At 75.6% G+C, this 56,063-nt stretch carries 57 protein-coding genes (1 of these 57 running past the window's edge); 20 read left to right on the top strand and 37 right to left on the bottom strand.

Going from position 1 to position 56,063, the window contains the following annotated elements:
* The 8 genes from ACJTNH_RS03940 to ACJTNH_RS03905 form a co-directional block, all read right to left on the bottom strand.
* Positions 1–968, bottom strand: partial view of an ATP-dependent helicase gene (locus ACJTNH_RS03940; protein WP_458172970.1) — the start only. 2,260 nt of this gene lie to the left of the window's left edge; the window shows 968 of its 3,228 coding nt (coding positions 1–968); the start codon lies at positions 966–968; its stop codon lies off the left edge, out of view.
* A 53-nt stretch (positions 969–1,021) separates the two neighbouring features.
* The gene (locus ACJTNH_RS03935; protein ID WP_458172969.1) at positions 1,022–1,327 is read right to left on the bottom strand and encodes an MGMT family protein; all 306 of its coding nucleotides are present in this window, start codon (positions 1,325–1,327) and stop codon (positions 1,022–1,024) included.
* Positions 1,328–1,350: 23 nt separating this feature from the next.
* A complete protein-coding gene (locus ACJTNH_RS03930) occupies positions 1,351–2,415 on the bottom strand; it encodes a hypothetical protein (protein WP_458172968.1) in 1,065 nt (354 codons plus the stop codon).
* 96 nt (positions 2,416–2,511) lie between these two features.
* Positions 2,512–3,099: a TIGR03086 family metal-binding protein gene (locus ACJTNH_RS03925; RefSeq protein WP_458172967.1), complete on the bottom strand. Its 588-nt coding sequence runs from the start codon at positions 3,097–3,099 to the stop codon at positions 2,512–2,514.
* Positions 3,100–3,364: 265 nt separating this feature from the next.
* The gene (gene moeZ, locus ACJTNH_RS03920; protein ID WP_458172966.1) at positions 3,365–4,525 is read right to left on the bottom strand and encodes an adenylyltransferase/sulfurtransferase MoeZ; all 1,161 of its coding nucleotides are present in this window, start codon (positions 4,523–4,525) and stop codon (positions 3,365–3,367) included.
* A 153-nt stretch (positions 4,526–4,678) separates the two neighbouring features.
* A complete protein-coding gene (locus ACJTNH_RS03915; protein ID WP_458172965.1) occupies positions 4,679–5,041 on the bottom strand; it encodes a hypothetical protein in 363 nt (120 codons plus the stop codon).
* Between the two features lie 58 nt (positions 5,042–5,099).
* Complete coding sequence (locus tag ACJTNH_RS03910) at positions 5,100–6,074, bottom strand: DUF3152 domain-containing protein (protein ID WP_458172964.1); 975 nt, start codon at positions 6,072–6,074, stop codon at positions 5,100–5,102.
* A 62-nt stretch (positions 6,075–6,136) separates the two neighbouring features.
* A complete protein-coding gene (locus ACJTNH_RS03905; protein ID WP_458172963.1) occupies positions 6,137–7,177 on the bottom strand; it encodes an alpha/beta fold hydrolase in 1,041 nt (346 codons plus the stop codon).
* Between the two features lie 90 nt (positions 7,178–7,267).
* Between ACJTNH_RS03905 and ACJTNH_RS03900 the strand changes: the two genes are divergently transcribed.
* On the top strand, positions 7,268–7,918 hold the full coding sequence (locus tag ACJTNH_RS03900; RefSeq protein WP_458172962.1) for a TetR/AcrR family transcriptional regulator: 651 nt from the start codon (positions 7,268–7,270) through the stop codon (positions 7,916–7,918).
* 116 nt (positions 7,919–8,034) lie between these two features.
* A complete protein-coding gene (locus ACJTNH_RS03895) occupies positions 8,035–8,265 on the top strand; it encodes a DUF3107 domain-containing protein (RefSeq protein ID WP_222194064.1) in 231 nt (76 codons plus the stop codon).
* A gap of 115 nt (positions 8,266–8,380) precedes the next feature.
* Here ACJTNH_RS03895 and ACJTNH_RS03890 read toward each other — a convergent pair whose 3' ends face one another.
* On the bottom strand, positions 8,381–9,079 hold the full coding sequence (locus ACJTNH_RS03890) for a ferritin-like fold-containing protein (RefSeq protein WP_458172961.1): 699 nt from the start codon (positions 9,077–9,079) through the stop codon (positions 8,381–8,383).
* Between the two features lie 539 nt (positions 9,080–9,618).
* Here ACJTNH_RS03890 and ACJTNH_RS03885 point away from each other — a divergent pair.
* The 4 genes from ACJTNH_RS03885 (at position 9,619) to ACJTNH_RS03870 (ending at position 14,307) form a co-directional block, all read left to right on the top strand.
* Complete coding sequence (locus ACJTNH_RS03885) at positions 9,619–11,163, top strand: DEAD/DEAH box helicase (protein WP_458172960.1); 1,545 nt, start codon at positions 9,619–9,621, stop codon at positions 11,161–11,163.
* Positions 11,164–11,294: 131 nt separating this feature from the next.
* A complete protein-coding gene (locus tag ACJTNH_RS03880) occupies positions 11,295–12,398 on the top strand; it encodes an outer membrane protein assembly factor BamB family protein (protein WP_458172959.1) in 1,104 nt (367 codons plus the stop codon).
* Between the two features lie 110 nt (positions 12,399–12,508).
* On the top strand, positions 12,509–13,444 hold the full coding sequence (locus ACJTNH_RS03875) for an alpha/beta fold hydrolase (protein ID WP_458172958.1): 936 nt from the start codon (positions 12,509–12,511) through the stop codon (positions 13,442–13,444).
* A complete protein-coding gene (locus tag ACJTNH_RS03870) occupies positions 13,441–14,307 on the top strand; it encodes an oxygenase MpaB family protein (protein ID WP_458172957.1) in 867 nt (288 codons plus the stop codon). The genes ACJTNH_RS03875 and ACJTNH_RS03870 overlap by 4 nt, the downstream gene beginning before the upstream one ends.
* Positions 14,308–14,317: 10 nt before the next feature.
* On the opposite strand, the gene ACJTNH_RS03865 is transcribed toward ACJTNH_RS03870, so the two are convergent.
* Together ACJTNH_RS03865 and ACJTNH_RS03860 are read right to left on the bottom strand one after the other, a co-directional pair.
* The gene (locus ACJTNH_RS03865) at positions 14,318–14,722 is read right to left on the bottom strand and encodes a hypothetical protein (protein WP_458172956.1); all 405 of its coding nucleotides are present in this window, start codon (positions 14,720–14,722) and stop codon (positions 14,318–14,320) included.
* An 18-nt stretch (positions 14,723–14,740) separates the two neighbouring features.
* Positions 14,741–15,637 (bottom strand): LysR family transcriptional regulator ArgP, encoded by an 897-nt coding sequence (locus ACJTNH_RS03860; protein ID WP_458172955.1) that lies wholly within the window; start codon positions 15,635–15,637, stop codon positions 14,741–14,743.
* Between the two features lie 63 nt (positions 15,638–15,700).
* Here ACJTNH_RS03860 and ACJTNH_RS03855 point away from each other — a divergent pair, with 63 nt between their 5' ends.
* Positions 15,701–16,327: a LysE/ArgO family amino acid transporter gene (locus ACJTNH_RS03855; protein ID WP_458172954.1), complete on the top strand. Its 627-nt coding sequence runs from the start codon at positions 15,701–15,703 to the stop codon at positions 16,325–16,327.
* A 42-nt stretch (positions 16,328–16,369) separates the two neighbouring features.
* On the opposite strand, the gene ACJTNH_RS03850 is transcribed toward ACJTNH_RS03855, so the two are convergent.
* The 5 genes from ACJTNH_RS03850 to ACJTNH_RS03830 all read right to left on the bottom strand — a co-directional run bounded on the left by ACJTNH_RS03850 (position 16,370) and on the right by ACJTNH_RS03830 (position 19,838).
* On the bottom strand, positions 16,370–17,224 hold the full coding sequence (locus ACJTNH_RS03850; RefSeq protein ID WP_458172953.1) for a RecB family exonuclease: 855 nt from the start codon (positions 17,222–17,224) through the stop codon (positions 16,370–16,372).
* A 67-nt stretch (positions 17,225–17,291) separates the two neighbouring features.
* Positions 17,292–18,149, bottom strand: coding sequence for a PHP domain-containing protein (locus ACJTNH_RS03845; protein WP_458172952.1), 858 nt, complete (start codon positions 18,147–18,149; stop codon positions 17,292–17,294).
* Between the two features lie 52 nt (positions 18,150–18,201).
* Positions 18,202–18,873, bottom strand: a complete 672-nt coding sequence (locus ACJTNH_RS03840; RefSeq protein WP_458172951.1) for a PH domain-containing protein — start codon at positions 18,871–18,873, stop codon at positions 18,202–18,204.
* Positions 18,874–18,881: 8 nt separating this feature from the next.
* Positions 18,882–19,037, bottom strand: a complete 156-nt coding sequence (locus ACJTNH_RS03835) for a hypothetical protein (protein WP_458172950.1) — start codon at positions 19,035–19,037, stop codon at positions 18,882–18,884.
* A gap of 177 nt (positions 19,038–19,214) precedes the next feature.
* Positions 19,215–19,838, bottom strand: coding sequence for a DUF6758 family protein (locus ACJTNH_RS03830; RefSeq protein ID WP_458172949.1), 624 nt, complete (start codon positions 19,836–19,838; stop codon positions 19,215–19,217).
* Between the two features lie 104 nt (positions 19,839–19,942).
* Between ACJTNH_RS03830 and ACJTNH_RS03825 the strand changes: the two genes are divergently transcribed.
* Positions 19,943–20,356 (top strand): NUDIX domain-containing protein, encoded by a 414-nt coding sequence (locus ACJTNH_RS03825; RefSeq protein ID WP_458172948.1) that lies wholly within the window; start codon positions 19,943–19,945, stop codon positions 20,354–20,356.
* A 12-nt stretch (positions 20,357–20,368) separates the two neighbouring features.
* On the opposite strand, the gene ACJTNH_RS03820 is transcribed toward ACJTNH_RS03825, so the two are convergent.
* Positions 20,369–20,941, bottom strand: a complete 573-nt coding sequence (locus ACJTNH_RS03820; protein ID WP_458172947.1) for a MaoC family dehydratase — start codon at positions 20,939–20,941, stop codon at positions 20,369–20,371.
* A 119-nt stretch (positions 20,942–21,060) separates the two neighbouring features.
* On the opposite strand from ACJTNH_RS03820, the gene ACJTNH_RS03815 reads away from it, so the two are divergent.
* The gene (locus ACJTNH_RS03815; protein WP_458172946.1) at positions 21,061–21,549 is read left to right on the top strand and encodes a hypothetical protein; all 489 of its coding nucleotides are present in this window, start codon (positions 21,061–21,063) and stop codon (positions 21,547–21,549) included.
* Positions 21,546–22,475 carry an MFS transporter permease gene (locus ACJTNH_RS03810; RefSeq protein ID WP_458172945.1) on the top strand — a complete coding sequence of 310 codons (930 nt, stop codon included), beginning with the start codon at positions 21,546–21,548 and terminating at the stop codon, positions 22,473–22,475. Before ACJTNH_RS03815 ends, ACJTNH_RS03810 begins: the two co-directional genes overlap by 4 nt.
* Before the next feature lie 13 nt (positions 22,476–22,488).
* Here the strand turns inward: ACJTNH_RS03810 and ACJTNH_RS03805 are convergent, their stop codons facing one another.
* A complete protein-coding gene (locus tag ACJTNH_RS03805; RefSeq protein WP_222194079.1) occupies positions 22,489–22,782 on the bottom strand; it encodes a WXG100 family type VII secretion target in 294 nt (97 codons plus the stop codon).
* A gap of 152 nt (positions 22,783–22,934) precedes the next feature.
* Between ACJTNH_RS03805 and ACJTNH_RS03800 the strand changes: the two genes are divergently transcribed.
* The gene (locus ACJTNH_RS03800) at positions 22,935–27,113 is read left to right on the top strand and encodes an FtsK/SpoIIIE domain-containing protein (protein WP_458172944.1); all 4,179 of its coding nucleotides are present in this window, start codon (positions 22,935–22,937) and stop codon (positions 27,111–27,113) included.
* 9 nt (positions 27,114–27,122) lie between these two features.
* On the opposite strand, the gene ACJTNH_RS03795 is transcribed toward ACJTNH_RS03800, so the two are convergent.
* The 4 genes from ACJTNH_RS03795 to ACJTNH_RS03780 form a co-directional block, all read right to left on the bottom strand.
* On the bottom strand, positions 27,123–27,623 hold the full coding sequence (locus ACJTNH_RS03795) for a DUF6912 family protein (protein ID WP_458172943.1): 501 nt from the start codon (positions 27,621–27,623) through the stop codon (positions 27,123–27,125).
* A gap of 75 nt (positions 27,624–27,698) precedes the next feature.
* Positions 27,699–29,090, bottom strand: coding sequence for a WS/DGAT/MGAT family O-acyltransferase (locus ACJTNH_RS03790; protein WP_458172942.1), 1,392 nt, complete (start codon positions 29,088–29,090; stop codon positions 27,699–27,701).
* A gap of 83 nt (positions 29,091–29,173) precedes the next feature.
* A complete protein-coding gene (locus ACJTNH_RS03785) occupies positions 29,174–30,454 on the bottom strand; it encodes an AAA family ATPase (RefSeq protein WP_458172941.1) in 1,281 nt (426 codons plus the stop codon).
* Positions 30,454–31,200: an SAF domain-containing protein gene (locus ACJTNH_RS03780; RefSeq protein ID WP_458172940.1), complete on the bottom strand. Its 747-nt coding sequence runs from the start codon at positions 31,198–31,200 to the stop codon at positions 30,454–30,456. The genes ACJTNH_RS03785 and ACJTNH_RS03780 overlap by 1 nt, the downstream gene beginning before the upstream one ends.
* 218 nt (positions 31,201–31,418) lie before the next feature.
* Here ACJTNH_RS03780 and ACJTNH_RS03775 point away from each other — a divergent pair, with 218 nt between their 5' ends.
* Positions 31,419–31,664, top strand: a complete 246-nt coding sequence (locus ACJTNH_RS03775) for a helix-turn-helix domain-containing protein (protein WP_458172939.1) — start codon at positions 31,419–31,421, stop codon at positions 31,662–31,664.
* Between the two features lie 38 nt (positions 31,665–31,702).
* Here ACJTNH_RS03775 and ACJTNH_RS03770 read toward each other — a convergent pair whose 3' ends face one another.
* Entirely contained in the window at positions 31,703–32,269 is a 567-nt protein-coding gene (locus tag ACJTNH_RS03770; protein ID WP_458172938.1) for a hypothetical protein, read from the bottom strand.
* A 90-nt stretch (positions 32,270–32,359) separates the two neighbouring features.
* Here ACJTNH_RS03770 and ACJTNH_RS03765 point away from each other — a divergent pair, with 90 nt between their 5' ends.
* Positions 32,360–33,094, top strand: a complete 735-nt coding sequence (locus ACJTNH_RS03765) for a LysM peptidoglycan-binding domain-containing protein (RefSeq protein WP_458172937.1) — start codon at positions 32,360–32,362, stop codon at positions 33,092–33,094.
* Positions 33,095–33,164: 70 nt separating this feature from the next.
* Entirely contained in the window at positions 33,165–33,737 is a 573-nt protein-coding gene (locus ACJTNH_RS03760) for an Rv3235 family protein (protein WP_458172936.1), read from the top strand.
* Positions 33,738–33,860: 123 nt separating this feature from the next.
* On the opposite strand, the gene secA is transcribed toward ACJTNH_RS03760, so the two are convergent.
* Complete coding sequence (gene secA / locus ACJTNH_RS03755) at positions 33,861–36,908, bottom strand: preprotein translocase subunit SecA (protein ID WP_458172935.1); 3,048 nt, start codon at positions 36,906–36,908, stop codon at positions 33,861–33,863.
* Between the two features lie 89 nt (positions 36,909–36,997).
* On the opposite strand from secA, the gene ACJTNH_RS03750 reads away from it, so the two are divergent.
* Both ACJTNH_RS03750 and ACJTNH_RS03745 read left to right on the top strand, forming a co-directional pair.
* Positions 36,998–37,447, top strand: a complete 450-nt coding sequence (locus ACJTNH_RS03750) for a TIGR03618 family F420-dependent PPOX class oxidoreductase (protein ID WP_458172934.1) — start codon at positions 36,998–37,000, stop codon at positions 37,445–37,447.
* Positions 37,444–38,007, top strand: coding sequence for a GNAT family N-acetyltransferase (locus ACJTNH_RS03745; RefSeq protein WP_458172933.1), 564 nt, complete (start codon positions 37,444–37,446; stop codon positions 38,005–38,007). Before ACJTNH_RS03750 ends, ACJTNH_RS03745 begins: the two co-directional genes overlap by 4 nt.
* A gap of 87 nt (positions 38,008–38,094) precedes the next feature.
* On the opposite strand, the gene hpf is transcribed toward ACJTNH_RS03745, so the two are convergent.
* From hpf to ACJTNH_RS03690, 11 genes are all read right to left on the bottom strand, one after another.
* Positions 38,095–38,847 (bottom strand): ribosome hibernation-promoting factor, HPF/YfiA family, encoded by a 753-nt coding sequence (hpf, locus tag ACJTNH_RS03740; protein ID WP_458172932.1) that lies wholly within the window; start codon positions 38,845–38,847, stop codon positions 38,095–38,097.
* Positions 38,848–38,942: 95 nt separating this feature from the next.
* Positions 38,943–39,725, bottom strand: coding sequence for a ComF family protein (locus ACJTNH_RS03735; protein ID WP_458172931.1), 783 nt, complete (start codon positions 39,723–39,725; stop codon positions 38,943–38,945).
* Between the two features lie 275 nt (positions 39,726–40,000).
* Positions 40,001–41,722, bottom strand: a complete 1,722-nt coding sequence (locus ACJTNH_RS03730) for an LpqB family beta-propeller domain-containing protein (RefSeq protein WP_458172930.1) — start codon at positions 41,720–41,722, stop codon at positions 40,001–40,003.
* On the bottom strand, positions 41,719–43,449 hold the full coding sequence (gene mtrB / locus ACJTNH_RS03725) for an MtrAB system histidine kinase MtrB (protein ID WP_458172929.1): 1,731 nt from the start codon (positions 43,447–43,449) through the stop codon (positions 41,719–41,721). Before mtrB ends, ACJTNH_RS03730 begins: the two co-directional genes overlap by 4 nt.
* A 58-nt stretch (positions 43,450–43,507) precedes the next feature.
* Positions 43,508–44,224, bottom strand: coding sequence for an MtrAB system response regulator MtrA (gene mtrA / locus ACJTNH_RS03720; protein WP_458172928.1), 717 nt, complete (start codon positions 44,222–44,224; stop codon positions 43,508–43,510).
* 167 nt (positions 44,225–44,391) lie between these two features.
* A complete protein-coding gene (ahcY, locus tag ACJTNH_RS03715) occupies positions 44,392–45,876 on the bottom strand; it encodes an adenosylhomocysteinase (RefSeq protein WP_458172927.1) in 1,485 nt (494 codons plus the stop codon).
* A 241-nt stretch (positions 45,877–46,117) separates the two neighbouring features.
* A complete protein-coding gene (gene manA, locus ACJTNH_RS03710; protein ID WP_458172926.1) occupies positions 46,118–47,293 on the bottom strand; it encodes a mannose-6-phosphate isomerase, class I in 1,176 nt (391 codons plus the stop codon).
* A gap of 166 nt (positions 47,294–47,459) precedes the next feature.
* Positions 47,460–48,617, bottom strand: a complete 1,158-nt coding sequence (locus tag ACJTNH_RS03705; RefSeq protein ID WP_458172925.1) for an SIS domain-containing protein — start codon at positions 48,615–48,617, stop codon at positions 47,460–47,462.
* Positions 48,614–48,823, bottom strand: coding sequence for a Trm112 family protein (locus ACJTNH_RS03700; protein ID WP_458172924.1), 210 nt, complete (start codon positions 48,821–48,823; stop codon positions 48,614–48,616). The genes ACJTNH_RS03705 and ACJTNH_RS03700 overlap by 4 nt, the downstream gene beginning before the upstream one ends.
* Entirely contained in the window at positions 48,820–50,199 is a 1,380-nt protein-coding gene (locus ACJTNH_RS03695; protein WP_458172923.1) for a phosphomannomutase/phosphoglucomutase, read from the bottom strand. Before ACJTNH_RS03695 ends, ACJTNH_RS03700 begins: the two co-directional genes overlap by 4 nt.
* A 93-nt stretch (positions 50,200–50,292) precedes the next feature.
* The gene (locus ACJTNH_RS03690) at positions 50,293–50,643 is read right to left on the bottom strand and encodes a DUF3499 domain-containing protein (protein ID WP_299952255.1); all 351 of its coding nucleotides are present in this window, start codon (positions 50,641–50,643) and stop codon (positions 50,293–50,295) included.
* A gap of 142 nt (positions 50,644–50,785) precedes the next feature.
* Between ACJTNH_RS03690 and ACJTNH_RS03685 the strand changes: the two genes are divergently transcribed.
* From ACJTNH_RS03685 to ACJTNH_RS03675, 3 genes are all read left to right on the top strand, one after another.
* Positions 50,786–51,538: an SDR family NAD(P)-dependent oxidoreductase gene (locus tag ACJTNH_RS03685; protein WP_458172922.1), complete on the top strand. Its 753-nt coding sequence runs from the start codon at positions 50,786–50,788 to the stop codon at positions 51,536–51,538.
* Between the two features lie 53 nt (positions 51,539–51,591).
* A complete protein-coding gene (locus ACJTNH_RS03680) occupies positions 51,592–52,050 on the top strand; it encodes a metallopeptidase family protein (RefSeq protein ID WP_458172921.1) in 459 nt (152 codons plus the stop codon).
* Positions 52,051–52,113: 63 nt separating this feature from the next.
* Positions 52,114–53,682, top strand: a complete 1,569-nt coding sequence (locus ACJTNH_RS03675; protein WP_458172920.1) for a hypothetical protein — start codon at positions 52,114–52,116, stop codon at positions 53,680–53,682.
* On the opposite strand, the gene ACJTNH_RS03670 is transcribed toward ACJTNH_RS03675, so the two are convergent.
* Both ACJTNH_RS03670 and ACJTNH_RS03665 read right to left on the bottom strand, forming a co-directional pair.
* Positions 53,657–54,535: a hypothetical protein gene (locus tag ACJTNH_RS03670; protein WP_458172919.1), complete on the bottom strand. Its 879-nt coding sequence runs from the start codon at positions 54,533–54,535 to the stop codon at positions 53,657–53,659. The two genes, ACJTNH_RS03675 and ACJTNH_RS03670, sit on opposite strands and share 26 nt — an antisense overlap.
* Positions 54,536–54,765: 230 nt before the next feature.
* The gene (locus ACJTNH_RS03665; protein WP_458173102.1) at positions 54,766–55,029 is read right to left on the bottom strand and encodes a WhiB family transcriptional regulator; all 264 of its coding nucleotides are present in this window, start codon (positions 55,027–55,029) and stop codon (positions 54,766–54,768) included.
* 368 nt (positions 55,030–55,397) lie between these two features.
* Between ACJTNH_RS03665 and ACJTNH_RS03660 the strand changes: the two genes are divergently transcribed.
* On the top strand, positions 55,398–56,015 hold the full coding sequence (locus ACJTNH_RS03660) for a 2-phospho-L-lactate transferase CofD family protein (RefSeq protein ID WP_458172918.1): 618 nt from the start codon (positions 55,398–55,400) through the stop codon (positions 56,013–56,015).
* Positions 56,016–56,063: the final 48 nt, after the last annotated feature.

Raw genomic sequence — 56,063 nt, 5'->3', positions numbered from 1 at the left:
GCCGGTCGGCCGTCGCGCTGCCGGAACCGGGTCGGGAAGTCGATGATCCCGCGGGGTTCGGCGCCCCGGAAGGCGTAGATCGCCTGGTCGGGGTCACCGACCGCCACGAGGTCGCCGCCACCCCCGGCCAGCAGCTCGACCAGCTCGACCTGCGCGGGGTCGGTGTCCTGGTACTCGTCGACGAACAGCCAGCCGGCCCGCTCCCGCTCGGTGCGCAGCAGCTCGTCGTCGTCCCGGAGCTCGTCGATGGCGGTGCGCACGAGCTCGGCGGGGTCGTAGCCGGAGGCGCCACCGCGGGCGATCGTCTGGAACCAGGAGACGTCCTGGTACTGCCGCAGGAAGTCCGCCGCCGCCTCCCAGTGCGGCAGCCCGCGCTCCTTGCCCCAGGCGGCCAGCCGGCGGCTGTCGATGCCCCGCTCGGTGGCGCGCAGCAGCAGGTCGCGCAGCTCGCCGCGGAAGCCCTCGGTGCCCAGGGCGGCGGTGAGGTCGGCGGGCCAGCGGACGGCGCCCTCCTCGTCCGCGTCGCCGCGCAGCAGCTCGGCCACCACCGCGTCCTGCTCGGCCGAGGTGAGCAACCGCGGCGCCGGCTCACCGCGCAGCACCGCTGCCCGGCGCAGCACGCCGAAGGCGTAGGAGTGGAAGGTGCGGGCGACCGGCTCGCGGATGGTGCGGCCGACCCGGGCGGTGATCCGGGTGCGCAGCTCGGCAGCGGCCTTGCGGCTGAAGGTGAGCACCAGCAGCCGCTCGGGGTCGGCACCGGCGTCGATCCGGGCGGCGACCGCCTCGACGATCGTGGTGGTCTTGCCGGTGCCCGGGCCGGCCAGCACCAGCAGCGGCCCGCCACGGTGGTCGACCACCGCCTGCTGGGTCGGGTCGAGCCGGGGCCGCACCACCGGCACGGCCTCCGGCTGCACCAGCCGGTAGACCGGTGCCGTCTCGACCGCTGCGCTGCCCGACTCCCCCCGCACCCCTCGATGAGACCACGGGGGGACGACAGTCCCGATCGCACCGGCCCGGACCCTCAGTCCTCGTCGGGCCAGCCCACCGCCGCGAGGTCCACCCGGGAGCCGCGCAGCGGCACGCCCTCCCCGGCCAGCAGCTCCAGCTGGCGCACCCGCACCGGCTCGGCGGCGGTGCCGTCGGCCCGCACCACGCGGTGCCACGGCACGGCCGCGCCGCCGCCGGAGAGGGCGCGGGCCACCCGCCGTGGCCCGACCCCGACCAGCCGGCCGATCGCCCCGTAGGTGCTGACCCGCCCGGGCGGGATCGCCTCCACCACGTCGTAGACGGCCTCGTCGACGTCCGCCGGGTCGGGTGCACCGGTCATCCCGCGCTCCTGCTCGACGACGGTCAGCCCTGGAAGAAGCTGTTCTCGGTCCACCACGCGTAGAGGGCGCTGACGTCGTCCTGGGTCGAGCCGGGTGCGCTGACCAGGCCCTCGGTCAGGTACTCGTCGTCGGTCCAGGCGATCTGCACGGTCCCGTCGCCGACGATCGTGCAGGCCACCAGCCCACCGGTCGCCCCGTCGATGGTCCACTCGCCGTAGCCGATGGAGGTCGAGCAGTCGTCTTCGCCGGTGAGCGCGGTCAGCCCGGCGCCGCCGGTGTCGGCCTGGAAGACCGCGTCCAGCGTCGCCACGTCCGGGTAGCGGTGGAAGACCGCCTCCGCGGCGCCCGGCTGGGTCTGCGACGCCCCGCACGCCGCGGCGGCCACGTCGCCGTCACCGGCCAGCGGCTGCTCGACGCAGTCGACGAAGTCGCTGGGCAGCTGGGCCAGGAAGTCCTCCGCCGCCGGGTCGGCCGGCGGCACCGGAGCAGCCGAGGACGACGGTGCCGGCTCGCTGGACGAGGGACGGGACGGCGCGGTGCTCGACGAGCCGGCCGCGGTCTCCTCGTCGTCGCCGCCGAGCGTCAGCACCAGCGCGATCGCCACCACCACGACGAGGGCGAGTGCGGCGACCGCGGTGATGACGGTGGTCCGCTTCCCGCCGCCCTCGGGGCCGCTCTGCCCACCCCAGCCGGGAGCTCCCGGGTGCGGCGGCTGTCCGGGTGCCCCGAAGCCACCGACCAGGGTCGGGGGTCCTGCCTGCCCCGGCGCACCGCCCCAGCCGGGCTGGCCGGGCTGCGGCGTCCACCCGCCGGACGCCGGCGGCTGACCGGGCTGCTGCCCCCAGCCACCCGGCTGACCGGCCGGCGGCTGCCCCCAACCACCCGGCTGACCGGCCGGCGGCTGCCCCCAGCCGCCTGGACCGGCCGGCTGACCGGCCGGCGGCGCCCAGCCACCCGGCCCGCCGGGCTGCCCCCAGGCGCCACCGGGCTGCTGTGGCGGGACCTGCCCCCAGTGCCCGGGATCGGGCTGCGCACCGGGCTGCCCGTCCGGTCCGTGCGGCGGGTTCCCCTGCGGGGGCTGGCTCATCGTGCGACCTCCGACTCGACTGTCCGGGGACGGAGCCTAGGGGTCACCGGTCGACGGAGGGCCGCTCCCCGCGTGACGGGTGCGTGGACGGCGGGTTCAGCCGCGGCGACCGAACCGGGCCAGCAGCCTGGTCTGCAGGTCGGCGCCGGGCGGCACGTCCAGCGGAGCGTCGAACAGCCCCGGGACGCCGTCCTCGCTGAGGTGGGACTCCGCGTACCGGAAGGCGGCGGCGACCAGTTCCGGGTCCAGGTGGGTGTCGCCGTCCACGGCTCGGGCGAGGTCCCAGGCGTGCACGGTCAGGTCCGCGGTCATCTCGGTCAGGTACTCAGCGGCACGCGCGGGCCCGGACGAGAGCTGCACCGTGCGGTCCGGCGAGGAGAGCCCCGCCCAGGCGGTGAGCGCCTCGTCGGCAGCGGTCTCCCAGGCCAGCAGCGGGTCACCGCCCAGCAGCTCGTCCGGGTCGGTGGGGATGCGCGCGGCGATGCCGTCCACCGGCTCGCCGGCCAGCAGCGGCGCGACCCACAGCTGTTCACCGGTCAGGTGCGCGACCAGGTCGGCGACGCTCCACTCGGGCAGCGCCGGGGCGTCCCACTCCCCCGGCTCGACGGCGTCGACCCGGTCGGTGAACTGGGCCTGCGCCCGCTGGAACAGCAGCAGCAGGTCGGCGTGACTGGGCTGTGGCATGCCATGAGTAGAACGCAGCAGGGGCCCGGGGCGCCGCTCGGCGGGCCCGGGCCCCGGGGGCGGGCTGGGACTGCCGCGTGCCACGGCCCCCCGGCGCCCGGTGGGGGTCGTGCCCGGCCAGAGCCAGACCCCCCACCCCCCCCCCCCCCCCCCCCCCCGCCCCCCCCCCCCCCCCCCCCCCCCCCCCGGGTGACGTGCTGGGACGGCCTCGTCCCAGGGCCCCGCGGCGCGCGGAGCGCGTCGTGGGGAGGGACGAGGTCCTTCCTCAGTAGGTGGGCAGCGCCTTGTCGATGCGGGTCGCCCACGCGGTGACGCCGCCCTGCACGTGCACGGCGTCCTTGAAGCCGGCGTTCTTCACCGCGGCCAGCGCCTCGGCCGAACGCACACCGGTCTTGCAGTGCAGCACGATGGGCTTGTCGTTGGGCAGCTGCGCCAGCGCCCGGCCGGAGAGGATCTCGTCCTTGGGGATCAGCGTCGCGCCCGGGATGGAGACGATCTCGTACTCGTTGGGCTCCCGGACGTCGATCAGCTCGAAGTCCTTGCGGGCGTCCATCATGTCCTTGAGCTCGTCGACGGTGATCGTCGAGCCGGCGGCGGCCAGCTGGGCCTCCTCGGAGACGACACCGCAGAACGCCTCGTAGTCGATGAGGCCGGTGATCGGCTCGCCCTCCGGGTCCTTGCGGACCTTGATCTCGCGGAAGGTCATCTCCAGGGCGTCGTAGACCATCAGCCGGCCCAGCAGCGTCTCGCCGATGCCGGTGATGAGCTTGACGGCCTCGGTGGCCTGGATGGCGCCGATGGTCGCGCACAGCACGCCCAGGACGCCGCCCTCGGCGCAGGAGGGCACCATGCCCGGCGGCGGCGGCACCGGGTAGAGGTCGCGGTAGTTGGGCCCGTGCTCGTTCCAGAAGACCGACACCTGGCCGTCGAACCGGTAGATCGAGCCCCACACGTACGGCTTGTCCAGCAGCACGCAGGCGTCGTTGACCAGGTAACGGGTGGCGAAGTTGTCGGTGCCGTCGACGATGAGGTCGTACTCGCCGAAGATGTCCAGCACGTTGTCGCTGTCCAGCCGGGTCTCGTGCAGCCGGACGTCGACGTGGGGGTTGATCTCCTTGATCGAGTCCCGCGCGCTCTCGGCCTTGGACCGGCCCACGTCGGACTGCCCGTGGATGATCTGGCGCTGCAGGTTGGACTCGTCGACGGTGTCGAACTCGACGATGCCCAGGGTGCCCACACCGGCCGCGGCCAGGTACATGAGCACCGGTGAGCCGAGCCCACCGGCGCCGACGGCGAGCACCTTGGCGTTCTTCAGGCGCTTCTGCCCGTCCATCCCGACGTCGGGGATGATCAGGTGGCGGCTGTAGCGGCGGACCTCGTCGATCGACAGGTCGGCGGCGGGTTCCACCAGGGGTGGCAACTGCACGGGGGGCTCCTCACACGGCTGTGTACGTCAGGGCTGACCCGGCCCGAGCCGGCGTCCTGGACTGCGCAACAGCCTGACACGGGCCGGTAATCCCCGTCCCGGACCCCGTCCCATCCACCGGGACGGTCCACCGTGATCTCGGAACGCGCGCGGTCAGCGGTGCGTCCGGACGCTGACGCGGAAGACCGGGGAGTCGGATGTGACGACCTCACCGGTCCACGGGTCCTCCAGGTGGCCGTCGTCGGCATCGTCGAGGCCCCGCAGCGCCCGCCCGCTCGGCACCCGGAGGACCGGCAGCCAGGCCCCTGCACCCTGGCCGACGCGGATGTCGGTGACCCGTCCGCGGACCTGCTCGTCGGCTGCGACGTCGAGACCGCCGTGGTGGGTCTCGGTCAGCCGCGTGCGCCCGTCCGGCCCCGTGGAGCAGATGCACGTGAGGTCAACGAGCTGGTCCCGCTCGATGGACCCCCCGCAGCACTCGTGCTCCCAGCCGTCCACCTCGACGACGACGTCCACGCCGACGCACTGTGCCACCTGCCCTGCCCGAACGGGACGCGCCGGCCCTGCACGGCGGTCAGGGATACGGCCACGCGTTCTTGACGCAGGCCTGCAGGCCGAGGGTCTGCTGCTGCATGACCGGGGCGAGCTGCCCGGGGCCGGGGCAGGGTCGGTGGCCGTTGCCGAGGGCGTGCCCGACCTCGTGGTTGACCACGTACTGCCGGTAGGTGGCGACGTCCCCGCCGTAGTCGGGGACGGCCGTCTCCCAGCGGGCCAGGTTGATCACGGCGCGCTCGCCGTACCGGCAGGAGGTGTAGCCGCCGGTGCCCACCCCCGGGCAGTACGTCTCCATGCTGCCGGGGCTGACGAGGCTGACCCGGAAGTCGTAGGCACCGCCGGCCGCCTCGGCCGCCCCGACCCGCTGGAAGGAGCGCTGCCCGCCGGCACCCCAGGACCGCGGGTCACCCAGGGTCGCCTCGACGGCGGCCGCGAACTGCGCCCCGTCGACACCGATGCCGTCCTCGACCTCCACCACGAACCGCTGCAGCGGGCCGGTGCCGTACACGCCGGACGCCCCGTCGACGACGGAGACCGTCCCGGCGCCCTGCTCCACGTAGGTGGCCGCCGCGGGCGGGGCGGGGGCCTCGGTCGGCGTGCCCTCTCCCTCCGCCGCGGCCGTGGGGGTGGGCGCGGCGGTCGCGGGGGCGGGTGGGGCGGGAGGGCCGGCCGGGGTGGCCGCCGCGGTCTCGGTCGCCCGGCCACCGGTGACCACCCCGGTCACGGCGTCGAGCAGGGCGATGACGGTGGCGACCGTGAGCAGCGGGATGGCGTAGGCGCGCCAGCCGTACCGCTGGACGAACCGGCCGAAGCGGCTGCCGGCGGGAGCCGGTCGGCGTCGGGGCCGGGGGGCGGGGTCGCGGCGGGCGACGAGGGGGCCGGCGGCGCGCGGGTCGGCGGCGTGTGGGCCGGCCGGCCGTTGCCGGGGTGGCGCGCCGGCGGGCTGCCCACGCCGGCCCGCCTCCCGGTCGGCGCGCGGGCCGGAGCTCGTCACGGGCGCCAGGTTCTCACGCCCACCGCCCCCGGCGGCAGACCTTGGCCGGGGCGGCGGGGGCGTCACACCCGCTGGGTGGGGCTGGCGGCCCGCCCGGTCGTCGCGGACGCGGCGTCCTCGGCGAGCGCGAGGACCGCACGGGCAGTGGGCTCCGGCGCCTCCAGCATCGCCAGGTGCCCGATGCCCGCCTGCACCTGCAGCCGCGCATCGGGGAGCACCTCGGCCAGCCTCGGGGCCAGCTTCGGGTCGACCAGCTTGTCCCGGTCGCCCCACACGACGAGGGACGGCGCCTGCACCGAGCGGGCCATCCGCCAGGCGTTGGCCCGGCCGACGCGGAAGTAGGAGGTCATCAGGCCGCGCAGGCTGCGGGTGAGCGCCTGCCCGGCCCACGGCTGCTCGTCGCGCTCCCGCATCTCCGCGACCGCCTCCTCGACCCGCTCCCGCGGCACCCGGCTCGGGTCGCCGAAGCACATCTGCAGCAGCCCGCGCACCCGCTGCTCCGGGCTCACCCCGGCCATCCGGCGTTCGGCCAGCGACGGGACGCCGGGGAGCAGCACGAGGGTGATGGCCCGGTCGAACGCCGCGGGCACCCGGTAGACGGGCATGGCCGCCGAGATCAGCGTCAGGGTCGCGACCAGGTCGGGGCGGCGGGCGGCGACCCAGACGCTGACCAGCCCACCGAGGGAGTTGCCGACCAGGTGCACCGGGGCTCCCTGACCGGGCCCGGGCTGCGCGACGACCCACTCCAGGACGTCGACGACGGCCTGCACGTGCCGGTGGATCGAGTAGCGGGGTGGCGGGGCGGACTGCCCGAAGCCGGGCAGGTCCAGCGCGTAGCCGTCGAAGCGGACGGCGAGCAGCGCGGCGAGGTCGGTCCAGTTGGTCGAGGCACCGCCCAGGCCGTGCACGTACAGCGCCCGCTCGTGCGGGGCGTCCGCCGGTGGGTCCGCCACCGGCTGCCCGTCGTCGTCCACCGGCCCGGACCACGGGGTGTGCCGGACGAGCACCTCACCGCCGGTCACCGGGACCATCGCCCCGGGCCACGGCGGGATGAGCACGCCGGGCCGGGGCAGCGGGGTCTCGGACAGCCGGGCGTCGCTCACCCGGCCGACGGTAGAACACCCAGGGGGCGCCGACCGCCCACCGTTGCGGACGGCGCCGTCCGGGAACGGCGTCGGTAAGCTCGCCCCGCCATGCAGCCCAGCCGACCCCTACCCGTGCCGCCGGCCGCCCGCCGCACCTCCCGCCTGCCGCGCAGCGCCCGCCGGCTGCAGCTGCTGCGGGCCGCCCAGGACGTGTTCGTCGCCCAGGGCTTCCACGCCGCCGCGATGGACGACATCGCCGACCGCGCCGGGGTCAGCAAGCCGGTGCTCTACCAGCACTTCCCCGGCAAGCGGGAGCTCTACCTGGCACTGCTGGAGCAGCAGGTCGACGAGCTGAGCGACCGGGTCAGCCAGGCGATGGCCGGCACCGAGGACAACCGCGCCCGGGTCGACGGCGCGGTCGGCGCCTACTTCGACTTCGTCGACGCCGAGGGCGAGGCGTTCCGGCTCGTCTTCGAGTCCGACCTGCGCAACGACCCCGACGTCCGCCGGCTGGCCGACCGCGGCGCGCTGGCGTGCATCGAGGCGATCGCCGAGGTGATCGCGGTCGACACCGGCGCCGACCCGGAGCGTGCCCTGCTGCTGTCCGCGGGGCTCACCGGGCTGGCCGAGAACAGCGCCCGGTGGTGGCTGGCCCGCAAGGGCACGCTCTCCCGCGACGAGGCGGTCTCGCTCATGTCGGCGCTGGCCTGGCGGGGCATCTCCGGCTTCCCCCGCCGGGACGACGCCGACGACGCCTGAGCCCGGCTCCCGGGGCTCGGCGGTTTCGCTGACGGCGCACCCGCCGGACCGGCTGGCCCCCCGGCCCCTGGACTAGCGTGGGGAGCCAGCAGCCAGACCTGAGGAGGCATCTCCACGTGGAAGTCAAGATCGGTGTCCAACACTCCCCCCGCGAGCTGGTCATCGACAGCCCCAAGACCCCCGACGAGATCGCGGCTGAGGTGTCCAAGGCCATGAGCGCGTCCAAGGACGGCCTGCTGACGCTGGTGGACGAGCGCGGTCGCCGCGTCGTCGTCCCGGTCGACCGGATCGCCTACGTCGAGATCGCCGAGGCCGACCAGCGCCGGGTGGGCTTCATCGCCGGCTGACGACGGCCACCGGTGCCCCCACGACTGGCTGACGCTCGTCGCGGGCCCTGCACCGGGGCCGGGCACGGCTCGTCGACAGGGCGTCACCGCACCGCGGTGGCGCCCTGTCGTCGTGTCAGCCGTTGAGGCCGAGGGCCTGCATCCGGGCGGAGTGCGCGGCGGTGAGCCGTTGGAGCAGCCGGGCCACCCCGGCCAGGTCACCGGTGCCACCGATGATCAGGCCGGCCAGCTCGTCGTGCTCGGCGATGACCAGCTGCGACTGGGTCAGCGCCTCCCCCACCAGCCGGCGGGCCCACAGCGCCAGCCGACCGGCCAGCGTCGGGTCGGCGACGATCGCGGCCCGCACCTCGCGGAGGGCGAAGTCGGCGTGCCCGGTGTCGGCGAGCACCTCCTCGACCAGCGCCCGGTCCGGCTGGGGCAGGAAGGCGGCGACCTCCCGGTAGAAGTCGGTGGCCAGGCCGTCGCCGACGTAGGCCTTGACCAGGCCCTCCAGCCAGGTGCTCGCCCGGGTGCCGTCGTGGAAGGCGTCCAGCGCGGCGACGTAGGGGCGCATCGCCTCGGCCACGTCGACCCCCAGCTCGCGCAGCCGCGCGGTCAGCCGTTCGTGGTGACCGATCTCCGCCGCGGCCATCCGCGCCAGCGCCGACCGGCCGTCCAGCGTCGGGGCCAGCCGGGCGTCCTCGGCGAGCCGGTCGAAGGCGGTCAGCTCGGCGTAGGCGAGCACCCCGAGCAGGGCGACGACCGCCTGCTGACCGGGGCCCTCGCCGGCTGGGGCCGCGGGTCCGCCGTCGGCCCTGTCCTGGGCGCTGGCCACGGGTCCTCCCTCGTCGTGCGGTCGTCACCGCCGGGCGGCCGCGACCACCCGGACGGGTGGCCGCACGGCCGTGTCGCACGGCGGCAGGGGGAGGCTAACGGGCTGGTCAGGCTAGGATGGAATCGACGGGCCCTGGGGCTCGTTCCCCGAAGAGCAATTCCCTGTGCGCTGATGACCGCTGGATCTCCTCCTCGAGACCGGCCCTCCGAGGGCCGTCTCCCGGGCAGTCTGCACCGGACGCCCGGTCTGCTGGCCGCGTCGGCGCGTGGATCGAACATCCCGGAACCGACCCCGGGACCGGCGAGCGCCGCCGGGCAACGCCTGCTCCCAGGCACCGCCGAGCGCTCCTGGTCCCCCACCAGACCGAGGCGAGACAACTGACCTCCACCGAGAACACCCCCGTCGAGAACACCCCGGCCGCTCCCGAGCTGGAGCGGGCCGAGAGCGGCGCCCCGGCCCCCGAGGAGCTGGAGCAGCAGGTCGAGGAGCTGGGCGGGGCGCCCGTCGCCAGCGACAGCCCGCTGTTCAGCGACTTCGACGTGCACCCCGACATCGTGGCCGCGCTGGCCGAGGTCGGGATCACCCGCACCTTCGCCATCCAGGAGCTGACCCTCCCGCTCGCCCTGGCCGGCAACGACCTGATCGGTCAGGCCCGCACCGGCACCGGCAAGACGCTGGGCTTCGGCGTCCCGCTGCTGCAGCGGGTCACCCCGCCGTCCGAGGGCGCCGACGGCGTCCCGCAGGCCCTGGTCGTCGTCCCGACCCGCGAGCTGTGCGTGCAGGTCTCCCGCGACCTCGCCGCCGCCGGCAGCAGGCGCGGCATCCGGGTACAGGCCATCTACGGCGGGCGGGCCTTCGAGCCGCAGGTCGCCGCGCTGCAGGCCGGCGTCGAGGTCGTCGTCGGCACCCCGGGCCGGCTGCTGGACCTGGCGCAGCAGGGCCACCTGATCCTGGGCAAGGTGCGCGGCCTGGTGCTGGACGAGGCCGACGAGATGCTCGACCTGGGCTTCCTGCCCGACATCGAGCGGATCCTGGCGATGGTCCCGGACAAGCGGCAGACGATGCTGTTCTCCGCGACCATGCCCGGCCCGATCGTCACGCTGTCGCGGTCGTTCATGAGCCAGCCCACGCACATCCGGGCGCACGGCAACGACGAGGGCTCGACGGTCCCGCAGACCACCCAGTTCATCTACCGGGCGCACAACCTGGACAAGCCCGAGCTGCTCGCCCGGGTGCTGCAGGCCCGCGACCGCGGCCTGGTCATGGTCTTCTGCCGCACCAAGCGCACCGCGCAGAAGGTCGCCGACGAGCTGGTCGACCGCGGTTTCGCCGCCGCCGCCGTGCACGGTGACCTCGGCCAGGGCGCCCGCGAGCAGGCGCTGCGCGCGTTCCGCGCCGGCAAGGTCGACGTGCTGGTCGCCACCGACGTCGCCGCCCGCGGCATCGACGTCACCGGTGTGAGCCACGTCGTGAACTACCAGTGCCCCGAGGACGAGAAGACCTACGTGCACCGGATCGGTCGCACCGGGCGTGCGGGGAGCACCGGCGTCGCGGTCACCCTGGTCGACTGGGACGACATCCCACGCTGGCAGCTGATCAACAAGGCGCTGGACCTGCCCTACGCCGACCCGCCGGAGACCTACTCCACCTCGCCGTGGGTCTACACCGACCTCGACGTGCCGACCACGGCCACCGGCCGGCTGCCCCGCTCGCAGCGGACCCGTGAGGGCCTGGGCGCGGAGACGCTGGAGGACCTCGGCGAGACCGGCAAGCGCCAGAAGACCGCGGGCCGGTCCGGGGGCAACCACTCCGGCCCGGGCCGGGACGCCGCCCGCACCGACGGGGACCAGCCCTCGGCCGGTCCGCGCAAGACCCGGTCGCGCCAGCGCACCCGGGGCGGCGGTGCCGCCGCGGCCGGTGCCGCGGCGGCCCTGGGCACCGACTCCCCCGCCGCCGACGACGCCGCTCCGGCGGGCTCCGCCGGCAGCGAGGACGGCGCGGGCAGCCGGCCGCGGCGCCGCCGTCGGCGCGGTGGCCGGGGCGGCAACGGCGGCGGTGGCGGTGGCGCCGAGTCCGTCGCCTGATGAAGGGCCTGCCTTCCCACCGACCCTCGCTCCGCTCGGGGCGGGTCCCTGGAGGCAGGCCGTTCCAGCGCATCCCCACGCAGCGACGCCCACCGCGGCGGGTCTGGGTCTGGACGGCGGCCACCCTCGTGGTGGCCGCCGTCGCCGTGCTGCTGTGGCGCACCTCCGACGTCGTCGCCACCTCCCGCACGACCGCTCCGCCGGCGACGGTGCCGGACGAGGCGCCGGCCGCCGAGCTGAGCCGGGTCTGGACAGCCGCGACCGCCGACGGGCCCCGCCGGGCGGTGGAGGGCGGCCGTGTCCTGGTCACCGACGAGCACGGCGTCGCCATGCTGGACGCCGTCACCGGCGAGGAGGCCTGGTACTACCGCCGGTCCAACGCCACCCTCTGTGACGCGACCGCGGTCAACGGCACGGTGATCGCGGCCTTCCGCACCACCTCGCGCTGCAACGAGCTGACCGCCCTGGCGGCGTCGACCGGTGAGCGGGACTGGTACCGCAACGTGCGCTTCCGCACCGATGTCGACCTGGCCAGCACCGACCAGATCCTGCTGGCCAGCAGCCCGACCGGCGTCGTCACCATCGACCCGGCCGGCAACAACACCCGCTGGCGGTACGCGCCACCGGCCGGCTGCCGGCTGGTCGGCTCCGACGTCGGCAGCTCCGGGGTGGTCGTGCTGCAGCGCTGCCCGGACGCCGGCGCCCTCCAGGTGAAGCTGCTCGACGGCTTCGGCGGCACCGAGATCTGGACCCGCGACGTCGACACCGGCGCGAGCACCGCCCGGCTGGCCGGGGTCGACCGGCTGGTCACCGTGGTCGTCGACGACCGGGTGCTGGTCTTCTCCCCGGTCGACGGCACGCCACTGCCCGACCTCGCCCTGCCCGCACTGCCCGCCGGGGCCGACCCGCAGGACGAGCCGCTCCAGCAGGCCGGGGTCGGGGACGTCGCCCTGCTGTGGGCCCGCGGCACCGCCTACGCCCTCGACCAGACGACCGGCCTCCCGCAGTGGCAGGTCCCCGCCCGCGGTCTGCCCTCGGCCGGGACGGCCGACGAGGCCGGGGTGAGCACCGTGACCGTGCCGGAGGACGGCGCGTTCGTGCGGCGCACGCTGGAGGAGGGCACCGAGGTCGCCCGGTCGACCACCGGGGACGACGTCCCGCCCGGGGGTCGCACGTCCGTGCTGGGCCCGGTCGTCGTCTACGGCACCACCGAGGAGGTGCTCGGCCACCGCTGAGGAAGGGCCCCCTTCCTCCCCACCACTCGCGAGCTCGCGGCGGGCCCCTGGAAGGGGGCCGGAGGGCGGGGTCGGCGGCACGCGACCGGACCGCGGGGCACACTCAGGGCATGGTCCTGCCTGGTGGCTCCGAGCACACCGCCCCCCACGACCTCCGCCAGCTGGCCGCCCACGAGGCCGTCCCGGTCACCTTCCGCGGTGGCAGCGGCCCGCTGGCCGCGCTGGACACCGGCCCGGCCGACGGCAGCACGGCACTGCTGGTCGCCGGGTTCACCGGCAGCAAGGAGGACTTCGCCCCGCTGCTGTCGCCGCTCGCCGACGCCGGGGTGCGGGTGGTCGCCCTCGACCAGCGCGGCCAGTTCGAGTCCGCCGGCCCCGACGACCCGGCGCGGTACTCGGTGGCGGAGCTGGCCGCCGACGTGGTGGCGGTGAGCCGGCAGCTGCGCGCGCAGTCGCCGGGCCCGCTGCACCTGCTCGGGCACAGCTTCGGCGGGCTGGTCGCCCGCGCCGCGGTGCTCGCCGAGCACACCCTGTTCGACTCCCTCACCCTGCTGGGCAGCGGGCCGGGCGCGCTGACCGGCCCGCGTGCCGAGCTGCTGGACCACCTGTCCCCGCTGCTGGACGCCGGCGGGGTGCAGCTGGTCAACGACACCCTCGAGCAGCTGGCGATGACCGACCCCCGGGCGCAGGCGGTCCCCGCCCCGACGGCGGAGTTCCTCCGCCGCCGGTTCCTGGCCAACAGCGCCGCCGGGCTGCGCGGCATGGCCGACGCGATGCTCGCCGAGCCCGACCGGGTCGACGAACTCGCCGCGACCGGCGTGCCGGTGCTCGTCGCCCACGGTGTCGCCGACGACGCCTGGAGCCCGGCCGTGCAGGCGGAGATGGCCCGACGGCTGGGCGCCCGGCACGAGGTCGTCCCACAGGCGGTGCACTCCCCCGCCATCGAGAACCCGGCCCGCACGTTGCAGGCGCTGCTGACCTTCTGGGCCGATCCAGCCGCCTCGGTCGCCGCGGCTGCCGGCGAGCAGAGCGAGGCCGTGCGATGAGAGCGACACCCTCGATCAAGGAGTTCACACCCGAGGAGGACCTGCTCGGCTTCTTCGGCCCGGACAGCGTCAGCTGGCGGATCCACAGCGACCCGGCGTTCTCCGTGGGCGGCATCCGCGCGCTGCTGCTGCAGGCCCTGCACCCGGTCGCGATGGACGGCGTGCACCGGTTCTCCACCGCCTTCGCCAGCGACCCGTGGGCCCGGCTCACCCGCACCGCCGAGTACGTCGCGACGCTGACCTTCGGCACGCGGCGCGACGCGCTGCGCCAGGTGCGCCGGGTGCGTGGGCTGCACCGCGACAAGTCGGCGGTCGAGGAGACCACCGGACGGCAGTACCGCGTCGACGACGCCGACCTGCTGCTGTGGGTGCACAACTGCGAGGTCGAGTCGCTGCTGTCCACGGCCCGCCGGGCCGGCGTGCCGCTCACCGACGCCGACGCCGACCGGTACGTCGAGGAACAGGTCGTGGCCGCCGTGCTGGTCGGCTGCGAGGAGGCGGACGTGCCGCGCACCGTCGCCGAGCTGGACGCGTACTTCGCCGGCGTCCGGGCGCGGCTGGCGGTCACCCCGGCCGCCCGGAGCGCCTCACGGTTCGTCCTGGTGCCGCCGATGCCGGGCTGGGTGCAGCTGCTCACCCCGGCCAGGCCGGCCTGGAGCACGCTGGCCTCACTGGGCGCGGCCACGCTCCCGGGCTGGGCCCGCCGGCTCTACGGCCTGCCCGGGTTCGGGGTGACCGACGCCGCGGCGACCGCCGGGCTGCGTGCCTTCCGGCAGACGGCGCTGGCCGTACCTGCCCGGGTGCGCGAGTCACCGATCGTGCGGGCCGCCCGCGAGCGGGTGGCCGAGCCGCTCACCGCCTGAACCGCGCGGGTCACCGCACGGGCGTCGTCCGGCGGGCGGGGCCCAGGGCGGCGGCGACGAACGCCGGGACGACGGCCGGCAGCAGGAGCAGCCCGATGCCCAGGCCCAGGACCAGCGCCCAGGCCAGCACCACGGTGGCCGCGGTGGCGGTGACGGCGCCCGCCCACCGGGAGCCGGCGGCGAGCACGGGCACCAGCAGGACCACCACCGGCAGCCCGAGCGCCACGACCGCGAACCCACCGGCGTCGGCCCAGACGTCGGCGGCCAGCGCGACGGCCACCAGCACCGCCAGGCCCAGCGCCACCCAGCGCAGCACGTCCGCCGTCCTGCCGTCGGACCGGCGTGCCGCCGGCACCAGCGCCACCCCGGCGGCGACCAGCACCGCGACCACCACCAGCGCGATCAGCGCGACCATCGCCCGAGTCTGCCGTACTCAGCCCGGCGGCGACTGGTCCAACGCACCGCGGGCCGCGGTGCGCACCGCCTCGGCGACCCGGTCCAGCGTCGGGGAGCGGAGCTTCCACTGCTGCCAGTGCAGGACGACGTCCACCGCCCCGGCGGCGTCCAGGTCGACGAGCACCCCCGGTGGCTCCTGCTGGTCGGGCACCATGCCCCAGCCCATGCCCAGCGCGACGGCGGCGACGAAGTCGGCTGACGAGGGCACCACGTGCACCGGAGGCGCGGTCGGGTCGACGTCGCGGGCGCGCAGGTGGGCGTGCTGCAGGTCGTCGCTGCGGTCGAACACGACCATCGGCGCCCGTGCCAGGGCCTGCGCCGTCGGACCGGCGGGGAACCAGCGCTGCACGAAGGCGGAGGTGGCCATCGGCCGGTACCGCATGCTGCCCAGCCGGGTGCTGCTGCAGCCGGGCACCGGGGCGGCGTCGCCGGTCACCGCGGCCATCACCGCGCCGGACCGCAGCAGCGCCGCCGTCTCGGTCTGGTCGGCGCGGTGCAGGTCGAAGGCGAGCTCGCCGGCCAGCGGCGCCAGCGCGGGCAGCACCCAGGTGGCCAGCGAGTCGGCGTTGACCGCGATCGGCAGCGTGACCGGACCCTCCGTGGCGCCGTCGAGCTCGCGGGTGGCGTCGGCGGCGAGCAGGTCGATCTGGCGGGCCAGCCGGAGCAGCGCCTGGCCCGACTCGGTGGGCTGCACCGGCTTGCTGCGCACCAGCAGCACCCGGCCGGTGGCCGTCTCCAGCGCCTTGAGCCGCTGGCTGACCGCCGACGGCGTCACGTGCAGGGCGCGGGCGGCGGCGTCCAGCGTGCCGGCGGTGACGGTGGCGTCCAGGGCGCGCAGCTGGGCCAGGTCGAGGTCCACGGTGCCATCAGACACGCTTCAGGTACATCAGGAAAGTGAGCTGGCCTTCCGACGTCCGCCCGACCTAGCGTCCTCGCCGTGTCCTCCGCTCTGCTCGCCGCCGCCGCCGGACTCGGCCTCGGCCTCTCCCTGATCGTCGCGATCGGCGCGCAGAACGCCTTCGTGCTGCGGCAGGGGCTGCGCGCCGAGCACGTGGCCGCGGTGGTCGCGGTGTGCCTGCTCTCCGACGTCGTGCTGATCACCGCGGGCGTCGGTGGCGCCGGCGCCCTGGTCACCCGGGTGCCCGGCCTGCTCACCGTCGTCTGCTTCGGTGGGGCGGCGTTCCTGCTGGTGTACGGCCTGCTGGCCGCGCGGCGGTCGCTGCGCCCGGCCGCCCTGCTGCCCGACGCCGGTGGCGCCCACGCGGGGCTGGCGGTCACCGTGTCCACCGCACTGGCGCTCACCTGGCTCAACCCGCACGTCTACCTCGACACCGTGGTGCTGCTCGGCTCGCTGGCCGGCACCTACGAGGAGCGCCGCTGGTGGTTCGGCGCCGGCGCCGTGCTGGGCAGCGCGATCTGGTTCGTCGGCCTGGGCTGGGGCGCCCGGCTGCTGCGGCCGGTGTTCGCCCGGCCGGCCGCCTGGCGGGTGCTGGACGGCGTCATCGCGCTGGTCATGCTCGCCCTCGCCGCGTCCCTCGCCGTCCGCGGGGCGACCGGCGGCTGAGCCCCGTGCGGCCGGCCAGCCGGCACCGACGCCGTGGTCGGCTCACTCGGCCGGCGCCACCGGCTCGGTGGGCAGGGAGCTCCACGTCTCCCGCGCCGGGGCGGCCGCCTGGCCGGTGGGGCAGCTGGACCGGAAGTCGCACCAGCTGCACTGCCGGCCCGGCGCGGGCGGGAAGGCCTCGTCGACGTCGGCGCCGGAGTCGAGCGCCTCGGTGGCCCGGCCGATGTCGGCGGCGATGTCCTCGGCCCGGCGGACGTGGTTGGCCAGCGACCGGTCGGTGTGCTCGAACGCGGCCACCGTGCCGCTGGGCAGGTGGTGCAGCTCGACCCGGGTGCACGGCCGGCGCAGGGTGCGGCGCACGCCCAGGACGTACAACGCCAGCGCCGGTGAGCCACGGGCCTCGTCCTCGGTGCTGGGCACCCGGCCGGTCTTGTAGTCGACCACCACCAGCTCGTCGCCGCGCCGGTCGATCCGGTCGACCCGGCCGGACAGCGCCAGCGCCTCGGTGGTCGCCCCGACCGTGCGCTCGGTGCCGACCGGCTCGTCGGTGGGGTCGAGCCCGGCCACGTAGTCGGTGATCCAGGCGGCGGCCCTGGCCCGCCACTCCGCGGCCTGCTCCTCGTCGCGGAAGCCCACCCGGGACCAGCCGCTGTACAGCAGCTGGCGGGCCGCCGCCGGGGTGCGCTTCTCGACCGGCAGCTCCCACCAGGAACGCAGCGCCGCGTGCACCGCCGAGCCGATCGTGTTGTGCGCCCACGGCGGGCCCTTGGGCGGGGTGGGCCGGGTGAGGTAGGCGAACCGGTAGCGGCGCGGGCAGTCGGCGAAGGTGGCCAGCTTGCTGGGCGTGCAGGCGAACAGCCGCTTGGGCATGCCGGGCATCTCCAGCTGCGCGCTCACCGCTCCCCCTCGCTCGTCACCCGGCCACGGTAGCCGGGGGCACCGACGGTCCCGCTCCGTCAGCTGCTCAGCCGGTCAGGACCGCCGTGCCGGTGCCGGCCGCCAGCAGCGCCTCGTACTGCTCGGGGTCGGTCGTGCAGGCCGCGATCGGGGTGCGCTTGTTGGTGCCGTGGTAGTCGCTGGAGCCGGTCTGCAGCAGCCCCAGGCCCGTGGCCAGCGCGCGCAGGTACGCCCGCTGGTCGGGGGTGTGGTCGGGGTGGTCGACCTCCAGCCCGAGCAGGCCGGCGTCGGTCATCGCCGCGATCGCGTCGTCCCCGACGACCCGCCCCCGGGAGGTGGCCAGGCCGTGCGCGAACACCGGCACGCCGCCTGCGGCACGCACCAGCCGGATGCCGTCGAGCACGTCGGTGTCGGCCTTGGACACGTGGTAGCGGCTGCGGTGGTGCAGCAGGGTGGCGAACGCGTGGTCGACCGAGTCGACGACGCCGGCCTCCACCAGCGCCCGGGCCACGTGCGGCCGCCCGACCACCCCGCCCTCGCTGCGGGCGACGATCTCGGCCCAGACCACCGGGTAGCCGTCGGCGGCCAGCGCGGTGACGATCCGCTCACCGCGGCTGAGCCGCTCCTCGCGCAGCCGCACCCGCTCGGCGGCGAACGCCGGGTGCAGCGGGTCGAACAGGTAGGCCAGCAGGTGGACGCTCACCGGTGGCTCGTCGGCCGGGAACCACCGGCAGGACAGCTCCATGCCTGGGACGATCGTCAGCCCGGCCGGGCGCGCGGCCGCGGCGGCCGCCCAGCCGGCGGTGGTGTCGTGGTCGGTGAGCGCGACGACGTCCAGCCCGGCCGCGGCCGCGGTCGCGACCAGGCCGGCCGGGGTGTCGGTGCCGTCGGAGACGGAGGAGTGGGTGTGCAGGTCGATGCGCACACCCACAGCCTGCCGCACCGGGGTGCGCACCCGTCGCGCGCGTGCCGACCCGTCAGGACGGCGGGCGGGTGCGCGGGATCGGCGCGGTGTCGTGCCGCCGGCCCGACGTCAGCGGCCCTGGCATGTGCTGCTCGCGGGCGTCGCCGTCCCCGCGGTCGTCGGCGTGCATCGACCCCTCGGCGTCCTCGTCGGAGCTGACCGGGTTGGTGGAGAAGTCGGTGCCGAACATCAGCTCCGAGAGCCGCTTGTACAGCGCCTTCGCGTGCGGCAGGTAGGTGATCTCGTCCAGGCCCTGCGCCTGCCCGGCGGACTCGAACCGGAACGTGCCGTAGCCGAGCAGCTGGCCCCAGAAGGTCTCCTTCCAGGTCAGGTCGGTGATCCGGCGCAGCGGCATGACCGCGACCGTCCGGATGATCACCCCGGACGTCATGAGCACCCGCCGCCGGGTGATCAGGAAGTGCCGGACCCACCACTCGCCGACGTGCAGGCCCAGGTAGACCAGGGCGCCCAGCACGACGAGCGAGCCGAGCACCGCACCGAACCGGTTCTCCGGGTCGAGCTGGAGCACCCACACCCCGACCGCGAGCGCGGGGACACCGCGGCTCAACGGGCGGGCCAGCACCGCGGGGTGCCGTCGGGTGGCGATGACCGGGGGCTCGTCGGGGAGCAGGTACTTCTCGGCGTCCTTGCCCCAGCGGGGCCGCCGTTCACGCGGGCCGGACACGGCCGGGCTCAGATCAGGGATTCCACGAACGAGGACAGCGAGCCTGCCGCGTCACTGAGCGCACCCCCGGCGCTGCGCACGATGCCGGCCGCGTCCTCGGGCCGCTGGATCACGTAGAAGACCACGAAGGCGATCGCCGCCCAGGTGAGCACCTTCTTCAGCACGGTCGCACCGTTCCTCCCATCGGGCCGCCAGGTGGGCGCACGTCGTCCGGGGCACGCGGACGACGCCATGACCCCACCACGGCCAGCTGGACCGCGCCCCATGGGTAACACCCGCCCCATGCGCAGCACCAGTCGCCACGCCGGGGGCCCACCGGCCGATCCCGTCCCGTCCGGCGCTCAGCGGCCGGGCAGCAGCCGGTCGGTGGTCGGGCCCAGCGGCAGGTCCGGGTAGACCCGCTCGCGCAGGTCGAGCAGGGTCAGGTCCTCGGCGAGCAGCCAGGCGGCCGACGCCGGCCACATGACCAGCCACAGCCACACGCCGTGCGCCTCGCCCACGTAGGCGGCGCGGTCGTCACCGGTGGGCACGAGCCACAGCGGCGCCCGCTGACCGGCGGCCTCGACGGCGACGGTCGAGGGCCCGCCGACGAGCTCACCGGGGTCGACGCCGGGCAGCCCGGCGTACCCGCACCCGAGCCCGGTGCCCGGCTCCTCGGCGACGAGCACCAGCTCGGCCGCACCGCCGAGCGGAGCCGGACCGGCACAGGCCACGACGATCGCCCGGGCACCGGGCTCACCGCCCCAGGCCAGCCCGGTGACCGACCAGCCCCGCGGCACCGGGTCGGGCACCCACGCGGGCACCCGGGCATCGGCGCAGACGGCGCTGATCGCGTCGTGCGCGACGACGGCGGTGTGGTGCAGCGGGGTGACCGCCGCGTGCCGGTGGCACCAGCCCTCGGCGGTGTTGCCGGGCCGCACCGTCAGCGCCTCGCCGCAGCGCGGGCACACCGGGGAGACGCTCATCGCCGCTCACCGTCCTGTTCTGCGAGGTGTTCGTCAAGAGTTGGTCAGCAGCCGGTCCCGCGCGACACGGGTCGGCCGGAGGCCACCGCCGTAGCCTCGCCCACGTGGTCCAGCCGCTGCCGGAGGTGCCGTGTGTCGGTGCGGTGGTGCACGACGGGCACGGCCGGCTGCTGCTGGTCCGCCGGGCCCACGCGCCGAGCGCCGGGCTGTGGTCGGTGCCCGGTGGCCGGGTGGAGCCCGGCGAGTCCGAGGCCGAGGCCGTGGTGCGCGAGCTGGCCGAGGAGACCGGTCTGGCGGTGCGCCCGGTGCGTCCGCTGGGGGCGGTCCGGATCGAGGGGGACGGCGTCGTCTTCACCGTCACCGACTGGTGGTGCACGCTGGCGGAGCCGGGCCGGCAGCCGGTGGCCGGCGACGACGCGGCCGACGCGGCGTTCGTCGACGCCGCCGGGCTGACCGCGCTGGACCTGGCCCCGGGCGTGCTCGTCGCGCTGGCGGGCTGGGGCGTGCTGCCCCGCTGACCCGCCCGCCGGTCAGCCGCGGACGGGCTCGGGCCGCTCGGAGTCGGGTCTGCCGGGCTGCTCGCCGGGCTCGGGCCGGCCGGGCTGCTCGCCGCCGCGGGCCTCGCCGTGCGAACGCTTGGGCACCATCACCTTGCGCCGGAAGACGCAGACCACGGTGCCGTCCTGCTTGTAGCCGATCGTCTCCACGTGCACCACGCCGCGGTCGTCCTTGGACCGGGACTCGGTCTTGTCCAGCACGGTCGTCTCGCCGTAGACCGTGTCGCCGTGGAAGGTCGGGGCGACGTGCCGGAGGGAGGAGACCTCCAGGTTGGCGATCGCCTTGCCGGAGACGTCGGGGACGCTCATGCCCAGCAGCAGCGAGTAGACGTAGTTGCCGACGACGACGTTCTCGCCGAACTCGGTGGTCTCCGCGGCGTAGTGGGCGTCGAGGTGCAGCGGGTGGTGGTTCATGGTGAGCAGGCAGAACAGGTGGTCGTCGTACTCGGTGACGGTCTTGCCGGGCCAGTGCTTGTAGGTGGCCCCGACCTCGAACTCCTCGTAGTACCGGCCGAACTGCATCTGGCTGCTCCCGCTGGTCGACATCGGGCGACGGACGACGCGGGTGGGGCTGCCGGGACGCCTGGTCCGCGGAGCGGAACGGGAGCGGCCGCGACGGAGCATCGATGACCCGTCTGGACGGGCGCCGATCCTACGATGGGCCGGTGCACCTGCAGTCCGCCCCTGACCTGCCGGCCGAGGCCGAGGTCGAGCGCCTGAGCCCGGGCGGACGGCGCGCCCGGCTGGCCGCCGCCGTGGTGGTGCTCGCCCTGTTGCTGGCCGGCTCCGTCTGGGGGGACGACGACGCCTTCCCCTTCGGCCCGTTCCGGATGTACTCCACCCGGGCGGACCCCGACACCCCGGTCGTCTCCACCCGGGTGGTCGGGCTGACCGCCGCGGGTGAGGAGGTCCGGCTCTCCGGTGGCGAGGTGGGCCTGCGCCGGGCGGAGTTCGAGGGGCAGCTCCCCCGCATCTCCCGGGACCCCTCGATGCTGGGGCTCCTCGCCGACTCCTACGCCGAGCGCCACCCCGACGCCGAGGAGCTGGTGCAGGTGCAGGTCGTGCAGCGCCGCTTCGAGCTCGAGGACGGCCAGCGGACCGGTGAGGTCAGCGACCGGGTGCTGATCGAGTACCAGCTGGAGGAGGGCGCGTGAGCACCTCGGCCACCACCCCACCCGCCGCCGCACCGGTGCGGCCGGAGGAGGCCCCCGCCGTCCCCGGCACCCCCCGCTGGTGGTTCCGCCCGGTGCCGCTGCCCCGGATCGCGGTCTTCCGGGCGATCGCCTACCTGTTCATCCCGATCGACGTCTTCCTCACCACGGCCTGGGTGCGGGCGCACGCCGACGTGCCGACCGAGTGGTACCAGCCGCTGTTGATCGGCCGACTGCTGCACCTGCCCACCCCGACGCACACCCTCGTGCTGGTCGTGCAGTGGGCGCTGGTGATCGCCGCGGTCGCCGCCGCGACCGGCCGGGCGCCGCGCCTGCTCGGCATCGCCGTCTTCCTCCTCTACTCGGAGTGGATGGTCATCGCGATGAGCTACGGGAAGGTCGACCACGACCGGATCGCCTTCCTGGTGGCCCTGGCCGTGCTGCCGACGATCGGGCGGGCCCGGCTGCGCGACCGGCGCTCCTCGGAGGCCGCCGGGTTCGCCATGGCGGCCGTGCTGGTCACGGTGATGCTCACCTACTTCCTCGCCGCCTGGGCCAAGATCCGGTTCGGCGGCTGGGACTGGGCGACCGGCGCCACGCTGACCCGGGCCGTGGTCCGCCGGGGCACCGAGCTGTCGATGTGGACCCTCGACGTCGCGTGGCTGCTGCCGGCCGCCCAGTGGGTGATGATCGTGGTCGAGCTGGCCGCGCCGCTGATCCTGCTGGTGCGCACCGACCGGGCCCGGATCGGGCTGGTGCTGTTCCTGCTCGGCTTCCACGTCATGGTCTACGCCGGCGTCGGGATCATCTTCCTGCCGCACTGCGTCGCGATCCTGTCGATCCTGCCGTGGGAACGCCTGTCGGTGCTCCGGCGGCGGAGCACCGACACCGGGCTCCCGGCCGTGCCCGGGAGCCCCGTCCCCGGCTGAGCCGGCCCGACCGTCAGAGCAGTGCACCGATCCGGGCGGCCATCTCCGCCTCGTGCTGCTGGTAGGCCGAGGCGACCGTGGTGAGCAGCTGCCCCATGCCGGTCAGCGCCTCGCTCACCCCCTGGCTGGACAGCCGCCACTTCTCGTACAGCTCGCTGAACTGGACGGCTGCCTGACTGTCGGTCCAGCCCTCGAGCACCGAGCTGTTGATGCTCGCGGACAGCGTCGTGTGCCGGGCGCTGGTGTCCGCTGCCTCTCCCTGGCACCGGCCCGCCATGGCGTTGAGCGTTGCGATGTCGACCTTCATGACCCCTCCTCGTCCTCCCGGGCCCCTCCCGGTGCGGCACGACGGTAGGGCGGTCGGCCGGCCGTCGGCCCTGGCCGTCCACAGGCCCGGAGCCCGTCCACAGATGTCGTGACGGCCGCCCGCGGAGGTGACCGCACGGGCAGCATCTGCCCGTGCTCCCCTGCTCCTCCGCACCCGCGCCGGCCCGTGGCGTCGACCGGACCTGGACCCTCGTGTCGCACGACGGCCCGGTCGACGTGGTGGTGCACGCCCGTGACGAGGCGGTGCTGGGCGACGTGCTCCCTGCGCTGGGCAGCACGCTGGGCCAGCCCGCACCGCAGCTCTGGGCCGGGTCGACCACGCTGGCCCCCGCGACGCCGTTGTCGTCGAGCGCGCTGTGCCACGGCGCGGTGCTCGGTCTCGGCCGTCCGGGGCCACGGTCGGCGCTGGACCGGGCGTCCGGTGCCCTCGAGCTCCAGGTGACCGGCGGGCCGGACGCCGGCCGCGGCCTCGCCCTCGGGCAGGGCTCGCTGGTGGTGGGGCGGGCGAGCGGCTGCGGCCTGGTGCTCACCGACCCCGACGTGTCCCGGCGGCACGCGGTCGTCGCCGTCGCCGAGGGCCGGGTCACCGTCGCCGACCTGGGCTCGGCCAACGGCAGCTCGATCACCGGCCCCACCGGCCCGGGCGAACCGCTGGGCACCGAGGGCCGGGAGTGGCCGGTCGGGGCCACGGTGCACCTGGGCTCGACGAGCCTGCGGCTGACCGGCCCCGGCGGCGCCGTGCTCGAGTCCGCCCCCGCCGGAGGCGGACGGATCGGCATCCGGCCGCTGCCCCGCCCGGCCGTCGCACCGGAGGGCGTCTCCGTGCACTGGCCGGTCGCCCCACCGGAACCACCGCGCCGGCGACTGGGGTGGGTCGCGGTGGCCCTCCCCGCCGTCGGCGGCCTGCTCATGGCCTGGCTGCTCGCCACCCCGCACTTCCTCTTCTTCGCGCTGCTCAGCCCGGTGGTCGCGTTGGCCACCTGGTGCTCGGACCGCATCTCCGGCCGCCGCAGCCACCGTGCCGCCCTGGCCGACCACGCGGCCGCGCTGGCCCGGGCTGCCGCCCGGCTCGACGCCGCGGTCGCCGCCGACCTGGCCGCACGCGAGGAGCGGCACCCCGACCCGGCGCGGCTGGCCGTGGCCGCCCGTCGCCGCGCGAGCCCCCTCTGGTCGCGGAGCGGTGACCCGGCGCGCTCGGTGCCGGTCCGGCTCGGGACGGGCGACGGGCCGTCATCGGTGACCCGGGTCGAGCCGGACGGCAGCCGGGTCGCCGTCGCCGTGCGGCACGCACCGGTCACGCTGCCACTGGGCGGGGTGGGCGCACTGGGGGTCGTCGGGCCGCGCGAGCCGGCGGTGGGCGTCGCCCGGTCACTGGTCTGCCAGCTCGCGACCCTGCACCCACCGACCGACCTGCGGCTGGTGCTGGTCTGCGGCGCCCGGCAGCTGACCGACTGGCGATGGGCCCGGTGGCTGCCGCACCTGACCGCGGTGGTCACCCCCGGCGCGTCACTGCCCAGCTCGCTCCGGCCCCCGTCCCGGGCCACCGGGAGTGCCGACCCGGGCGGGCCGCGCACACTGGTGGTGGTCGACGGCACCCCGGACGCCGCTGTGGTCGCCGCCCTGGGGCAGGCACCCGAGCAGGTCGTCCGGCTGGACGTCGCCGGGTCCGAGGCGGCCCTCGCCCTGCCCGCTCCCGCCCGGCTGCAGGTGTGCGGGGAGACGGGCACCACCGGGCGGCTGCGCGCCCCCGGGCTGGAGCAGGAGCGGCTGCTGACGCTCGACGCCGTCGGCGAGCCCGTCGCCGCCGGGATCGCCCGTGACCTCGCCGTCCTGGCCGTCCCGTCGTCGGCCGGCGCGCTGCCGTCCGGCGCCCGCCTGCTCGACCTGCCGGGCGCCGGTGCGGCGATCGACCCTGTCACGGGCGCACCGAGCGGCTCCTGGAGCCGCGGCCGCGGGCGGCTGACCGCCGTCCTGGGGCTGACCGGGGACGGCCCCCTGGAGGTCGACCTGGTCCGCGACGGACCGCACGCCCTGGTCGCCGGCACCACCGGCTCGGGCAAGTCGGAGCTGCTGCAGACGCTGGTGGCCGGTCTCGCCCTGCGGCACCCACCGGACCGCTGCAGCTTCCTGCTGGTCGACTACAAGGGCGGCGCGGCCTTCGGGGCGGCCGCCGCGCTGCCGCACACGGTCGGCCTGCTCACCGACCTCGACGGTCACTCCACCGCCCGGGCGCTGCACTCGCTCGGCGCAGAGCTCACCCGCCGGGAGCGCCTGCTCGCCGAGCACGGGGTGCGCGACCTGGTCGACCTGCCGGCTGTGGTCGACGCCGGGCGGCTGGTCATCGTCGTCGACGAGTTCGCCACCCTCGCCGAGGAGCTGCCCGGCTTCGTGAGCGGGCTGGTGGGCATCGCCCAGCGCGGCCGGTCCCTGGGTGTGCACCTGGTGCTCGCCACCCAGCGTCCCGCCGGGGTGGTCAGCCCCGAGATCCGGGCCAACTGCTCCCTGCGGATCTGTCTGCGCACCACTGACGAGAGCGACGCCCGGGACGTGCTCGGCAGCACGCTGCCCGCGCAGCTGTCCCCCGACCGGCCGGGCCGGGCCTACCTGCGGAGCGGGAACGCCGCACCGGTGCTGCTCCAGGTGGCCCGCGTCTCCGGCGGCAGCCCGCCCGCCGACGCGGCGCCCACCGTGACCCGTTCGGTCTGGCCGGCACCTCCGGAACAGCCGGTGTGCCCGGCCGTCCCGGCCGGCGAGCCCGACCTGGTGCGCGTGGTGGCCGCACTCGGCGAGCAGGCCCGCGCCGAGCGCACCCGCCCACCGCACCGGCCCTGGTTGCCGCCCCTGCCCGACCGGCTGCCGGCCGACGCGCTCGACCGGTGGCGCACGGCCGCCGCCACCTCGGTGCTCCGGATCGGCCTGTGCGACGTCCTCGACCACCAGCAGCAGAGGCCGCTGGAGCTCGACCTCGCAGCCGGTGGCGGGTGGGCCTTCGTCGGGGGTCCGCGCAGCGGCCGCACGACCGCCCTGCGGACGGTGCTGGCCGAGGCGGTGGGGCAGCTGCAACCCGAGGCGCTGCACGTGCACGTGCTCGACCACGGGGGCGGCGCCCTCGCCGCGGCCGCCGCCCCCGGAGCGCACACCGGCACGACCGTCGGCCGGGACGACCCGCACCGCACGGTGCGGCTGGTGACCCGGCTGCTCGAGGAGGTCGACCGCCGCCGGGCCGAGGGGTGCGCCGGCGACCCGGCGCTGCTCCTGCTGGTCGACGGTTGGGAGAGCCTCGCCGCCCAGCTGGAGGAGGCCGATCCGGCCACCGGGGCCGGCGGGCTGCTCCGGCTGGTCCGGGACGGCGCCGCGGCACGGCTGACGGTCGCGCTGACCACCGACCGGGCCGTCCCGGGCAGTCGGGTGGCGAGTGCCCTGCACACCCGGGTCGTGCTGCCGCTGCCCGACCGCGCCGACTACGCCGTCGCGGGCATCGCCGCCCGCGCCGTCCCCGGGCACCGTCCGCCGGGCCGGGCCCTCGTCGGGGAGGACGCCCTCGAGTGCCAGCTCGCCCTGCCCCGGCCGGCCGGCCGCCCCCCGACCGGCTCCGCGGCCGCTGGTACCGGCCCCGGCCCACTGCGGGTGAGCGAGCTGCCGGCCGATCCCCGGCTCGACCTGCCCGACGCCGTCCCGCTGGAGTCCGGTGCCCCGCTCCGGCTGCCCCTGGGGCCCGGCGGCGACGACGGAGCTCCGGTCTGCGTCGACGTCCAGCGCAGCAACGGCCTGCTCCTCGTCGGTCCGCCCGGCAGCGGGCGCAGCTCGGCGCTGCACGCCCTGGGCCGGCACGCCCACGCGCTGGGCGCCGCCGTGCTCGAGCTGGTGACCGCGTCGGCCGGCACCACCGGGACGGAGAGAGCGAGCTGGCACCCGGAGCGGCTGGAGTGCACCGACCCGGTGGCGCTCCGGGAGTGGGTGTCACGGCAGGACGGGCGCCTGACGCTGGTCCTGGTGGACGAGCTGACCGGGCTGCCCGACCCCGTCGCCGACGAGCTCGGCGCGCTGAGCCGGCCCGGCGGTCCGGTGCTGGTGCTCGGCACCGGGACGGCCGCGGAGCTCGCCGGCTCCTTCCGGGGGCCGGCCGCCGCCCTGCGGCGCGCCCGGACGGCGCTGCTCCTGCGCCCCGGCCCCGGCGACGCCGAGCAGCTCGGGCTCCGGCTCCCCCGCACGCCGCTGCCCGCGCGCCCGGGATCGGGCTGGCTGGTCACCCCGGCCGGCGCCACCCGGGTGCAGGTCGCCCGGCACCGCGGGCCGACCGGCGGCGGGTGAGCCGGTCGCTCAGAGGAGCTCGAGGGCGGGGCCGATCTCCTGGTTGGCGTACCAGGCCAGCTCGTGGCCCTCGGCCTGGTCGACGACGAACTGGGCGTCGGCGCTGCCGAGGTCGGCCTCCAGGACCACGGCGACCGCCTTGCGCACGTCCTCCTCGGCCTCGGCCCCGTCGATGTGCGCGCTGGCGACGTCCCCGAGGGCCACCGACGTCGTGGTGCGCGCGGCGCCGGCGTCGGCGCCGTCGGCGACGATCGGGGTCACCGACGCATCCGGCACGTCGGCCGCCAGCACCACGCGGCGGCGGGCAGCGGTCGGGTCGACGTCCATCAGCCGGAGGCTGGCCCGGGCCGCTGCGATCAGCGCCGCGTACTCCAGCTCCTCGTCGTCGCTCAGCTCGTAGAAGTCACGCAGCTGGGGGGTCACCGTGAAGACCGTGAGCGGTCCCTCGAGTCGGCCCTCGTCGAGCAACCGCTGCAGCACGGTCGTCGTGGCCGGCAGGTACACGCGCACCGGTTCTTCGCCTCCTGAAGTCGTGGGACAGCGACCGTAACGTCACCGGGGCGGGGATCTTCCCGGTGCGGTCGCTCAGCCGGCCGACTCGACCAGGTAGGCGACCTCCTGCTCGATCAGGTCGGCCAGTGCGTCGACGTCGCTCACGCTGTCCCGGTCGGCGTTGAGCCCGAAGTAGACGGTGCCGTCGTAGCTGGTCAGGCCGATGGACAGGCCCTGGCCGCGGACCAGCGGGACCACCGGGAAGACCTCCACCATGCGGGCGCCGCCGGCGTAGAGCGGCACCTGCGGTCCGGGGACGTTGGTGACCACCAGGTTGAACAGCCGCCGGGACAGACCGCTGGCCGCGCGCGCCCCCAGGGCGTGCAGCGTGGGCGGGGCGAACCCCGACAGCGCGCTGAGCGTGTCGGCGCCCACCGACTGCCCGCTGGGCGCCAGCCCGCGCATCGCGAAGCTGACCCGGGCCAGCCGTACGCGGGGGTTCGGCTCCCCCACCGGGAGGTCCACCAGGAAGGAGCGGACCTCCCCCGGTGCGGCGTCGTCCTCCCCGCGCACCGAGACCGGGACCAGCGCACGCACCGACGTGCTGCCCACCACCGGCTCCCCGCGGGACAGCAGCCACTCCCGGAGTGCTCCGGTGACCGAGGTGAGCAGCACGTCGTTGACCGTGCCGCCGTGCGCCTTGCGCACCACCCGCAGGTCCTCCAGCGCCACGCGTGCCACCGCGACCCGCCGCTGCCGGCCGATCGGCGCGTTCAGCGGGCTGACCGGCGCCGGCGACACGGCGGTGCGCGCCAGCGCCGCCACCACGCCGCCGGCCACCCCGGCCCAGCGGGCGGCCGTGGCGCGCACGTCGCCGACCGCGGTGCGGGCGGTGTCCAGCACCGCCGAGGGGCGCTGCAGGTAGTCCTCGACCGCCTCCCAGACCAGGGCCACCGGGCCCGGTGGCCGCCGGGGCAGCCACGGGTCGACCACGGCAGCCGGCCGGACGTCCGGGTCGGGGTCGAGGATCACCTGGCCGATGTCGATCGCGCCCAGCCCGTCGACCAGGGCCGGGTGGGTCTTGGTCACCACCGCCGTCCGGTCGCCGGCCAGCCCCTCGACCAGGTACATCTCCCACAGCGGGCGGCTGCGGTCCAGCGGCCGAGCGGTCAGCCGGGCGACCAGGTCGAGCAGTTGCTCCTGGCTGCCCGGACGCGGCAGCGCCGACCGCCGGACGTGGTAGCTGACGTCGAAGTCCGGGTCGTCGACCCAGGCCGGGTTCGCCAGGTGACCGGGCACCTCGACGACCTTCTGCCGGTACCGGGGCACCAGCGGGAGCCGGGTGCGCACCAGCTCGATCAGCGCCTCGTGGTCCAGCCCGCCGGAGGGGCACTCGAGCACGAGGACGGCGCCGACGTGCATCGGCGTGCCGGGCTCCTCCAGGTACAGGAAGGACGCATCCAGCGCGGTGAGCCGTTCGACCACAGCGTGACCCTCCTCACTGACGGCTGGTCCACGCTACGTCCCGGTGTCCCCGGCCCGGCACACCGCCCTCCCGGCAGCCCCGGTCACCGGGAGCGGCGGCCCCGCCGACCGGGCACCGCCGGCACGCCGGCGAGCTCCGCGGCCAGCGCGCGCAGCCCGGCCCGCAGCGGCGACCCAGCGGCCACCTCCGCCAGCGTGCGCCCACCCGCCAGGGCCGCATCGGTGGCCCGCCGGTCGGCCGGCAGGAAGGCGCGGACCTCCTGGCCGGCGAACCGCTGCAGCGCCGACGCGATCTCCTGGCGCGCGTCGCCGGGCACCGGCCCACGGCGCAGCTGGTTGACCACCACCTGCGGCGAGACGTCGGGCAGCACGTCGCGGAGCTCGGCCAGCGCCCGCACGGTGCGCTGCAACGCCACCGGGTCGGCGCCGCTGACGCAGAGCACCTCGTCCGCGGCGGCCAGGACGGTCAGGGTCGCGCCGTTGCGTCGCGGTGCCGCGGTGTCGAAGGCCAGCTCCTCGTCCTCCTCCAGCGAGAAGCCGCAGTCCACGACGGTGAGCGTGCACAGCCGGCGGGCCTCCTCCAGCAGCACGTCGATGCCCTGCGGCCGCAGTTCGGGCCACCGGTCGGCGCGGGTGAGCCCGGTGAGCACCCGCAGCTGCGGGGTCACCGCCCAGGCCAGCCGGGCCAGCGCAGCGACGTCCAGCGTCCCGGCCGTCGCCTGCCGGACCGCCGCCACGATCCCCGGCGACTCGTCCAGCAGCCCGAGCAGCTGGGCGACCACCCCGCCGTAGACGTCGGCGTCGACCAGCAGCGTCGGCGCGTCCAGCCGGGCGGCCTCGTCGGCGAGCCCGACCGCCACCGTCGTCCGGCCGGGTGCGCCGGTCGGTCCCCAGACGGCGACCACCCGGCCCCGGCCGCCCGGGCGGGTGGGTGGCTCGGGCGGGAGGCCGAGCACCGGCAGCGCGGCGCGGGGGTCGCCCACGTCGTGCCCGGGTGAAGGAGCACCCGACACCGCGGCGCGCAGCGCCTCGGCGATCTCCTCGGGTGGGGCGTCGGCGGGGAGCACCCGGGCCACGCCCAGCTGGCGGAGGCGGTCGGCGGCCCTGTCGTCGCCCGGCTCGACCAGCCCGACGACGGCGATCCCGGCCGCGGTCAGCCGGGCCACCGCGGCGCCGTCGAGCCGGCGCAGCTCGGCCGACAGCAACGCGGCCTGCCCGGTGCCGGTGGTCGCCGCGGCCAGGAGGTCGGCGACGTCGACGCACCGGCGGACGACGGTGACCCCGTGGTCCTGCCGGTCCAGGGCACCGACCAGCTCGGACTCCCAGGCCGCGCCGGTGACCGCGGTGAAGACCTGCAGCGCCATCAGCCGGTCGGCCCCGCCGGGCCGGCGCCACCGGTCGTGGCGTCCCCGGCTCGACCTGTCGCGTCGTCGACGGTGGCGCGCACGACGACCACCAGGCCACGGCCGCCGATGGCCGCCAGCACCTCCGCGGCGTCGTCGGCCGGCACCGAGACCACGACCTGGACCGTGGTGCCGGCGGTGGACAGGACGCCGTCACCGCGCCCGGTGACCGCCTGGACCGGGGCGCCGGAGAGCACCAGGTCGACGTCCCCGCCGGTCGCGGTGGCCGCGCCGACGGCCGGGTCGGCGACCGCGTAGACGTCGATCAGCTGGCCGCGGACCAGCTGCGGTGGCACGTAGCCGGCCTGCACCGGGAGCGCGAGCTGCACCAGGTCGGCGGGCTCCTCCAGGGCCGAGCGCGGCAGCAGCTCCCCGTCCCGGACGGCGCGGGCCAGCACCCGGCCCGCTGGGCGGGTGCTGGTGGCCAGGTACGCCGAGGCGACGTCGTCCAGCCGGACCTGCACCGCGACCAGGTCGTCCGCACCGAGCACCGTGCCGGCCGCCAGGTCACCGGCCGCCGACCAGACCGGGACCGTCGCGTCGGCCGCGGTCACCACCCGGGCACCCAGCAGGACCGACCCGAGCACCAGCAGCACGCCGAGCACGAGGCGGAGGTCCAGCCAGCGGGGTGGCCGCACCCGGCGTGGCGCCGAGCTGGCCGGCACGGCCGCCGAGGGTGCTGCGGGCGCCGCAGTGGACGTGCTCATCGGTCGGTCATCCCTCGCCCTGTCTGCCGTGCCCCGTCTGCCGCACCGCGGTGTGCGACAGCCCGCCCGACCTCGTGGTCCTCGGTCGCGGAGGGAGATCATGACCGAGGGGCCGGGCGCCGCGCAGGCGTCGTCCACACCTTCGGGTGGACGACGCACCCCGATGTCACCCGGCTGCCACACTGGCGGGCACCTTCGACGGGAGAACACGGACCCTCATGGCCACCCAGCGCTTCCTCACCCTCGACGACGTCGCGGAGATCCTGAACGTCTCCTGGTCGCAGGCCTACGCGCTGGTGCGTCGCAAGGAGCTCATCGCCATCCAGATCGGCGGCCGTGGGCAGTGGCGGGTGGAGAAGGACGAGCTGGAGCGCTTCATCCAGCAGAAGTACGCCGAGGCCCGGGCCACCGCCGTCGCCGAGGAGCCGGTCGGCGAGGACGCCGAGGTCGACTCCCCCCGCTGACCCACCGGGCCCGGCGGAGGTGACGCCGCCGCGTCGGCTCAGCCGGCGGCCAGGGCGGTCCGGACGGCGACCACCGCCGGCAGGGGCAGCGCCCGCACGCCCGTGACGGCCCCACGCCGCCGCGGCTGGTCCAGCGGGTGCTCGGCCAGCTCCACGAAGTCGGCACCCACCCGGTCGATGGTGCCGGTCGGCGCGGTGCCGTCGGCGAGCAGCACCTGCACACCCACCCGGTCGCGCGCCAGACCGCGCAGCGCGCGCCGCAGGTCCAGCGCCCGCGCCACCGAGCCCTCCTCGACCGCCTGCGCGGTCAGCGCGGCCAGTCCGGTGACCGAGCAGACCGCGGGCAGCGCCACCAGCACTTGCCTCTCCTGCGCGTCGGTCAGCAGCAGCCAGTCGGCGCCGACGTCGGTGAGCCGGCCGCTGAGCTGACCGGCTCCGGTGCAGCCGATCGTGAGCTCCTGCCCGTGCGCCCCGCGGAGCCGGTCGGCGAGCCGCACCCGCCCGTGCTCCGCCCGGGCGCGCGAACCGTCCTCGGCCCGCTCGGCGAGCGCCTCCTGCTCGGCCACCTGGGCCTCGAGGTCGGCGAAGAGCTGCTCCCAGCGCATGACCGGCAGCGTAACTGTCCACAAGTCCATGCGTTTGGTTGCGTTTGCTTGCGTTGGTGGTGTTTGGTCACTGCGACGAGAGGAGGCGCTGTGCCGTTGCCACGCTGGATGGGGACGACGGCCGCCGTGTGCGGTGCCGGCTGGCTGCTGGCCGCCCTCGGCGCCGCGCCGGCCGAGCTCCGGGCGGCCGCGCAGGCGCCTCAGCAGCTGGTCGACACGGCCGGCGCGGACGCCCTGGTGGTGGTCGTCGTCACCGCGCTCGCCTGGCTGTGCTGGGCGTGGGGCGCGCTCGGCCTGCTGCTCACCGCCGCCACGGCCGTGCCCGGCTGGGCCGGCCGGCTGGCCGGCGTCCTCCTCTCCGGAGTGCTGCCGGCCGGCGCCCGCCGAGCCGCCGCACTGGCGATCGGGGTCGGGCTCAGTGCCACCGCGCCCCTGACCGCGCCGGCCGGGCCGCCCACCGTCGCGCTGACCACGGTGGCCGCCGACCGCCCGGCCGGCGACCTCCCGGTGCTCCTCGACGGGCCCGCCGGGCTCGACTGGCCGACTGCACCGTCGTCCGCGCCGGGAGCCCCCGACCGGCCCCCCGCGCCCTCGACCGGGCCGCGGGTACCGGACTGGCCGGCCGCACCCGCCGGCCACGTCGTGCTCCGCGGCGACTGCCTCTGGGACATCGCCCGGGACCACCTGGTCCGCACCGGCGCCCCAGTCACGGACGCGGACGTCGCGACAGCCGTGCAGGCCTGGTGGCACGCCAACGCGGCCGTGATCGGCCCGGACCCCGACCTGCTGCTGCCCGGTCAGGTGCTGCACCCACCACCGCCGTGATCTCCGGACGCACCCGGCAGCCGCCCGCCCACAGCCCCCACCGCCCATCCCGCACGCCCAGGAGACCCGCATGACCGCTCCCCTGTCCTCGACGCCACCGGCGCCGGTCGACCCCGCGCGCAGCACGCCGGGCCGTCGGGTGCACCTGACCGTGGTCCGCACGCCGGGTCCGCCCCTGGCCGACGAGCGGGTGCCGGTGCGGCTGCTCGTCCCGGGGCGACGCACCACCCGACCGGTGCCGCCACCCGGTCCCCGGCCCCGGCTGGACGCCCAGCCGGTCGACGCGGGTGACGACTTCGGGCCGGCCTGGTCCCGCCGGGCCGACCTGCCCGATCCGCAGGCGGTGGGCCGCCAGGTGGTCACCTCGGCGCTGGAGGCGTTCGCCGGCCGCCGGCCGATCGGTCAGCTCCAGGCGCTGGTCAGCCCGCCGTTGTTCACCGCGCTCACCCAGCGGCGCCGCCCCCGGTGGTGCAGCGAGGGGACGGCGCCCCTGGTGATCAGCTCGGTGCGGGTCTGCGAGCCGGTGGACGGGGTGGCCGAGGTGAGTGCGGTGGCCCGCCGGGCCGGCCGGGCGCACGCCGTCGCCGCCCGGCTGGAGGGCCTCGACGGTCGCTGGCGCTGCACCGCCCTGCAGATCGGCTGAGTGCACACCCGGTCCTGCTCGAGAAGCAGCCTGTCGACCCGACCACAGCAGGACGCCCCGCCGACCAGTCGGTCGGCGGGGCGTCACCGCAGCGTCCCGCCGGGGTGGGCGGGTGGTGTTCGATCAGGCGTTGCCCACAGCGCCGTGGCACTGCTTGAACTTCTTGCCCGACCCGCACGGGCAGGGCGCGTTGCGCGGGGTCTCCTTGGTGCCGGTGACCGTCGCGGTCTTCGCTGCCTTGGCCCGGCCGCCGTCCTTGGCCGAGGTGTCCAGGCTCGGGGCGCTGTAGCTCAGCTGCTGCTGCTTCGGCGCCTCCAGGCCCTTGACCTGCAGCTCCGGCCCGGTGCCGGCCGACGCGGGCTCGGCCACCGGCTCGGCCGTCGTGGTGGCGGCCGCCGCGGGCGCCGGCTTGCGGGTCCGCCGGGCGGCGCCCGCCGTCGTCCCACCACCGTTGGACGCCGCCGCCGGTGCAGTGCCGTCGCCGTCCGCCGCCGGGGTGGCGCCGTCCCCGTCGGACGACGGCTCGGCGACCGGGGCAGCCGGCGCGGCCTGCGCCGCGGCCGCCGCCGCGGCGGCCTGCCGGGCGAGCACCCGCTCGGTGCCGGCCTGCGCCTTGGCCAGCGCGTCGGCCTCGGCAGCGGCCTGCTTCTGCGCCGCCTCCGCCGCCTGCTGCTCCTTGGTCTTGACCTCGAGGTTGAACAGGAAGCCGACGGACTCCTCCTTGATGCCGTCGAGCATCGCGTTGAACATGTCGTAGCCCTCGCGCTGGTACTCCACGACCGGGTCGCGGTTGGCCATCGCGCGCAGGTGGATGCCGGCCCGCAGGTAGTCCATCTCGTAGAGGTGCTCGCGCCACTTGCGGTCCAGCACCGACAGCAGCACCCGCCGCTCCAGCTCGCGCATGACCTCCGAGCCCAGCGTCTGCTCGCGGGTCTCGTAGGCCGCGTGGACGTCGGCCAGCAGCTCGTCGGCCAGCACGTCGGCGGTCAGCGCCGCCTGGTCGCCGTCGGCCACCCGGTCCAGCAGCTCCTGCCGGTCCAGGCCGACCGGGTAGAGCGCCTTGAGCCCGGTCCACAGCTGCTCGAGGTCCCAGTCCTCGGCGTAGCCGGCCTCGGTGGCGCCCTTGACGTAGGCGGTGACCACGTCGTCGACCATGGTGCGCACCTGCTCGTGCAGGTCCTCGCCGTCGAGCACCTTGCGGCGCTCGTCGTAGATGACCGTGCGCTGCCGGTTGAGCACCTCGTCGTACTTCAGGACGTCCTTGCGGACCTCGAAGTTCTGCTGCTCCACCTGGGTCTGCGCCGAGCGGATCGCCCGGCTGACCATCTTGGACTCGATCGGCTGGTCGTCGGGGACGCGCAGCGTCGTCATCATGTTCTCGAGCATCGGCCCGTTGAACCGGCGCATCAGGTCATCGCCCAGCGACAGGTAGAACCGGGACTCGCCCGGGTCGCCCTGACGCCCGGCACGGCCACGCAGCTGGTTGTCGATGCGGCGGCTCTCGTGCCGCTCGGTGCCCAGCACGTACAGCCCGCCGGCCTCGGCGACCTGGTCGTGCTCGGCCTTCACCTGCGCCGTGGCCGCGGCCAGCGCGTCGTCCCAGGCGGCCTCGTACTCCTCCGGCGTCTCCGCCGGGGACAGGCCCTTCGCGCGCAGCTGCTCGTCGGCGATGAACTCGGCGTTGCCGCCGAGCTGGATGTCGGTGCCGCGGCCGGCCATGTTGGTCGCCACGGTGACCGCGCCGAGCCGGCCGGCCATCGCGATGATCGACGCCTCTCGGGCGTGGTTCTTGGCGTTCAGCACCTCGTGCGGGATGCCCCGCTTGAGCAGGTACTTCGCCAGCACCTCGGACTTCTCCACGCTCGCGGTGCCGGCCAGCACCGGCTGGCCCGCCTCGTGCCGCTCGGCGATGTCGTCGACGACGGCGTCGAACTTGGCCTTCTCCGTCTTGTAGATGACGTCGGCGCGGTCCTCGCGGATCATCGGCCGGTTCGTGGGGATCGGCACGACGCCCAGGGAGTAGGTCTGGGAGAGCTCGGCGGCCTCGGTCTGGGCCGTGCCGGTCATCCCCGACAGCTTCTCGTAGAGCCGGAAGTAGTTCTGCAGCGTGATCGTGGCGAGGGTCTGGTTCTCGTCCTTGATCTGCACCCGTTCCTTGGCCTCGATGGCCTGGTGCATGCCCTCGTTGTAGCGCCGCCCGGCCAGCACGCGGCCGGTGTGCTCGTCGACGATGAGGACCTCACCGTTGGTGACGATGTACTGCTGGTCCTTCTTGAACAGCTCCTTGGCCTTGAGGGCGTTGTTCAGGTAGCTGATCAGCGGGGTGTTGGCCGCCTCGTAGAGGTTGTCGATGCCGAGCTGGTCCTCGACGAACTCCACGCCCTCCTCGGTGATGGCGACCGTGCGCTTGGCCTCCTCGACCTCGTAGTGCCGGTCGCGCTTCATCAGCGGGGCGATCCGGGCGAACTCCCCGTACCACTTGGCGCTGGTCTCGGCCGGGCCGCTGATGATCAGCGGGGTGCGGGCCTCGTCGATGAGGATCGAGTCGACCTCGTCGACGATGGCGAAGGCGTGCCCGCGCTGCACCAGGTCTGCCTTGCTCCAGGCCATGTTGTCGCGCAGGTAGTCGAAGCCGAACTCGTTGTTCGTCCCGTGGGTGATGTCCGCGGCGTACTGCTGGCGGCGGGTCGCCGGTGGCTGGCCGGAGACGATGGTGCCGACGGTCAGGCCGAGGAAGCGCTGCACCCGGCCCATCCACTCGGCGTCGCGCTGGGCCAGGTAGTCGTTGGTGGTGATCACGTGCACGCCGTCGCCGCTCAGGGCGTTGAGGTAGGCCGGCAGCACACCGGTCAGGGTCTTGCCCTCACCGGTCTTCATCTCGGCGATGTTGCCCAGGTGCAGCGCCGCACCGCCCATCAGCTGCACGCGGTAGTGCCGCTGGCCCAGCGTGCGGGTCGAGGCCTCGCGGACCACGGCGAACGCCTCGGGGAGCAGCTGGTCGAGGGTCTCCCCGTCGGCGTACCGCTGCTTGAACTCGTCGGTCTTCGCGCGCAGCTCGGCGTCGGTCAGATCGGTGACGTCGGGCTCGAGAGCCTCGACCGCATCGGCGATCTTGGACAGCCGTCGGACGATCTTGCCCTCACCGGCACGCAGGATCCTGTTGAACACCACGACCCCAGCGTAGGCGGCCGACCCGGTGAGCGGTCCCGGCGCGGCCGAGGGCACTACCCGGACCGGCTGGTTCCGTACCCTCCGCGGGCGTGTCCCCCGACTCCTCCCCTCCCGCCGACCTCTTCGGCCCCGGGCTGGTGGCCTTCTTCACCGAGCGCCACCTGGCCACGGTCACCACGCTGCGCGCCGACGGCAGCCCGCACGTCGTCCCGGTCGGGGTCACCCTCGACCCCGCCACCGGGACGGCGCGGGTGATCACCTCCGGGACGTCGGCCAAGGCCCGGCACGTGCGCGCCGGGCAGTCCCGGGTCGCGGTCTGCCAGGTCGACGGCCGGTGCTGGGCCACCCTCGAGGGGACGGCGGTGGTGCGCGACGACGCCGCCGCGGTCGCCGACGCCGAGGCGCGGTACGCCGCGCGGTACCAGCAGCCGCGGGTCAACCCGGCCCGGGTGGTGCTGGAGATCTCGGTGGACCGGGTGCTGGGCAACGCGGAACGCTGGCGCGCCCCGGTGGAGGACGAGGCGGAGGAGGCGCAGTGACCGAGCTGGACCTGAGCGGCATCGACCTGGTGACCGAGGTGGTGCGCACCGAGCGGCTGGTGCTGCGCCCGTTCCGGGACGACGACGTCGACGCCGTGCTCGCCGCCTGCCAGGACCCCGAGATCGGCCGCTGGATCCCCGCGGTGGGCCCGCGCTACACCCGGGAGGACGCCGTCTCCTGGGTGACCCGGGAGGCGCCCGGTGAACGCCGGGCCGGCACCGGGCTGACGGTGGCCATCGAGGCCGACGGCCGGCTCGTCGGCTCGACCGGCGTGCACCGGATCAACCAGCACCCACTCGGTCCGGAGGTCGGCTACTGGATCGCCGGGGAGGCCCGTGGGCGGGGCTACGCGGTCGAGGCGGCGCACGCGATGGCCGAGTGGGCCCTCGGGCTCGGCGCCCCCCGGGTGTACCTGGTCGCCGACGTCGCCAACCTCGGCTCGCAGTCGGTCGCCCGCCGGGCGGGGTTCACCCAGGAGGGCGTGCTGCGCTCCTACCTGCACTACCGGGACGGGAGCACGGCCGACGCGGCGCTCTTCTCCCGTCTCCCCGGCGACTGACGAGGGGCCGGCTCGCGGCGGGAGGCCGACACGGGCGAGCCGCCCTCCGCGGCTGCGGGGGGCGGCTCGCCGGTGTGCGGTCGGGGCTCAAGCGGGCGTGAGGTCCCCCGCCGCCGCGGACGAGGCGACCGCCGGAGCGGGGGCACCACCGTCCTCGGCGCCGGTCGGGGCGCCCAACCGGATCAGGCCGTAGTCGAAGGCGTGCCGGCGGTAGACCACCGAGGGCACCCCGGTGTCGGCGCAGAGGAACAGGAAGAAGTCGTGGCCGACGAGTTCCATCTCGTAGAGCGCCTGGTCGACGTGCATCGGGGTGGCCGGGTGCACCTTCTCGCGCACGATCTGCCCGGGGAGGTGCTCGTCCAGGTCGGTCACCAGCGGCCCGTCGGCGAGCGCGGCCTCGATGTCGGCCGACGGTCGCCCGTCGGAGGTCGTCTCGGGGGCGCTGCTGCCCCCGGCAGAGGTGCTCAGGGTGGGCACCGCGTCCTCGACGGCGGCGACGCCCTCGATCCGCACGCTGGGCGGCGTGCGACGGCCGTGGTGCACGCGGCGCCGGTCGTTGGCCCGGCGCATGTGGTTCTCGAGCTTGCCGGCGGCCAGCTCGAGGGCGGCGTAGAAGTCGGGAGCGCACGCCTCGGCGCGGGCCACCGGCCCCTTGCCCCGCAGGGTGATCTCCACCCGTTGGCAGTTCGCCGCCTGGCGGGGGTTCTTCTCGTGCAGCAACTCGACGTCGATGCGGATGACCTTGCCGTCGAAACGTTCGAGCTGGCCGACCTTGTCCTCCACCTTCTGGCGGAAGTGCTCGGGCACCTCGACGTTGCGACCTCGGACCACGATCTCCATGAGACCTCCCGGTTGAGCGCGGGCTGTGATCGAACCGACGCTAGCCGCGTTTGCCCGGTACCGACACCGGAAGCGGCCCACCTCCCAGCGGTGGCTCAGCGACGCACCGTGAACGCCCCTGGTGGGGGTGGGTCAGCGGGCCGGCGGACGCGTCGCGGGGTCGCCGCGACCACCGCGGCCAGCACCGGCGTGTCCCCGCCGGGCGCCGGACCGTCCGGCTGCCGGGCAGCCAGGGCACGGGCCGCCTCGGTCAGCGTGGCGCCGCTGCTGACCACGTCGTCGACCAGCACCAGCCGGCTGCCCGGCGGCAGCACGACCGGCCGTGCGCGGAACCGGCCGGCCAGGTTGGCCCGCCGCTGCGCGGCGTCCAGGCCGGCCGAGTCCCGGGTGCGGCCGGCCCGGCCCAGCAGCGGCAGCGCCACCGCCGGCACCCCGGCCTGCCGCAGCTCACCGACCGCGGAGCGGGCCAGCTCCCGCACGTGGTCGCGGCCGCGGCTGCGCACCGCTGCCGCCGAGCTCGGCACGGGCACCAGCACGACCGGCGGGCCGGTGCGGCCCGGCTGACCGGCGGGGCCCGGCGGCAGGCCGGCCAGGACGGCGACCACCGCCAGTGCCAGCGCGGCGCCCAGGGGGCCGGCCAGCTCCGACCGCCCGTGCTCCTTGAACGCCAGCACCGCCGGCCGGACCGGACCGGCGTACGCCCCCGCGGCCACGGTGGGTGGGAAGCCCGGCGGGTGCCGGCGTGGCTCGGCGAGTCGCGGGCGGGCCAGCCGCGCCCGGCAGGCCGGGCAGAGCAGCACGCCCGGGGCGGCGCACCCGGCGCAGTCCTGCGGCAGCACCAGGTCGGCCAGCACGCGCGCGCCGAGCGTGAGCAGCACCGTCGGCCCCCCGCCCCGGCCGACCGCCGTCCCGCCCGGGCCTCCCCCCACCAGACCCCGTCGGGGCACCCGGTCGCCGTGGAGGACCCGGTCGCCGTGGAGGACCTGGTCGCCGTGGAGGACCCGGTCGCCGTGGAGGACCCGGTCGCCGTGGAGGACCCGCATGGCCCGACCCTGCCGGGCCGGTGACCTCCTCGGTGCCCGCCGGCACGGGCTGGGGACGGGCGACCCTGCTGTGGACGGCGACGCCCGCCGGCGGGCGGCGCCGGGGCGGCTCAGGTCGGGTAGAAGGGCGCGCTGCCGCGCAGCGGTGGGGCGCCGCGCACCAGGGTGACCCAGTAGCCACCGGCGAACTGCCACATCGTGTCGTCGGCGCTGACCAGCGGCTGGCGGCCCGGTGCGGCGGCCAGCGCCGTGGGCTGGCCGGGCAGCCCGCTGTCGGTCACCTCGGTCAGCAGCCAGCCGTCCACGCCGACCGTGTACGGCACGGTGCGCCCGGTGCTCGGGTCACCGGCCAGCAGCATGAGCAGCCCGGCGTTGCGCCAGGCGACGTCCACGATCTGGCGCACCGACGGCGCGACCGACCGCAGGTCCCGCACGCTCACCGCGTCCTCGTCCCGCACCACGGTGCCGACGTAGACCTGCCCGCCCTGCGGCCCCTCGATCACCACGGCGGCCCGCACGCCGTCCGGGGAGAGCTGGAACTCCGTCGTCCGGCCGAGGCCGGAGAGGGTGGTGGCGCTGACGGTCTGCGGGGCGCCGCCGGAGGGCACGCGGACGACCTCCGTACCGTTGCGCACGGTCCACACCTCGCCGCGGGGGGCGGCCGTCGTCGGGTCGGTGAAGCTCGCGCCGGTGAGCACCGGCGCGAGCTCCCCGCCGTAGGGGCCGGCCAGGAGGGTCGCCAGGCCGCCGGGGGCGGCGGCGGACACCCCGACGGTCCAGTCCAGCGCACCGGTGCGGGTGTCCACCGAGACCCCGGCCGCGGTGAGCGCGTAGGCCCCCTGCCCGGCCGGGCCCGGCGCGGGGCTGCCGTCGACCGCCCGGTACAGGGCCCCGTCGACCAGGTAGTGCCCGACCGCGTCGGCCGGGGCGGCGTCGGGGTCCAGGCCGGCCCAGTCGCCGACCCCCTGCTCGGCCGGCACGTCGGGGAGCCCCAGCTCCTGGCCGTCGCGGAGCACCACGACCGACTGGAAGCCCAGCTGCTCCAGCGACCACACCAGCTGGCTGGCGGCGCCGATCAGCGTGGCGTCGGTGACGTCCGGGGGGAAGGTGAGGTCGACGGTGGCGGTCTGCCCGGAGGTGCGCACCGTGCTGCGCAGCACCGCTCCGGCCAGCGGGTTCACCACGCCCGCGGCGATGGCCGGCGAGGGTCCGTCGATCAGCCGTTGCACCAGGACGTTCGGCTGGGCCTCACCGTCGATCAGGTAGCGGGGGTCGGGGACGACCCGGGTGCCGGTCGGGTCGAGGAAGTAGGCGTCGACCGGCTCGTAGGTGCGGGCGAAGTCCGGCTCGAGGAGCAGCAGCCCGTCCGGCGGGTCGGTGATCCGCCACTCCCCTGACTCGTCGCTGAGGGTGAACGAACGGAGGAAGACCTCGCCGCCGCTGACGGTGAAGGAGCCCCGCTCGTCGACGGTGCCCACCTCATTGGCGGTCACCTCCACGATGCCCGGCTGGGTCTGCACCCGGGCGTAGTCACCGCTGAGCACGGTCACCCCGTCGCTGTCGCGCCAGGAGTCCGCGGCCTCCTCGGAGAGGTACTGGCGGGCGACCGGGTGGTTGCGCACCGAGCTGGCGCTGGCGTCGATGAAGCCCCGGACGACCTCCTCCGGGGTGGCACCGGCCTCGGGGGCCAGCGGCTCGATCCCGACGGCCCCGTCGGTGGGGCCGGCGACCTGGGTGATCGGCACGGTCGGTGAGCTGCTGGGCACCGTGCTGCACCCGCTCACCAGCACGGTGACCAGGGCGGCCAGCACGCCCAGCCGGCGGCGGCTCACGACGGCGACTCGATCCGGCGCAGCAGCGAGGGTCGCAGCGGCAACGGCGAGCTGGTCAGCTCGGTGCCGGCCACCAGTGGCACGGTCAGCCGGAACTGCGCCCCCTGCCCCGGCTGCCCCCACACCTGCAGCCAGCCACCGTGCAGGCGCGCGTCCTCCAGGCTGATCGACAGGCCCAGCCCACTGCCGCCCACGGTGCGCACCCGTGAGGGGTCGGCCCGCCAGAAGCGGTCGAAGACGTGCTCGGCGTCGGCCGAGGTCAGGCCGACGCCGTGGTCGCGCACGGTCATCGCGGCCGCGGTCGCGGAGGCGGCCAGGGTGATCTCGACCGGTTCGCCCCGACCGTGCTCGATGGCGTTGCCCACCAGGTTGCGCAGCACCCGCTCCACCCGACGTCCGTCCACCTCGGCGATCACCGGCACGGCCGGGACGCTGACCCGCAGCTCGCAGTCGTGCCGTTCGGCCAGCGCGGTCATGCCGGCGACCACCCGCTGCACCAGCGGACCGAGGTCCTGGGCCTCCGCCTCGAGCACCGCGGCCCCGGCGTCGTACCGGCTGATCTCCAACAGGTCCGACAGCAGGACCTCGAACCGGTCGAGCTCGACCCGCAGCAGCTCCGCCGAGCGGGCCACCGCGGGGTCGAAGTCGCCGCGGGCCTCGTGCAGCACCGCGGCGGCCATCTGCACCGTCGTCAGCGGGGTGCGCAGCTCGTGCGAGACGTCGGAGGTGAACCGCTGCTGCAGGTGCGACAGGCCCTCCAGCTGGGTGATCTGGCGCTGCAGGCTGTCGGCCATCGCGTTGAAGCTGGTCGCCAGCCGGGCGAGGTCGTCGGCCCCGCGCACCACCAGCCGCTCCTCCAGGTGGCCCTCGGCGAGCCGCTGCGCGCTGCCGGCCACCCGGCGCACCGGGTCGACCACGAGCCGGGTCACCAGCACGCCGATGCCGACGACGAAGAGCACCAGCGCGACCCCGCTGATCACCACCGTGCTGCGGATCAGCGACAGGCTCTCCTGCTCCTGGTCCAGCGGGAAGACGAAGTAGACCTCCACCCGGTCGCCGCTGCGGCCGTCGGTCTGCACCGGTGCGCCGACGAGCAGGCTGGGCATCGCCCGCCCGGCCGCGTCGGGCACCTGGGCGTAGCGGTAGGCCTGGGTGCCGTCGGCGACCTGGGCGCGCAGGTCGGTGGGCATGTCGCGGTAGCTCAGCGAGGTGCGCGTGGACGCGGGGCGGACCTGGTCGCCGGACCGGTAGACCATCACCACGTCGAAGTCACCGGCCGCGCCGCCGCGGGAGCGCAGCCCCTGCACGGTGCGGGACAGCGTCGTCCGGACGCTCGCCGAGTCACCGGTGGCGATGCCGCTGACCTCGGACTGGGCGTACTGGACGCCGGACAGCGACTGGTCGACCGCGGCCTGCCGCTTCACCCCGAGCAGCTGGTCGCTGATCTGGCTGAACAGCACCAGGCTGACGATGACCACCACGACCCCGGCGACCACCATGGTGATCGCACCGACGCGCAGCTGCAGCGACGAGCGCCACGCCTGCACCACCCGGCGGGCGGCACGGCCGCTGGCGACGAACGCCCGGCGGCGGGACCGGCGCACCCGGCGGCGGACCCCGCGGACCACGTCCCCGGTCGCCCGGCGCGGTGGTCGGCCCCCGCCGTCCGCGGTGGCGGCCGGCGGCCCGGCCTGGCCGACCGGGGACGGGCCGGTCGTGGTGCTCACCGGCGGGCGGGAGCCCAGCCGGCCGGGCCGGGACGGACGGCGGGCAGCGGACCGCAGGTCACGGCGGGCCGGCCTTGTACCCGACGCCGCGGACGGTGAGGACCACCTCGGGCTTCTCCGGATCGCGCTCGACCTTGGCCCGCAGTCGCTGCACGTGCACGTTGACCAGCCGGGTGTCCGCGGCGTGCCGGTAGCCCCAGACCTGCTCCAGCAGCAGCTCCCGGGTGAACACCTGGCGCGGCTTGCGGGCCAGGGCGACCAGCAGGTCGAACTCCAGGGGGGTGAGCGCGATCGGCACGCCGTCGCGGGTCACCTGGTGGGCCGGGACGTCGATCTGCACGTCGCCGATGGAGAGGCTCTCGGCCTGCCCGGTCTCACCGCGGCGCAACTGGGCGCGGACCCGGGCCACCAGCTCCACCGGCTTGAACGGCTTGGTGACGTAGTCGTCGGCGCCGGCCTCGAGCCCCTGGACGACGTCGATCGTGTCGCCCTTGGCGGTCAGCATGATCACCGGGACGGCGGACTGGGTGCGGATGTCGGCGCAGATCTGCAGGCCGTTGCGCCCGGGCAGCATCAGGTCCAGCAGCACGAGGTCGGGGCGCACCTGCTGGAAGGTGGCGACGGCCCGGGCACCGTCGGAGACGAACGCCGGCTCGTAGCCCTCCCGCCGCAGCACGATGCCCAGCATCTCGGCGAGGGCGGCGTCGTCGTCGACGACGAGGACACGGCCGCGGCTGGCCCCGGAGGTGGGTGCGGAAGGTGGCACGGGCCCCATTCTGCGTGACGCACGCCAGGAAGCGGTCCGCCCCGCCCGGGGACTTCCCCCGGGCGGGGCGGAACGTGCAGCTCGACCGCCGGCCGGCGGCTCGGCGCGCCCAGCCGTCGGCCCCCTTGCAGGGCCCCACCGCGAGCTTGCTCGTGGTGGGGGGCAAGGGGGTCCTTCTAGTAGCGGTAGTGCTCGGACTTGTAGGGCCCCTCGACCGGGACGCCGAGGTAGTCCGCCTGCACCTTGGTCAGCGTCGTGAGCTTCACCCCGAGGGCGTCCAGGTGCAGCCGGGCGACGTGCTCGTCGAGCTTCTTGGGCAGCACGGTGACGCCGGGGGTCTTGCCCTCGTACGCGGCCTGGTTGGCCCACAGCTCGATCTGGGCGAGCGTCTGGTTGGAGAAGGACGCGCTCATCACGAAGCTGGGGTGCCCGGTGGCGTTGCCCAGGTTCAGCAGCCGGCCCTCGGAGAGCACGATGATCGTGTGGCCGTCGGCGAACCGCCACTCGTCGACCTGCGGCTTGATGTTCGTCTTGACGACGCCCGGGGTGCGGGCCAGGCCGGCCATGTCGATCTCGTTGTCGAAGTGGCCGATGTTGCCGATGATCGCCTGGTGCTTGGTCGAGGCCAGCTGCTCGGCGGAGATGATGTCCTTGTTGCCGGTGGTGGTGATGACGATGTCGGCCTTGCCGATCACCTCGTCCAGCGTGGTCACCTCGTAGCCGTGCATGGCCGCCTGCAGGGCGTTGATCGGGTCGATCTCGGTGACGATGACCCGGGCGCCCTGGCCGCGCAGCGACTCCGCGCAGCCCTTGCCGACGTCGCCGTAGCCGCAGACCACGGCCACCTTGCCGCCGATCATCACGTCGGTGGCCCGGTTGAGGCCGTCGATCAGCGAGTGCCGGCAGCCGTAGAGGTTGTCGAACTTGCTCTTGGTGACCGAGTCGTTGACGTTGATCGCCGGGAAGAGCAGCCGGCCCTCGCGGGCGAGCTCGTACAGCCGCAGGACGCCGGTGGTGGTCTCCTCGGTGACGCCCTTGATGCCCTGGCCGATCTTGGTCCAGCGCTGACCGTCCTCGGCGAGGCTGGTGCGCAGGGTCTCCAGGATGACGCCGTACTCCTCCGAGTCGGCGTCGGTGGTGTCCGGGACGACGCCGTCGGCCTCGAAGCGGGTGCCCAGGTGCACCAGCAGGGTCGCGTCGCCACCGTCGTCCAGGAGCATGTTCGGGCCGATCACCGTGCCGTCGGCGTCGGTGAACTCGAACAGCCGCTGGGTGCACCACCAGTACTCCGGCAGGGTCTCGCCCTTCCAGGCGAAGACCGGGACGCCGGTGGGCTGCTCGGGGGTGCCGTCGCCGACGACGATCGCCGCGGCGGCGTGGTCCTGGGTGGAGAAGATGTTGCAGCTGACCCAGCGCACGTCGGCGCCGAGCGCGACCAGGGTCTCGATGAGCACCGCGGTCTGGATGGTCATGTGCAGCGAGCCGGCGATCCGGGCGCCGGCCAGCGGCTGCGCGTCGCCGTACTCCTCGCGGAGGGCCATCAGGCCGGGCATCTCGTGCTCGGCGAGGCTGATCTCCTTGCGCCCGAAGCCGTGCAGGGAGAGGTCGGCGACCTTGAAGTCGCCGTCGGTCAGTACGCGGGTGCCAGTGCTGGCGGTCATGTCGCTCCAGTGTCCGGCCCTGCCCCGGGTGGGCGGGCGCTGTCGGTCGCTGTGTCCCCGGCGGTGCGCGGGGCGAGCGAGCATGCCGAGGCTTCGGCGGGGCTCGTGCCGCACCCAGGGTAACGCCGTGGGGTCGTAGACGACCTCACCCGCGGGGGCGACCGTGCCGCAGCGGCGTGTCCGCCGGTCCGAGTCGGCGGCGGCAGCGGCAGCGGCCGCCGTCGACCTTCTGGCGACCGCGTCAGCGCAGGGCGGTGGTGGCGCGGTAGAGGACAGCCGGCCCACGTGCGGTGACCGGTTGCCCGGCCGGGACAAACGCCGACTCCCCCTGGTGCAGCGTCACGTCACCGTCCTCGCCGGAGAGCACCGCGGGCCCTTCGGTGCACAGCACCACCTGCGGACCGGAGGTGGTCAACACCCCGGGCTCCACATCGACCTGGACGCGGGTGAGGTCGAAGTCGTCCACCGGCGTCGGATAGCGAAGCCCACCCGGGCCGAGCACCGGATGGATGACCGGCACCTTGCCGTCGGTGAAGTCGAGCACCTCGATCAGCGCGGCCAGGTCCACGTGCTTGGAGGTCAGCCCACCCCGCAGCACGTTGTCCGAGCTGGCCATGACCTCGACGCCGGCTCCGCTGAGGTAGGCGTGCAGGTTCCCCGCAGGCAGGAACACCGCCTCCCCGGGCGCCAGCCTCAGGTGGTTGCACATCAGCGAGATCACCACGCCCGGGTCACCCGGATAGGTCTCGGCCAGGCTCGCCGCCCACCGGTAGGTGTTGATGAACTCCGGGTCGTGCGCGGCGACGAAGCTGGCTGCCTTCTCTGCCACTGCGGTGACGAGCGACTCACGGCGACGGGTCGACAGCGCGAGCAGCTGCGGGATCGCCGTGCGCAGGCCGCCGTGAGCGAGCGCGGCGATCGTCGGCAGCAGCTCGGTCAGCTGGAGCTTGGCCAGGCAGTGCAGCGACTCGACCAGGGGGCGGAACCCGCACAGGGCTTCGACCGGGGTGATCGCCAGCAGGATCTCCGGCTTGTGGAACGGGTCTTTGAAGGTGCGCGTCGGGTCGTCGAGCGGGACGCCCGCCGCCTCCTCGGCCGCGAAGCCCACCTCCGCTTGCGCGGTGGTGGGATGGGCCTGCAGGGACAGCGGCTTGTCCGCGGCGAGCACCTTCATCAGGAACGGCAGCCGGTCACCGAACCGGTGCCGGGCTGCGGCGCCCAACATCACGTCGGGTTCCGCTGCGATCGCCTTGTCCAACGGCCGGCCGTCGGACAGGACGCTCGGCTCTCCCGGGTGCGCCCCCATCCACAGCTCCGCGTGCGGCTGGTCAGCCGGCGAGGGCTGCCCGAGCAGCTCGGGGATGACCGTGTGGGATCCCCACGGGTAATGGCGCACGGCGTTCGTCATCTGCCACATCGGGCGGGACGATACCTCTGGCTCTCCTCCAGCCAACCACTGAACCCACCGACGGTGGCCCCTCGTGTCATGACAGGGGCCACCGGGGCCACAACCGTCACGCGGGAACCACGGCGAGTCCTGCCACCAGCTCACCCCCCCGACGGCTCCCTGACATGCCGGTGGGTCAGGGGTGCAGGGCGCGCTCGTGGTCGAGGGCCAGCGCGAGGTAGACGGCGCTGAAGTCGGCCACGGCCAGCTGCCGGGCGAGCCGCGCCAGCCGCGGGGAACGCACGAGCCCCGGCTGCGCACCGTCGTCCTGTTCGGCGAGCGCACTGACCGGCACGTTGTGACCGGCGGCGACACGCAGCACCTCCTGCATCGCCTCATCCGCCGACCGGGCATCGCGCTCGCCCCCGTCGTGCCCGGCTGCGTCGGCGTCCCGGATGGTGATCAGGCGCAGCCGGCGCCCGGGGTCGTCCAGCCGGTCCCGGAAGAAGTCGTCCGGACCCTCCTCCGGGGCGAGTGGGCCCCCCACGACGGTACGGGCGGCGACCCGCTGGTCCGGCAGCCGGAAGCTGCCCACCGGGAGCCCGGCGAGCGTGGCGAGCTGGTCGGCGACCCGCCCGGCGGAGGCTCCGGCGAGCGGCCCCTCGGCGACGATCACCGGCAGGGCGTCCAGCAGCTCGAGGGCGAGCGTCTTGGCCGGGTTGACGAAGGACTCCCGCGCCGGGCCGCACTCCGCCGCCGTCTCGTCCAGCGCGGCGGCGACCAGCTCGGTGTCCGCGGCGTCCGCGGGCAGCAGGCCCAGGTCGGCGGCGAGCAGCAGCATCGGGGTGAGCAACGACCACAGCGTGGTGTGCCGCACCCGGGTCGCCGGCAGCGCGACGTAAGGCGCCCGCGCGCTGGCACAGGCGGCGTGCAGCGGCGAGTCCTCGGCGCCGATGCCGACCATCGCGACCCCGCGGCGGGCCGCCTCGTAGGCGGGGGCGACGGCATAGCGGCCCGCCCCGGTGCGGGTGGCCACCACGGCGACGTCCGAGGGCCCCATCCAGACCGGCAGCTCGGGCCCCGGGACGACGTCGACGGTCACCGGGCTGGCCGGTCCGAGCAGCGCGCGCAGCACTGCCGCGGCGACGGCGCCCTCGCGGCGGGCGACGATCACGATGCCGCGGGGGCGGCCGCCGGCGGTCACCCGGTCCAGGCCGGTCTCCCGAGTCAGCCGGGTGGTCTCCCGCACCTGGGCACCCGCCCCGGCGACGGCCGGCAGCAGCCCGCGGGGGTCCCGGGCACGCAGCAGGTCGAGGTCGGCGAGCACCTCCTCGGCCAGCTCCGGCGACGTCATGCCGGACGCTGCCGGGCCTCGTCGAGCAGCAGCACCGGGATGCCGTCGCGCACCGGGAAGGCGCGGGAGCAGGTCGGGCAGACGAGCTCGCTCGCCTCGACGTCCACGGTCAGGGACGTGTGATGGGTGTCCGGGCAGGCCAGGATCGCCAGCAGCGCCGGGTCGATGCCCAGCGTCGCCGAGTGCACCCCGCCGCCCGCGGTCATGCCCGCACCACGGCCAGGACGTCGTCGCGGACCTGCGCCATCCGGGCGGCGTCGGGCGCCTCGACGTTCAGCCGCAGCAGGGGCTCGGTGTTGCTGGCCCGCAGGTTGAACCAGGCGCCGTCGGGCAGCTCGACGGTCAGGCCGTCGAGCTCGTCGACGGTGACGCCCTCGCCCTCCCCGAACGTCTCCCGCACCGCGGCGACCCGACCGGCCTGGTCGACGACCGTCGAGTTGATCTCACCCGAGGCGACGTACCGCTCGTAGGACTCGGTCAGCTCGGACAGCGGCTTCCCCTGCTCACCGAGCGCGGCGAGCACGTGCATCGCGGCGAGCATCCCGGTGTCGGCCCGCCAGAAGTCCCGGAAGTAGTAGTGCGCCGAGTGCTCGCCACCGAAGATCGCGTCGGTCCGGGCCATCTCGGCCTTGATGAACGAGTGCCCCACCCGGGTGCGCACCGGCTCGCCCCCGTGCTCCCGGACGATCTCCGGGACCGCGTGCGACGTGATCAGGTTGTGGATGATCGTGGTGCCGGCGCCCTTGGCCAGCTCGCGGACGGCAACCAGCCCGGTGATCGCGGACGGGCTGACCGGCTCGCCACGCTCGTCGACGATGAAGCAGCGGTCGGCGTCGCCGTCGAACGCCAGGCCGATGTCCGCGCCGTGCTCGGTCACCGCCGCCTGCAGGTCGACGAGGTTCGCCGGGTCGAGCGGGTTCGCCTCGTGGTTGGGGAACGACCCGTCGAGCTCGAAGTACATCGGCACGATGTCCAGCGGCAGCCCGGACAGGACGACGGGCACGGTGTAGCCGCCCATGCCGTTACCGGCGTCCACGACCACCTTCAGCGGGCGGATGCCGGACAGGTCGACCAGCTGCCGCAGGTAGGCGGCGTACTCGGCGACCAGGTCGCGGCCGCTGACCGTGCCGAGGCGCTCGGGCTCGCGCGCGAAGACCGCGTGGCCGTCGAGCAACTGCTCGGCCCACTCACGGATCTGCACGAGCCCAGAGTCCTGGCCGATGGGCGCGGCTCCGGCCCGGCACAGCTTGATCCCGTTGTACTGCGCCGGGTTGTGGCTGGCGGTGAACATCGCCCCGGGAAGCCCCAGCGAGCCGGCGGCGAAGTACAGCATGTCGGTGGAGCCCAGCCCTGCCTCGACGACGTCGACGCCGCGGGAGAGGACGCCCTCCGCGAAAGCGCGGGAGAGGGGCACCGACGAGTCACGCATGTCGTGCGCGGTCACGACCGCCGTGGCGCCGGTCTCGGCGTGGGCGAACTCGGCGAAGGCGGCACCGATGGCGCGGGCCACGTCCTCGTCCCACTGGTCCGGGACGACCCCGCGCACGTCGTAGGCCTTGATGATCGATGTCAGGTCCGGCAACGCAGCTCATCCTCGCAGTCAGGGACCGCGGCCCGGGCGGCCTGCGGCGAGTCGACCCTAACGGCGCGGGGTGCGCTCAGCGCGCAGGACCGGTCAGCTGAGGTCGGGCAGGACGCGCAGGTGGCCGCGGCGGGTGCCGCTGCCGTCGTCGGCCGGGTCGCGCGGGGGCTCGGGGCGGGCCGCCTCGCGGACGGCGTCGGCCAGCGCCAGCAGGTCGTCGCCGGTCGGGCCGGCGTCGTCGACGTCGATCTCGTGCCGGACGACCTCCCAGCCGCGCGGCACGGTCAACCGGCCCGCGTGGAACTCGCACAGGTCGTAGCTGTGCGGCTCCGAGTACGTCGCCAGCGGGCCGACGACGGCCGTGGACTCCGCGTAGACGTAGGTCAGGGTCGCCGCCGCCGGCTGGGCACATCCGCTGCGCGAACAGCGTCGCGACTGCCTCACCACCGGTTCCTCACGGTTGGCACACTAACTCCGAAGCGGTCGCCTGTGGAGGAGGCACACCGAACCCGCGCGCGTCCGGTCCCCCACGCGACCCGGGCGGTCCGAGCGCGACCGGCTCTCCACCCCGACCAGGAGGACGGCGATGACGACCGGACCGGACACGGTGCTGCTGCTCGGCGGCCGGAGCGAGATCGGCGTGGAGCTGGCCGAGCGGCTGGTCCGCGACGGCGCGCGACGGGTCCAGCTGGCCGCGCGCCGCAGCGACGAGCTGGACGCCGAGGAGGCCCGGCTGCGGGCGGCCGGCGCCACGGTGGTGGAGCGGTTGGAGTTCGACGCCGACGACCTGGCCGGCCACGAGCGGCTGCTGACCGGCGCGCTCGGCCAGGGGGCGGGCAACACGATCGCGCTGCTCGCGTTCGGGGTCCTCGGCGACCAGGCGCGGGCGGAGACCGATGCCGCGCACGCGGTGTCGGTCGTCTCCACCGACTACGTGGCCCAGGTGTCGGTGCTCACCCACCTGGCGCGGTTCATGCGGGCCGCCGGGGCGGGCCGGATCGTCGTCTTCTCCTCCGTCGCCGGGGTGCGGGTGCGGCGGGCCAACTACGTCTACGGCTCGGCGAAGGCCGGGCTCGACGGGTTCGCCAGCGGCCTGGCCGACGCTCTGCACGGCACCGGTGTGAGGCTGCTGCTCGTCCGGCCGGGGTTCGTGATCGGCCGGATGACCGCGGGGATGAGCCCGGCTCCGCTGTCCAGCACCCCGGCGCAGGTCGCCGACGCGGTGGCCGAGGCGGTGCGCCGAGGGCGGTCGGTCGTGTGGGTGCCCGGCCACCTCCGGCTGGCCGCACTGGTCCTGCGGTCGCTGCCCCGCCCGCTGTGGCGTCGGATGCCCCGGTGAGCTGCCGCGTCCCCGGCCCCCGACCGGACGCCAGCCCGTAGGCTCCAGCCGCGATGGACCGCCTCCCCGCCCGAGCCCGCCGCGACCGACACGGCCGCGGACTGCGTGGCCGCCTCGTCCCACCGACCGTGCCGCTGTCCCGCAGCCGCGCGGAGCAGTTCGACGACCTCGTGCTCGACGCCGTCGAGGACCTCGAGCGCCGCTGGGAGCGGGAGCTGGCCGGGGTCGAGTTCGCGGTCGAGGACGTGCCGTGGGTCGACCACACCAGCCCCGATGAGGTGGTCCTGGACGCCGACGTGCTGGAGGACGGCAGCGTGCCGCTGGCCCGCGTGCTGCCCGCCCACCGCGACGGCGGTCAGGAGCACCCGGCGCGGATCGTGGTCTACCGCCGCCCCCTGGAGATCCGCGCCGCCGACCGCGACGACCTCGCCGACCTGGTGCGGGACGTGGTCGTCGACCAGGTGGCCGTGCTGCTGGGCCGGGACCCGGAGGAGATCGACCCGACCGCGTAGCGGGCCGGCGCCACCGACCGCCGGGCCGCACCGACCGCGGGCCTTGCCATGCTGGGCGCCGAGATGAGCAAACCCGACGAGAAGCCGCCCGCCACCCGCACCCTGGTCACCGGGGCCGTCGTGCTGCTGGTCGTGCTCGGGCTGGGGCTCGCCGCCCTGGCCCTGCAGCCGCGCGCCACGACGGCCGCGGCGAGCCTGACGGTCACCCCGCGCACCGACGCCGGCGCGGACGCCGCCGTCCTGCTCGCCGACCGCTACGCGGCGCTGGCCGACTCGGCGACCACGCTGCGCACCGCCCGCGAGAGCAGCCCGGAGCTGGCGGACACCTCGCTGGAGGAGCTGCAGGAGGGCACCACGGTCGACCGCGCCGACCGGACCGCGGCGATCACCGTGCGGGTCGCCCTGGGCGACCGGGACGCCGCCGTCGCGGCGGCCAACGCCGTCGTCGGCACCCTCGTCGAGCAGGGCGCGGACGAGGACCTGGTGGACGTCGACCGCGGGTCGGAGGCGACGCCGGCCCGGGTGTCGACCTCTCCGGACGCCACCCGCTGGGTGCTGGTGACCGCACTGCTCGCCCTCGCCGCCGGGATCGCGACCGCTGCCCTGGCCACGGGTACGGGACGGCGGCGGCATGGCGCGGCGGGCCCGGCCGCGGCGGGGCTGCCGCCGGCGTCCCCCGGCGTCGGGGACGACGGCCCGGCCGAGGTGGTGGACGACCTCCCGGGCTTCCTGGAGAACCCGCCCGGGTCGGTGCCGGCGCTGCCCGCCGCGGCGCCGGCTCCGGCCGCGGTTCCCGCGCCGGCCGACCGCACCCCCGCCCGGACCGGGGCGACCAGGTCCGACGGGGCGGGCACCCCGGGCCGGACCCGCGGCGCAGCGCTCGGCGCCGCCGTCCTGCTGGTGCTCGCCGCGGTGACGATCGCGGTGACCGGGCACCGCCCGGGCGGTGCGCCCGGGACCCAGGTGAGCAGCCGGCAGACGCCCGGCCCGGACGGCGTGGTCGGGCCGACCGGGCCGGCGGACGGCGCAGCCGCCACGCTGAGCGCCCCCACGGACCCCGCCGTCCCGGGGCTGGACGCCACCGAGCCCACGACCACCGTCCCGGCCGGGGCGAGCGAGACCGCCGCGGCCGCGCTCGCGCTGACGTCGGTGCCGCTCGGCGAGGACGGTGTCGCGGCGAGCGTCTCCGCGCAGGGGCTGCTGCTCGAGCAGCGGGCGGTCGGGCTCACCGTGACCTACCCGAGCCTCAGCGTCTCCACGGACGGCCGCCGGTCACTGGCCCACGTCCGGCTGCCCACGTTCAACTGCCTGACCGCGGAGCCACCGGCCGACCCGGTCGCCGCCGGCTGCGCCCGCTCGCTGACCGAGTACGCGGACCTCGCCAGCCCGCAGCTGCAGCTCACCCGGGACGGCGACCGGGTCGAGCTGGTCGGCCTCTTCCCCACCTACACCCGGCCCAACGGCAGTGCACCGGTGTACACCGGCCGGGCGTACCAGCTCGCCGCCACGATCGCCCCGGTCGGCCCACAGGAGAACGGCAGCACGCCGGCGGCCGGCGTCGTCCGGATCGGCCTGGACAGCGCACCGACGACGGACGATGCCGGGGTCAACCGGTTGCAGCACCCCGGCTGAGGCCGCGGGCACCACCCGACCGGCCGAGCCGGCTCAGCCCGGCGGCGGCGGTCAGGCTGACCGAGGGCGACCCGAGCTCGCGCCGGAGCCCGCCCACGTCGCTGACGCCCCACCAGGGCCACCGCTGCTCGCCGGCCGGCCCGCGGTCCAGCAGGGTCAGCAGGAGCGCCGCCGGGCCACCCGTGCCGGGCACGACGGCCAGCTCCAGCTCACCGACGGCGGCGTGCAGCCGGACGACCGCCCCCGTGGCCGCGCGCCGATCGGCAGGGACGCGGGCCAGCAGGTCGGGCAGCCGGCGCTCCACCTCGGCCGGGTCCCGGGTGCGGTGCACGGTGCCGACCGCATCGAGCTCGTCCACCAGCAGGCGGCTGCGCGAGGTCGCCAGCGAGGAGTCGGGCATCAGCGCGGCGAGGTGCCGCACCGTCGGGTCGCCCAGCGGGAGGCCCGCCAGCCGCAGGGTCCACGGGGCGCGCAGCCGGTCGAGCAGGTCGGCCACGCCCTCGGCCAGCCGGTGGGCGACGTCGTCGTCCCGGGCGTACAGCCGGGCCGCGGGCCGCCCGTCCGGCAGCGGCGCGGCCTCGGGCTCGGCGCCCAGCAGGGTGATCGCGGTCGTCGCGCCACGACGCCGGTACGACAGCAGGGCCAGCCCGTCGGGCCGGCCCTGCGGGTCCCGCTGCACCACCACCGCGCACGGGCGGACCCGACGCAGCGGACCGCTGGACTGCGCGTTCAGCGCTGCGGTCAGCCACGGCCCGCGGGCGGGAGCGGGGGCGGCCAGGTCGGCCATCAGCGGCGCGGCGGCGCGGACCTCCCCGACCACCCGGGCTCGTCCGTCGGCGACGCGGATCTGCACACCGGCCAGTCGACCACATCGCCGCCCGGGATCGGCGGCCGGACCCAGCGAGGGGGTGGGGTCCGGCCCGCCGACGTCAGGTCAGCGGGTCAGTGGTGCGGTGCTCGTCAGGTGGCGTCTCTCCGACCCCTTCGCAGGGGCCCGCCGCGAGTGGGAGGACCCCGTCCTCCTCATCCCTCGCAGGCTCGGGACGAGCCTCGGGACGGGGCCAGGGGCGAAGGGGTCCCTCCTCAGCCGGCGCGGCGGCGGAGCCGGCGGCGCTCACGCTCGGACAGGCCGCCCCAGATGCCGAAGCGCTCGTCGTTGCCTAGCGCGTACTCCAGGCACTCGGCGCGGACCTCGCAGCCGGTGCAGATCTTCTTGGCCTCGCGGGTCGAGCCGCCCTTCTCCGGGAAGAACGCCTCCGGGTCGGTCTCGGCGCACAGGGCGCGCTCCTGCCAGCCCTGGTCCTCGCCGTCCAGGCCCCGGAGGCCGGCGTCGAAGACCCCCGCCATGCCCAGGACGTCGGACCCCGACCCTGCTGCTGCGCTCTTGTACTCGCTCAACCACGACACCTCGGCCATCACGTTGCGTCCCCTCGCTCCGTCACGGCGCGTGCCCTCCGGGCGGTTCCCGGGTCGTCAGCGCCTGATGACAACGTCGGAATTACACGCGTGTCGTTGAGTCGAGGTCAAGTCGAGCTCGTGTATCGCGGAGTCACAGCGGTCACACCAGTCACAACTTGTGCTGAAGTGGTCACGCGCTCCCCCGACACGCCGCCGTCTTCCACAGGAACTGCCATCGGGACGATGGTGTTTCGTGTAGATCGAGTTGTGCCCTACCGGGTGCCCGGTGCACATCTGACGACGTGCAGGATGGTCCGGTGCACATCGTCGTACTCGCCGGAGGCGTCGGCGGCGCCCGCTTCCTGACCGGCGTGCTGGCCGCGGCACCCGGGGCCGAGGTGACCGCGGTGGTCAACACCGGTGACGACGTGACCATGCACGGGCTGCGCATCTGCCCCGACCTCGACACCGTGATGTACACGCTCGGTGACGGGATCGACGAGGAGCGCGGGTGGGGCCGCCGCGGTGAGAGCTGGGTCGTCAAGGAGGAGCTGGCCGCCTACGGCGCCGAGCCCACCTGGTTCGGCCTCGGCGACCGCGACCTCGCCACCCACCTGGTGCGCACCCGCATGCTGGACGCCGGCTACCCGCTCTCCGACGTCACCGCCGCACTGGCCCAGCGGTGGCAGCCCGGCGTCCGGCTGCTGCCCATGAGCGACCAGCGGGTCGAGACCCACGTCGTGGTCGACGACCCGGAGACCGGGCGGCCACAGGCGCTGCACTTCCAGGAGTGGTGGGTGCGGCACCGGGCCGCGCTCGACGCCCGCGGCTTCGTCCAGGTCGGGGTGGACGACGCCCGCCCCGCCCCCGGGGTCGTCGAGGGGCGGGGCGGGGCCCACCCCCTGGTGTTGGACCCCCAACACACCCCGGGGTAGGTCGGCCGCCTGGTCGGGGTGGCGGGGGTCCTCCAGCGCCGGGGGGCG

Source organism: Modestobacter lacusdianchii, assembly GCF_054177765.1.
Note: the sequence above shows the minus strand (reverse complement) of the source record. Positions and strands in the feature narration are given on the sequence as shown.

Bases quoted from the DNA above. Each gene is read 5' to 3' on its own strand.
- ACJTNH_RS03665 (WP_458173102.1), bottom strand. From the start codon at position 55,029: ATGGCGGGGGTCTTCGACGCCGGCCTCCGGGGCCTGGACGGCGAGGAC.
- ACJTNH_RS03935 (WP_458172969.1), bottom strand. From the start codon at position 1,327: ATGACCGGTGCACCCGACCCGGCGGACGTCGACGAGGCCGTCTACGAC.
- ACJTNH_RS03930 (WP_458172968.1), bottom strand. From the start codon at position 2,415: ATGAGCCAGCCCCCGCAGGGGAACCCGCCGCACGGACCGGACGGGCAG.
- ACJTNH_RS03685 (WP_458172922.1), top strand. From the start codon at position 50,786: ATGACGACCGGACCGGACACGGTGCTGCTGCTCGGCGGCCGGAGCGAG.
- ACJTNH_RS03820 (WP_458172947.1), bottom strand. From the start codon at position 20,941: ATGTCGACCAGCGGGAGCAGCCAGATGCAGTTCGGCCGGTACTACGAG.
- ACJTNH_RS03830 (WP_458172949.1), bottom strand. From the start codon at position 19,838: ATGAGCGTCTCCCCGGTGTGCCCGCGCTGCGGCGAGGCGCTGACGGTG.
- ACJTNH_RS03780 (WP_458172940.1), bottom strand. From the start codon at position 31,200: ATGAGCACGTCCACTGCGGCGCCCGCAGCACCCTCGGCGGCCGTGCCG.
- mtrA (WP_458172928.1), bottom strand. From the start codon at position 44,224: ATGGGGCCCGTGCCACCTTCCGCACCCACCTCCGGGGCCAGCCGCGGC.
- ahcY (WP_458172927.1), bottom strand. From the start codon at position 45,876: ATGACCGCCAGCACTGGCACCCGCGTACTGACCGACGGCGACTTCAAG.
- ACJTNH_RS03785 (WP_458172941.1), bottom strand. From the start codon at position 30,454: ATGGCGCTGCAGGTCTTCACCGCGGTCACCGGCGCGGCCTGGGAGTCC.
- ACJTNH_RS03700 (WP_458172924.1), bottom strand. From the start codon at position 48,823: ATGACCGCGGGCGGCGGGGTGCACTCGGCGACGCTGGGCATCGACCCG.
- ACJTNH_RS03760 (WP_458172936.1), top strand. From the start codon at position 33,165: ATGACCGCTCCCCTGTCCTCGACGCCACCGGCGCCGGTCGACCCCGCG.
- ACJTNH_RS03900 (WP_458172962.1), top strand. From the start codon at position 7,268: ATGCAGCCCAGCCGACCCCTACCCGTGCCGCCGGCCGCCCGCCGCACC.
- ACJTNH_RS03680 (WP_458172921.1), top strand. From the start codon at position 51,592: ATGGACCGCCTCCCCGCCCGAGCCCGCCGCGACCGACACGGCCGCGGA.
- ACJTNH_RS03925 (WP_458172967.1), bottom strand. From the start codon at position 3,099: ATGCCACAGCCCAGTCACGCCGACCTGCTGCTGCTGTTCCAGCGGGCG.
- ACJTNH_RS03805 (WP_222194079.1), bottom strand. From the start codon at position 22,782: ATGAAGGTCGACATCGCAACGCTCAACGCCATGGCGGGCCGGTGCCAG.
- hpf (WP_458172932.1), bottom strand. From the start codon at position 38,847: ATGGAGATCGTGGTCCGAGGTCGCAACGTCGAGGTGCCCGAGCACTTC.
- manA (WP_458172926.1), bottom strand. From the start codon at position 47,293: ATGTGGCAGATGACGAACGCCGTGCGCCATTACCCGTGGGGATCCCAC.
- ACJTNH_RS03865 (WP_458172956.1), bottom strand. From the start codon at position 14,722: ATGGTCGCGCTGATCGCGCTGGTGGTGGTCGCGGTGCTGGTCGCCGCC.
- ACJTNH_RS03705 (WP_458172925.1), bottom strand. From the start codon at position 48,617: ATGACGTCGCCGGAGCTGGCCGAGGAGGTGCTCGCCGACCTCGACCTG.
- ACJTNH_RS03875 (WP_458172958.1), top strand. From the start codon at position 12,509: ATGGTCCTGCCTGGTGGCTCCGAGCACACCGCCCCCCACGACCTCCGC.
- ACJTNH_RS03675 (WP_458172920.1), top strand. From the start codon at position 52,114: ATGAGCAAACCCGACGAGAAGCCGCCCGCCACCCGCACCCTGGTCACC.
- ACJTNH_RS03870 (WP_458172957.1), top strand. From the start codon at position 13,441: ATGAGAGCGACACCCTCGATCAAGGAGTTCACACCCGAGGAGGACCTG.
- ACJTNH_RS03770 (WP_458172938.1), bottom strand. From the start codon at position 32,269: ATGCGCTGGGAGCAGCTCTTCGCCGACCTCGAGGCCCAGGTGGCCGAG.
- ACJTNH_RS03775 (WP_458172939.1), top strand. From the start codon at position 31,419: ATGGCCACCCAGCGCTTCCTCACCCTCGACGACGTCGCGGAGATCCTG.